Annotated in this window: 66 protein-coding genes, 1 tRNA gene and 4 pseudogenes (2 of these 71 cut by a window edge); 27 read left to right on the forward strand and 44 right to left on the reverse strand. The window is 48.2% G+C overall.

The window, feature by feature from the left end; translation table 11 throughout:
• The 4 genes and pseudogenes from GKO28_RS07885 to GKO28_RS07900 form a co-directional block, all read right to left on the reverse strand.
• A pseudogene (locus GKO28_RS07885) lies at nt 1-664 on the reverse strand (phospholipase A) (its annotated part extends 26 nt beyond the left edge of the window); the annotation flags it as partial.
• Between the two features lie 372 nt (nt 665-1,036).
• Entirely contained in the window at nt 1,037-1,549 is a 513-nt protein-coding gene (locus tag GKO28_RS07890) for a hypothetical protein (RefSeq protein ID WP_182075892.1), read from the reverse strand.
• Nucleotides 1,534-2,574 (reverse strand): annotated as a pseudogene (gene pyrC / locus GKO28_RS07895) (dihydroorotase). Before pyrC ends, GKO28_RS07890 begins: the two are co-directional and overlap by 16 nt.
• Nucleotides 2,575-3,069: 495 nt before the next feature.
• Complete coding sequence (locus GKO28_RS07900; protein ID WP_210768892.1) at nt 3,070-3,315, reverse strand: sulfurtransferase TusA family protein; 246 nt, start codon at nt 3,313-3,315, stop codon at nt 3,070-3,072.
• Nucleotides 3,316-3,480: 165 nt separating this feature from the next.
• On the opposite strand from GKO28_RS07900, the gene GKO28_RS07905 reads away from it, so the two are divergent.
• The 9 genes from GKO28_RS07905 to GKO28_RS07935 all read left to right on the forward strand — a co-directional run bounded on the left by GKO28_RS07905 (nt 3,481) and on the right by GKO28_RS07935 (nt 7,639).
• Complete coding sequence (locus GKO28_RS07905; RefSeq protein ID WP_203564024.1) at nt 3,481-3,762, forward strand: PepSY domain-containing protein; 282 nt, start codon at nt 3,481-3,483, stop codon at nt 3,760-3,762.
• A 173-nt stretch (nt 3,763-3,935) separates the two neighbouring features.
• Nucleotides 3,936-4,205 carry a PepSY domain-containing protein gene (locus tag GKO28_RS07910; RefSeq protein WP_182075893.1) on the forward strand — a complete coding sequence of 90 codons (270 nt, stop codon included), beginning with the start codon at nt 3,936-3,938 and terminating at the stop codon, nt 4,203-4,205.
• A gap of 207 nt (nt 4,206-4,412) precedes the next feature.
• The gene (locus tag GKO28_RS22215) at nt 4,413-4,631 is read left to right on the forward strand and encodes a hypothetical protein (protein WP_307838968.1); all 219 of its coding nucleotides are present in this window, start codon (nt 4,413-4,415) and stop codon (nt 4,629-4,631) included.
• A complete protein-coding gene (locus GKO28_RS07915) occupies nt 4,577-4,960 on the forward strand; it encodes a cytochrome b/b6 domain-containing protein (RefSeq protein WP_307839089.1) in 384 nt (127 codons plus the stop codon). Before GKO28_RS22215 ends, GKO28_RS07915 begins: the two co-directional genes overlap by 55 nt.
• A gap of 56 nt (nt 4,961-5,016) precedes the next feature.
• Nucleotides 5,017-5,679 carry a response regulator transcription factor gene (locus tag GKO28_RS07920; RefSeq protein WP_182075894.1) on the forward strand — a complete coding sequence of 221 codons (663 nt, stop codon included), beginning with the start codon at nt 5,017-5,019 and terminating at the stop codon, nt 5,677-5,679.
• Nucleotides 5,676-6,092, forward strand: coding sequence for a hypothetical protein (locus tag GKO28_RS07925; RefSeq protein WP_182075895.1), 417 nt, complete (start codon nt 5,676-5,678; stop codon nt 6,090-6,092). The genes GKO28_RS07920 and GKO28_RS07925 overlap by 4 nt, the downstream gene beginning before the upstream one ends.
• Nucleotides 6,055-6,993, forward strand: coding sequence for an ATP-binding protein (locus tag GKO28_RS19545; RefSeq protein WP_182075896.1), 939 nt, complete (start codon nt 6,055-6,057; stop codon nt 6,991-6,993). Before GKO28_RS07925 ends, GKO28_RS19545 begins: the two co-directional genes overlap by 38 nt.
• A gap of 66 nt (nt 6,994-7,059) precedes the next feature.
• Nucleotides 7,060-7,182 (forward strand): hypothetical protein, encoded by a 123-nt coding sequence (locus GKO28_RS21290; protein WP_282099254.1) that lies wholly within the window; start codon nt 7,060-7,062, stop codon nt 7,180-7,182.
• 13 nt (nt 7,183-7,195) lie between these two features.
• Nucleotides 7,196-7,639, forward strand: a complete 444-nt coding sequence (locus tag GKO28_RS07935) for a CNP1-like family protein (protein WP_182075897.1) — start codon at nt 7,196-7,198, stop codon at nt 7,637-7,639.
• A gap of 74 nt (nt 7,640-7,713) precedes the next feature.
• Here the strand turns inward: GKO28_RS07935 and GKO28_RS07940 are convergent, their stop codons facing one another.
• Nucleotides 7,714-8,670 carry a carbohydrate kinase family protein gene (locus GKO28_RS07940; protein ID WP_182075898.1) on the reverse strand — a complete coding sequence of 319 codons (957 nt, stop codon included), beginning with the start codon at nt 8,668-8,670 and terminating at the stop codon, nt 7,714-7,716.
• A 203-nt stretch (nt 8,671-8,873) separates the two neighbouring features.
• Between GKO28_RS07940 and GKO28_RS07945 the strand changes: the two genes are divergently transcribed.
• Nucleotides 8,874-9,974: a GGDEF domain-containing protein gene (locus tag GKO28_RS07945; protein ID WP_182075899.1), complete on the forward strand. Its 1,101-nt coding sequence runs from the start codon at nt 8,874-8,876 to the stop codon at nt 9,972-9,974.
• Between the two features lie 102 nt (nt 9,975-10,076).
• Here the strand turns inward: GKO28_RS07945 and GKO28_RS07950 are convergent, their stop codons facing one another.
• From GKO28_RS07950 to GKO28_RS07960, 3 genes are all read right to left on the reverse strand, one after another.
• Nucleotides 10,077-11,789 (reverse strand): GGDEF domain-containing protein, encoded by a 1,713-nt coding sequence (locus GKO28_RS07950; protein WP_182075900.1) that lies wholly within the window; start codon nt 11,787-11,789, stop codon nt 10,077-10,079.
• Nucleotides 11,790-11,920: 131 nt separating this feature from the next.
• On the reverse strand, nt 11,921-12,613 hold the full coding sequence (locus GKO28_RS07955) for a pseudouridine synthase (protein WP_182075901.1): 693 nt from the start codon (nt 12,611-12,613) through the stop codon (nt 11,921-11,923).
• Nucleotides 12,614-12,713: 100 nt separating this feature from the next.
• Nucleotides 12,714-12,799, reverse strand: a tRNA-Tyr gene (locus GKO28_RS07960).
• 215 nt (nt 12,800-13,014) lie between these two features.
• Between GKO28_RS07960 and GKO28_RS07965 the strand changes: the two genes are divergently transcribed.
• The gene (locus GKO28_RS07965) at nt 13,015-13,272 is read left to right on the forward strand and encodes a low molecular weight phosphatase family protein (protein WP_182075902.1); all 258 of its coding nucleotides are present in this window, start codon (nt 13,015-13,017) and stop codon (nt 13,270-13,272) included.
• A complete protein-coding gene (locus tag GKO28_RS07970) occupies nt 13,247-13,510 on the forward strand; it encodes a hypothetical protein (RefSeq protein ID WP_182075903.1) in 264 nt (87 codons plus the stop codon). Before GKO28_RS07965 ends, GKO28_RS07970 begins: the two co-directional genes overlap by 26 nt.
• A 118-nt stretch (nt 13,511-13,628) precedes the next feature.
• On the opposite strand, the gene GKO28_RS07975 is transcribed toward GKO28_RS07970, so the two are convergent.
• Entirely contained in the window at nt 13,629-13,976 is a 348-nt protein-coding gene (locus GKO28_RS07975) for a BON domain-containing protein (protein ID WP_210768893.1), read from the reverse strand.
• A gap of 414 nt (nt 13,977-14,390) precedes the next feature.
• On the opposite strand from GKO28_RS07975, the gene GKO28_RS19550 reads away from it, so the two are divergent.
• On the forward strand, nt 14,391-14,603 hold the full coding sequence (locus tag GKO28_RS19550) for a hypothetical protein (protein WP_182075904.1): 213 nt from the start codon (nt 14,391-14,393) through the stop codon (nt 14,601-14,603).
• Nucleotides 14,593-15,039, forward strand: a complete 447-nt coding sequence (nudC, locus tag GKO28_RS07980; RefSeq protein ID WP_247646427.1) for an NAD(+) diphosphatase — start codon at nt 14,593-14,595, stop codon at nt 15,037-15,039. Before GKO28_RS19550 ends, nudC begins: the two co-directional genes overlap by 11 nt.
• Here the strand turns inward: nudC and GKO28_RS07985 are convergent.
• Nucleotides 14,981-16,285 (reverse strand): benzoate/H(+) symporter BenE family transporter, encoded by a 1,305-nt coding sequence (locus GKO28_RS07985; protein ID WP_182075906.1) that lies wholly within the window; start codon nt 16,283-16,285, stop codon nt 14,981-14,983. The two genes, nudC and GKO28_RS07985, sit on opposite strands and share 59 nt — an antisense overlap.
• Nucleotides 16,286-16,590: 305 nt before the next feature.
• Here GKO28_RS07985 and GKO28_RS07990 point away from each other — a divergent pair, with 305 nt between their 5' ends.
• Nucleotides 16,591-17,175, forward strand: a complete 585-nt coding sequence (locus GKO28_RS07990; RefSeq protein WP_203564025.1) for a DMT family transporter — start codon at nt 16,591-16,593, stop codon at nt 17,173-17,175.
• Nucleotides 17,123-17,491, forward strand: coding sequence for a DMT family transporter (locus tag GKO28_RS07995; protein WP_247646428.1), 369 nt, complete (start codon nt 17,123-17,125; stop codon nt 17,489-17,491). Before GKO28_RS07990 ends, GKO28_RS07995 begins: the two co-directional genes overlap by 53 nt.
• Nucleotides 17,492-17,531: 40 nt before the next feature.
• Here the strand turns inward: GKO28_RS07995 and GKO28_RS08000 are convergent, their stop codons facing one another.
• Genes GKO28_RS08000 through GKO28_RS08015 form a run of 4 tightly spaced genes read right to left on the reverse strand, consistent with a single transcriptional unit; the run spans nt 17,532 to nt 20,989 of the window.
• Nucleotides 17,532-18,971, reverse strand: a complete 1,440-nt coding sequence (locus GKO28_RS08000) for an isomerizing glutamine--fructose-6-phosphate transaminase (RefSeq protein WP_182075907.1) — start codon at nt 18,969-18,971, stop codon at nt 17,532-17,534.
• A complete protein-coding gene (locus tag GKO28_RS08005; RefSeq protein ID WP_182075908.1) occupies nt 18,916-19,287 on the reverse strand; it encodes a hypothetical protein in 372 nt (123 codons plus the stop codon). Before GKO28_RS08005 ends, GKO28_RS08000 begins: the two co-directional genes overlap by 56 nt.
• A gap of 27 nt (nt 19,288-19,314) precedes the next feature.
• The gene (locus GKO28_RS08010) at nt 19,315-20,031 is read right to left on the reverse strand and encodes a methyl-accepting chemotaxis protein (RefSeq protein ID WP_182075909.1); all 717 of its coding nucleotides are present in this window, start codon (nt 20,029-20,031) and stop codon (nt 19,315-19,317) included.
• A complete protein-coding gene (locus GKO28_RS08015) occupies nt 19,997-20,989 on the reverse strand; it encodes a methyl-accepting chemotaxis protein (RefSeq protein ID WP_203564027.1) in 993 nt (330 codons plus the stop codon). The genes GKO28_RS08010 and GKO28_RS08015 overlap by 35 nt, the downstream gene beginning before the upstream one ends.
• A 113-nt stretch (nt 20,990-21,102) precedes the next feature.
• Here GKO28_RS08015 and GKO28_RS21295 point away from each other — a divergent pair, with 113 nt between their 5' ends.
• From GKO28_RS21295 to GKO28_RS08035, 5 genes are all read left to right on the forward strand, one after another.
• On the forward strand, nt 21,103-21,546 hold the full coding sequence (locus GKO28_RS21295; protein ID WP_203564028.1) for a hypothetical protein: 444 nt from the start codon (nt 21,103-21,105) through the stop codon (nt 21,544-21,546).
• A 7-nt stretch (nt 21,547-21,553) separates the two neighbouring features.
• The gene (locus tag GKO28_RS21300) at nt 21,554-21,682 is read left to right on the forward strand and encodes a hypothetical protein (RefSeq protein WP_282099255.1); all 129 of its coding nucleotides are present in this window, start codon (nt 21,554-21,556) and stop codon (nt 21,680-21,682) included.
• 62 nt (nt 21,683-21,744) lie between these two features.
• Nucleotides 21,745-22,719 (forward strand): hypothetical protein, encoded by a 975-nt coding sequence (locus GKO28_RS08025; protein ID WP_182075911.1) that lies wholly within the window; start codon nt 21,745-21,747, stop codon nt 22,717-22,719.
• Between the two features lie 99 nt (nt 22,720-22,818).
• Complete coding sequence (locus GKO28_RS08030; protein ID WP_182075912.1) at nt 22,819-23,157, forward strand: MliC family protein; 339 nt, start codon at nt 22,819-22,821, stop codon at nt 23,155-23,157.
• The gene (locus tag GKO28_RS08035; RefSeq protein WP_182075913.1) at nt 23,154-23,852 is read left to right on the forward strand and encodes a YbaY family lipoprotein; all 699 of its coding nucleotides are present in this window, start codon (nt 23,154-23,156) and stop codon (nt 23,850-23,852) included. Before GKO28_RS08030 ends, GKO28_RS08035 begins: the two co-directional genes overlap by 4 nt.
• Before the next feature lie 136 nt (nt 23,853-23,988).
• Here GKO28_RS08035 and proB read toward each other — a convergent pair whose 3' ends face one another.
• Nucleotides 23,989-25,110, reverse strand: a complete 1,122-nt coding sequence (proB, locus tag GKO28_RS08040; RefSeq protein ID WP_182075914.1) for a glutamate 5-kinase — start codon at nt 25,108-25,110, stop codon at nt 23,989-23,991.
• 35 nt (nt 25,111-25,145) lie between these two features.
• Nucleotides 25,146-25,373 (reverse strand): hypothetical protein, encoded by a 228-nt coding sequence (locus GKO28_RS08045; protein WP_182075915.1) that lies wholly within the window; start codon nt 25,371-25,373, stop codon nt 25,146-25,148.
• Between the two features lie 706 nt (nt 25,374-26,079).
• Between GKO28_RS08045 and GKO28_RS08050 the strand changes: the two genes are divergently transcribed.
• Entirely contained in the window at nt 26,080-26,463 is a 384-nt protein-coding gene (locus tag GKO28_RS08050) for a chemotaxis protein CheD (protein WP_182075916.1), read from the forward strand.
• On the forward strand, nt 26,456-26,698 hold the full coding sequence (locus GKO28_RS08055) for a hypothetical protein (protein ID WP_307839090.1): 243 nt from the start codon (nt 26,456-26,458) through the stop codon (nt 26,696-26,698). The genes GKO28_RS08050 and GKO28_RS08055 overlap by 8 nt, the downstream gene beginning before the upstream one ends.
• Before the next feature lie 41 nt (nt 26,699-26,739).
• Here the strand turns inward: GKO28_RS08055 and GKO28_RS08060 are convergent, their stop codons facing one another.
• The 3 genes from GKO28_RS08060 to GKO28_RS08070 form a co-directional block, all read right to left on the reverse strand.
• The gene (locus GKO28_RS08060) at nt 26,740-27,429 is read right to left on the reverse strand and encodes a MarC family protein (RefSeq protein ID WP_182075917.1); all 690 of its coding nucleotides are present in this window, start codon (nt 27,427-27,429) and stop codon (nt 26,740-26,742) included.
• Between the two features lie 99 nt (nt 27,430-27,528).
• Nucleotides 27,529-28,890, reverse strand: a complete 1,362-nt coding sequence (locus GKO28_RS08065; protein WP_182075918.1) for an EAL and HDOD domain-containing protein — start codon at nt 28,888-28,890, stop codon at nt 27,529-27,531.
• 150 nt (nt 28,891-29,040) lie between these two features.
• The gene (locus GKO28_RS08070) at nt 29,041-29,589 is read right to left on the reverse strand and encodes a YaeQ family protein (RefSeq protein WP_173532684.1); all 549 of its coding nucleotides are present in this window, start codon (nt 29,587-29,589) and stop codon (nt 29,041-29,043) included.
• 192 nt (nt 29,590-29,781) lie between these two features.
• Between GKO28_RS08070 and GKO28_RS08075 the strand changes: the two genes are divergently transcribed.
• On the forward strand, nt 29,782-30,480 hold the full coding sequence (locus tag GKO28_RS08075) for an HAD family hydrolase (RefSeq protein WP_182075919.1): 699 nt from the start codon (nt 29,782-29,784) through the stop codon (nt 30,478-30,480).
• Between the two features lie 67 nt (nt 30,481-30,547).
• Here GKO28_RS08075 and GKO28_RS08080 read toward each other — a convergent pair whose 3' ends face one another.
• The 9 genes from GKO28_RS08080 to GKO28_RS08110 all read right to left on the reverse strand — a co-directional run bounded on the left by GKO28_RS08080 (nt 30,548) and on the right by GKO28_RS08110 (nt 39,486).
• Nucleotides 30,548-31,432: a hypothetical protein gene (locus GKO28_RS08080; RefSeq protein WP_307839091.1), complete on the reverse strand. Its 885-nt coding sequence runs from the start codon at nt 31,430-31,432 to the stop codon at nt 30,548-30,550.
• A gap of 2 nt (nt 31,433-31,434) precedes the next feature.
• The gene (locus GKO28_RS08085; protein WP_182075921.1) at nt 31,435-31,758 is read right to left on the reverse strand and encodes a hypothetical protein; all 324 of its coding nucleotides are present in this window, start codon (nt 31,756-31,758) and stop codon (nt 31,435-31,437) included.
• 442 nt (nt 31,759-32,200) lie between these two features.
• The gene (locus tag GKO28_RS08090) at nt 32,201-33,229 is read right to left on the reverse strand and encodes a class I SAM-dependent rRNA methyltransferase (protein WP_247646429.1); all 1,029 of its coding nucleotides are present in this window, start codon (nt 33,227-33,229) and stop codon (nt 32,201-32,203) included.
• A gap of 28 nt (nt 33,230-33,257) precedes the next feature.
• The gene (locus tag GKO28_RS08095) at nt 33,258-34,823 is read right to left on the reverse strand and encodes a TIGR03862 family flavoprotein (protein ID WP_182075922.1); all 1,566 of its coding nucleotides are present in this window, start codon (nt 34,821-34,823) and stop codon (nt 33,258-33,260) included.
• A gap of 147 nt (nt 34,824-34,970) precedes the next feature.
• A complete protein-coding gene (locus GKO28_RS08100; RefSeq protein WP_182075923.1) occupies nt 34,971-36,923 on the reverse strand; it encodes a bifunctional diguanylate cyclase/phosphodiesterase in 1,953 nt (650 codons plus the stop codon).
• A gap of 90 nt (nt 36,924-37,013) precedes the next feature.
• Nucleotides 37,014-37,445, reverse strand: a complete 432-nt coding sequence (locus tag GKO28_RS19560; RefSeq protein ID WP_247646430.1) for a hypothetical protein — start codon at nt 37,443-37,445, stop codon at nt 37,014-37,016.
• Nucleotides 37,445-38,539 carry a BCCT family transporter gene (locus GKO28_RS19565; RefSeq protein ID WP_247646431.1) on the reverse strand — a complete coding sequence of 365 codons (1,095 nt, stop codon included), beginning with the start codon at nt 38,537-38,539 and terminating at the stop codon, nt 37,445-37,447. The genes GKO28_RS19560 and GKO28_RS19565 overlap by 1 nt, the downstream gene beginning before the upstream one ends.
• Nucleotides 38,469-39,026, reverse strand: coding sequence for a BCCT family transporter (locus GKO28_RS19570; protein WP_247646432.1), 558 nt, complete (start codon nt 39,024-39,026; stop codon nt 38,469-38,471). Before GKO28_RS19570 ends, GKO28_RS19565 begins: the two co-directional genes overlap by 71 nt.
• 262 nt (nt 39,027-39,288) lie before the next feature.
• Nucleotides 39,289-39,486, reverse strand: a complete 198-nt coding sequence (locus GKO28_RS08110; protein WP_173532690.1) for a SlyX family protein — start codon at nt 39,484-39,486, stop codon at nt 39,289-39,291.
• A 147-nt stretch (nt 39,487-39,633) separates the two neighbouring features.
• On the opposite strand from GKO28_RS08110, the gene GKO28_RS08115 reads away from it, so the two are divergent.
• Complete coding sequence (locus GKO28_RS08115) at nt 39,634-39,897, forward strand: hypothetical protein (RefSeq protein WP_182075924.1); 264 nt, start codon at nt 39,634-39,636, stop codon at nt 39,895-39,897.
• Between the two features lie 115 nt (nt 39,898-40,012).
• Here GKO28_RS08115 and GKO28_RS19575 read toward each other — a convergent pair whose 3' ends face one another.
• The 4 genes from GKO28_RS19575 to GKO28_RS19590 are packed head-to-tail and all read right to left on the reverse strand — an operon-like array spanning nt 40,013 to nt 42,256.
• Nucleotides 40,013-40,255, reverse strand: coding sequence for a hypothetical protein (locus GKO28_RS19575; protein WP_182075925.1), 243 nt, complete (start codon nt 40,253-40,255; stop codon nt 40,013-40,015).
• Nucleotides 40,242-40,997, reverse strand: coding sequence for a DUF3362 domain-containing protein (locus tag GKO28_RS19580; RefSeq protein ID WP_247646433.1), 756 nt, complete (start codon nt 40,995-40,997; stop codon nt 40,242-40,244). The genes GKO28_RS19575 and GKO28_RS19580 overlap by 14 nt, the downstream gene beginning before the upstream one ends.
• Nucleotides 40,948-42,045, reverse strand: a complete 1,098-nt coding sequence (locus tag GKO28_RS19585) for a hypothetical protein (RefSeq protein ID WP_247646434.1) — start codon at nt 42,043-42,045, stop codon at nt 40,948-40,950. The genes GKO28_RS19580 and GKO28_RS19585 overlap by 50 nt, the downstream gene beginning before the upstream one ends.
• Complete coding sequence (locus tag GKO28_RS19590; RefSeq protein WP_247646435.1) at nt 41,999-42,256, reverse strand: hypothetical protein; 258 nt, start codon at nt 42,254-42,256, stop codon at nt 41,999-42,001. The genes GKO28_RS19585 and GKO28_RS19590 overlap by 47 nt, the downstream gene beginning before the upstream one ends.
• Nucleotides 42,257-42,616: 360 nt before the next feature.
• Between GKO28_RS19590 and GKO28_RS08125 the strand changes: the two genes are divergently transcribed.
• On the forward strand, nt 42,617-43,348 hold the full coding sequence (locus tag GKO28_RS08125) for a carbonic anhydrase family protein (RefSeq protein WP_182075927.1): 732 nt from the start codon (nt 42,617-42,619) through the stop codon (nt 43,346-43,348).
• A gap of 68 nt (nt 43,349-43,416) precedes the next feature.
• Here the strand turns inward: GKO28_RS08125 and GKO28_RS08130 are convergent, their stop codons facing one another.
• The 10 genes and pseudogenes from GKO28_RS08130 to gshA form a co-directional block, all read right to left on the reverse strand.
• Nucleotides 43,417-44,091 carry a class I SAM-dependent methyltransferase gene (locus tag GKO28_RS08130; protein ID WP_247646436.1) on the reverse strand — a complete coding sequence of 225 codons (675 nt, stop codon included), beginning with the start codon at nt 44,089-44,091 and terminating at the stop codon, nt 43,417-43,419.
• A 118-nt stretch (nt 44,092-44,209) separates the two neighbouring features.
• The gene (locus GKO28_RS08135) at nt 44,210-45,280 is read right to left on the reverse strand and encodes a lipopolysaccharide assembly protein LapB (protein WP_182075928.1); all 1,071 of its coding nucleotides are present in this window, start codon (nt 45,278-45,280) and stop codon (nt 44,210-44,212) included.
• A complete protein-coding gene (locus GKO28_RS08140; protein WP_182075929.1) occupies nt 45,273-46,919 on the reverse strand; it encodes a diguanylate cyclase in 1,647 nt (548 codons plus the stop codon). The genes GKO28_RS08135 and GKO28_RS08140 overlap by 8 nt, the downstream gene beginning before the upstream one ends.
• A 65-nt stretch (nt 46,920-46,984) precedes the next feature.
• A pseudogene (ptsP, locus tag GKO28_RS08145) lies at nt 46,985-48,713 on the reverse strand (phosphoenolpyruvate--protein phosphotransferase).
• A gap of 146 nt (nt 48,714-48,859) precedes the next feature.
• Nucleotides 48,860-49,132 carry an HPr family phosphocarrier protein gene (locus tag GKO28_RS08150; protein WP_182075930.1) on the reverse strand — a complete coding sequence of 91 codons (273 nt, stop codon included), beginning with the start codon at nt 49,130-49,132 and terminating at the stop codon, nt 48,860-48,862.
• Nucleotides 49,132-49,548 (reverse strand): PTS sugar transporter subunit IIA, encoded by a 417-nt coding sequence (locus tag GKO28_RS08155; protein WP_182075931.1) that lies wholly within the window; start codon nt 49,546-49,548, stop codon nt 49,132-49,134. Before GKO28_RS08155 ends, GKO28_RS08150 begins: the two co-directional genes overlap by 1 nt.
• Nucleotides 49,549-49,710: 162 nt before the next feature.
• A complete protein-coding gene (locus GKO28_RS08160; RefSeq protein ID WP_307838969.1) occupies nt 49,711-50,820 on the reverse strand; it encodes an FAD:protein FMN transferase in 1,110 nt (369 codons plus the stop codon).
• The gene (gene gshB / locus GKO28_RS08165) at nt 50,814-51,764 is read right to left on the reverse strand and encodes a glutathione synthase (RefSeq protein WP_182075932.1); all 951 of its coding nucleotides are present in this window, start codon (nt 51,762-51,764) and stop codon (nt 50,814-50,816) included. The genes GKO28_RS08160 and gshB overlap by 7 nt, the downstream gene beginning before the upstream one ends.
• 133 nt (nt 51,765-51,897) lie before the next feature.
• Entirely contained in the window at nt 51,898-52,230 is a 333-nt protein-coding gene (locus GKO28_RS08170; RefSeq protein ID WP_182075933.1) for a multidrug efflux SMR transporter, read from the reverse strand.
• A pseudogene (gene gshA / locus GKO28_RS08175) lies at nt 52,230-53,499 on the reverse strand (glutamate--cysteine ligase). Before gshA ends, GKO28_RS08170 begins: the two are co-directional and overlap by 1 nt.
• 500 nt (nt 53,500-53,999) lie before the next feature.
• Here gshA and GKO28_RS08180 point away from each other — a divergent pair.
• Nucleotides 54,000-54,917 (forward strand): LysR family transcriptional regulator, encoded by a 918-nt coding sequence (locus GKO28_RS08180; RefSeq protein ID WP_182075934.1) that lies wholly within the window; start codon nt 54,000-54,002, stop codon nt 54,915-54,917.
• Nucleotides 54,918-54,953: 36 nt separating this feature from the next.
• On the opposite strand, the gene GKO28_RS21305 is transcribed toward GKO28_RS08180, so the two are convergent.
• Nucleotides 54,954-55,310: a type IV pilin protein gene (locus tag GKO28_RS21305; RefSeq protein ID WP_182075935.1), complete on the reverse strand. Its 357-nt coding sequence runs from the start codon at nt 55,308-55,310 to the stop codon at nt 54,954-54,956.
• Nucleotides 55,311-55,319: 9 nt separating this feature from the next.
• Nucleotides 55,320-55,593, reverse strand: partial view of a PilX N-terminal domain-containing pilus assembly protein gene (locus GKO28_RS08190; protein WP_182075936.1) — the 3' portion only. 212 nt of this gene lie beyond the right edge of the window; only the last 274 of its 486 coding nucleotides appear in the window; its start codon lies beyond the right edge, outside the window; the stop codon is at nt 55,320-55,322.

The following is a 55,593-nucleotide window of genomic DNA, read 5'->3' on the forward strand; positions in this document are numbered from 1 at the left end:
CAGCTGAATATTTGATCGATTTGGCGTAGCGCCGCCAAAATTTCAAATTGTTACGCCAAGTCAGTGAAAATACATGGTTCTGCCACGGATAAACCACCACCGTTTCTACCCGCCCAACGTAATCGCTGATATCTGGATTATTGTCGCTACTGGCTGACTCAGGTACGCGCCACCATGGCTTGATGAGCACGGATAAATCACCCGAAGTCAGGCCAAAACTGGCATATAAGCGATTCCACGAGCGCGACAGTGGATTGGTTTGGCCATTGGATTGATGCATCGCGCCCAAATTAATCATGCGTAATTTGAGCCATTCTGGCCCAGCTTGTACCGGGAAAGTCGCCCACAATTCGGGCTGATAATCGGTTTCTCTAAATGGCGAAGAATTCTGGCTATCGTAAGCCTGCCAGTAACTTTGCTGAGTGTATGCGCCCCATAGATCAACGTTAGAGCCGAAAGCGTCTTGCACCAATTTGGTTTTGAAAGAGAGCTGAAACTTGGTTTCTACCTTGCCATAATCTTGATCGCCACGGTGCGAGCAATTCAGTGGATTCGGTGAGCAAGGATCGTTATTGACTTTTTTACGCCAAGACACCGGCAAGATATACACCGGCTGGTATGGCTTAATATTAAAAACGCCACCTTTGTCTTGCGCCGATAGCTCCCAGCGCTGAGAAAAAACGTTTCTGCCGTGCTCACAGGCTGATCGGGCGCTAGCATTGTCGCTGCCGGAGCGACTGGAATTGCCACAATCGGCTCCACTGCGCTGGGCTGCTGCGACGGTTGTTTTGCCAGTTGGTCATAACAAGCCAGACGGTTTTGATTGTCTGCAATCTGTTGGCAAGTCGCCAAATCAGTCGCTTGTGCCGAGGCAGCTGCCAGTAAGGCCGCCAAACTCAAGATTGCTTTCATCTTTTCACCCTAAAGCCCTCAGCAAACAAGGGCGTGTTGATTGTGCAAAAATCATAACATCGCGCGCTTTGCAACGTGCAGCTACGCTGCAAAGCGTTCAGATTTCGCCACAAACTCAAACCAATTATTCGGCCACCCCTGCCGACTCATGCGTTTTAATGGGTAAACCCGTGACTTGAGACAAAGCCTCAGCGAGTGCCTGCGCTTTGGCGATATTGCTTGCCGTGGCGGAAAAATTAGCGAAGGCAAACCGCTCACCTTCGTCACCGGTGCCCGAGAGAATCACCCACACGGTATCTTTACGAAACAGATTAGGGTCTTGCTCAAAATGAATTTCGCTAAAAGCACTCAAGGGCGTGGTTTTTTTCCACAGCACCAGCAGACCCAATAAGCAAAAACGACGTTCAAGCTGCCCGTTTTCAACACGCTGCTCGCTAGGTAGCGCCCAAAACAGCACAATCCCAGCCAAAATCGAGTAATAAAACAGGCCAAAAAAGTGATTTTCAAACTGCGTTGATTCAATCAATGGCAGCCCCCAAATGCCCGCTGCAAATAAGGCCGCGCCGGTGATCCACCACGCAGGCGCGCTCACGCCACGTTGAACAACAGTTGCGTCGCCCATTACACCAGCTTCCATTGCACCAACTCACCGGCGCGCAATGGCACCACCACGCTATCGGCAAAGGCGTATTCCGTCGGCACGACCCAGCTTTCTTTACGCAAGGTCACGGTTTCAGTGCTGACTGGCAGGCCATAAAACGCTGGTCCATTCTGACTAGCAAACGCCTCCAAACGATCGAGCTTACCGGCTAAATCGAACACTTCGGCATACAGTGGCAACGCGGCGTGCGCGGTATACATACCGGCACAACCACAGGCGGTTTCTTTTGCGCCTTTAGCGTGCGGAGCGCTGTCGGTACCCAAAAAGAATTTATGGTTGTCATCGGCCGTTACTGCTTTCACCAAGGCTTGGCGATGAATTTCACGTTTTAAAATCGGCAGACAATACAGATGTGGGCGAATGCCACCAACGAGCATGGCGTTTCGATTCATCAATAAATGATGCGCCGTCACGGTTGCGGCGACGTTGTCTGGCGCGCTAGTAACAAAGTCAGCGGCATCTTTAGTGGTGATGTGCTCAAAAACGACTTTGAGGTTGGGGAATTTGGCCAATAGCGGCTGCATAATGCGATCGATAAACACCGCTTCACGATCAAAAATATCGATTTCACTGTCGACCACTTCACCATGCACCAAAAACGGTAGGCCCAATTCGGCCATTTTTTCAATCGCTGGTAACACCTTATTCACGTCGGTACACCCGGCATCCGAATTGGTCGTCGCACCTGCTGGATAGAGCTTAACGCCATGCACAAAGCCGCTGGCTTTGGCGGCGACAATATCGGCCGCGGTGGTGTTATCGGTTAAATATAAAGTCATCAAAGGCTGAAACGATTGCCCTGCTGGCACCGCAGCCAAAATTCGCTGGCGATACTCGCCAGCCAACGCCACATTAGTCACCGGCGGTTTTAAGTTGGGCATCACAATAGCGCGCGGCCAAATTCACGCACGGTATGCGGCAAAACGCTCGCCAAACCGGCGCCATCGCGCAGGTGTAAATGCCCAATCATCAGGACGAGCGATGGTGATGGTTTGCGTCATGTTTTTTCCTTTTTAACAGTCAATTTCCGCCGCCTTAGGATTTATCCATTTGCGGCAGCGTAGCTATACAGCAATGTATTGGCAGGCAACCCCTGATTGATAAGGGCTGCCTGCCAATACCTGAGTTATTCAGGTCATATTCAGATTTAGTGTTGATGCTGTGCCGCGCTCGTCGAGCTGGGGTTTAAAAACCCGTCTAAGCGCACCGAGTGCGTCAAAGACAAACGGTTTTATCGTTTGGCTCACGACAATCGAGGGCACAGCGGAGCTGGGCGCGATCAAAATCGCCTTTCTTTTCCCCCAACTCTTTGGCGGACAAAGAGTTGGGGTCCCCGTCGCGGACTGCGACTGTAAAACAATGTGCCGTAGGCACTTAAAATCATCAACACATAATCTGAACATCGCCGTTATTCATCTAAATTGGGATCATTCAACATCGCTCGAGCTCAGTTTGCGCTGATGCCTAGCCAGATCCAGTCAGCAATGGCGGCTTTTTTATTCCGCACGTTTTTTAATCAAAAACATAAATCGGGTTTCTTCTTGCCATTGCTCGAGCAATTCATTGCCGGTTTGCCGACAAAATGCCGCGAAATCGGTTGGCGTAGCTGGATCGGTGCAGGTCACTTGAACGACCTCTCCGCCCGCCAAGGTGGCCAGCGCTTTTTTGGTGCGCAAAATCGGCAAGGGGCAATTTAAGCCCGACAGATCAATCATTAATTGCGGGTGAATGCGAGCAGTCATGAGCGCAGATCCAAGCGAACAAAACGCCATTGTACCGAAGTCAATCCTACCTGTTGCAATCAATCCCACCTCAAGCTTGCGGCAAATTTGCTGCGCTTAAGTTTCACTTCATACAAAGCGGTTTAAATAGCGTCATCAAATCAAAACCACTTTGGAAAACACATTATGAAACTCATGACTTTCTTCGCCGCTGCCACTCTTGCCGCTTCAACACTGAGCTTTGCCAGCAGCAATGATTGCGCCCCACATCCTCGTGAGCAATGGGTGAGCGCTGCCGAAGCCAAAACCAAAATTGAAGCGCAGGGTTACAGCATTTCTAGTCTTAAAGTCTCTGACGGCTGCTATGAAATCAAAGGCCGTAATAAAGACAATCAACGCGTTGAAGTTTCGTTCGATCCAAAAACTTTAGAAATGGTTGAGTTTGAGCACGAAAGTTTTTTTGATTAAGACTGCCGACTGCGCAAGTAGTGGCTGGCGCAATCCCATCGCTCGGTCAGCACTAATGACAGCGGCCAAAATTAAAACGCAATTAAATATGCAAAATAAATAACGCTTAATTTTCGCTTAACTGAAGCATGTTGAAATTCATTTGTTGTTCCTACCACCACCGGAGAATCACCATGAAAGCACTTACTGCATTAGCCTTCACCGCACTGGCCGCCTCTTCTCTTAGTTTTGCCGGTGCCAACTGCACCCCACACCCCAAAGCTGAATGGTTAAAGCCGAGCGAAGCCACGGCCAAAATCGAAGCGATGGGTTACAAAATCAAAAAATTCAAAACCTCGGGCGAATGCTACGAAATCTACGGCCACAATAAAGAAGGCCAAAAAGCTGAGGTGTATTTCGACACCAAAACCTTAGCCATTGTGAAATCTGAAATCGGCGATTAATCCCTAGGGTCTGCTGAACATTGGTTTGCCAACCGCGTTGCAGCGGCGGGAAACCAACCGTCAACACACCCAAAGGTATTGGCTTGCAGCCTTTGGTATTTAATCACTGCAAGCCAATACCCATTCAATATCACCAGCGCGGCAAGTTAAGCCTTATTGGCAACGTAGCAAAGCCACTCAAGTGCTGATTCGATAAGGAACTGCAAAATGCAAAAAATCAAAGTGTGGGATCCCGTGGTTCGGGTATTGCATTGGAGCTTAGCGATTGCAGTACTGGGTAATTTTTTGAATGAAGAAGGCGATCTTATCCATCGCTGGGAAGGCTATGCCGCGCGGTCGGCATCGTCATCAGCCGCATTATTTGGGGCTTTATTGGCAGCGAACATGCGCGCTTTAGCAGCTGGTTCCCCACGCCGACTACGCTGAAAAGCTATCTGGCAGCGCAATTGCGCGGTGAGCATCCGCGATTTCTAGGGCATAACCCCGCAGGCGCGGTCATGATGCTGTTTTTATTGCTGATGGTCTTATCCTTAGGCGCCACAGGCTATATGATGGGTAGCGATGCTTTTTTTGGCGAAGAATGGCTAGAAACCCTGCATGAAACGCTCGCCTATACCTTACTGACTGGGGTTGGTCTGCATGTTGCTGCCGCGATTTTTGAAAGCTGGCGCCATCGAGAAAACCTACCCGCAGCGATGCTACATGGTTACAAACGAGCGAATACATCGCCAAAACCTCATGACATAAGGCATTAAGCAATCGCGGCAGCTTGGTCTGCCGCGATGTACTGATGGCGACTAGGGACTCAAACATGCGTATTTTATTAGTCGAAGACGATTTATTACTCGGTGAAGGCATACAAGACGGCCTGATTGATGCGGGTTTTGTCGTCGATTGGTTTAAAGATGGCGAAGCGGGTCGTACTGCACTGCAAACCGAGCATAGCTTTGACTTAGTGGTGCTCGATATTGCGATGCCGCGACTCGATGGTCTGAGCTTATTGGCATGGATACGCCGCAATTTGGGCGATTTGCCAGTATTGCTACTGACCGCGCGCGATTCGATAGAAGATCGCATCACTGGGCTTGATGCCGGTGCCGATGATTATTTAGTCAAACCGTTTGCGCTTGGCGAATTAATCGCGCGTTTGCACGCCTTATTACGCCGCGCCCATGGTCGCAGCGAAAACAGCCTGACTTGGCACAGCATTGTGCTTGATCCCGCACACAAAACCGCCAGCAAAGATGGTATACCGCTCGATTTAACGGCGATGGAATTTAAACTATTGCATTTACTGATGGCCAACTACCCGCATTATTTATCCCGCAGTCAATTCGACGAAAAGCTCTACGGCTGGCAAGGCGATATTGAGAGCAATACGCTGGATGTGCATCTGTCTCACCTGAGAAAAAAACTCGGCAGCGAAGTCATCCGTAATGTCCGTAATCTTGGCTGGCGCTTGGAGTCCAATTGATACATCGCATTCAACACTGGTTAAAGCATTCACTCGCAACGCGCTTAACGCTACTCATTCTGCTGGCGACCATCATCGCTTGGAGTGGTTTTAGCGCCGTCTTGCTTTATGAAGCACGCAAAGAAACCGCCGAAGTACTCGACGAGCAACTCACCGCCTACGCCGATTTGTTATGGCAAAACTTAGGCGGCGAAGATGATTTGCGCTCAAATAATAATCAAGACAATGATTACCATGATGAGCTGGCTTTCGCGGTTTACCATTTAGACGGTCGGCTGGTCACGGCCAGCCCAACAGCGCCCTTTCCCGCTGCAGCCCAGTGCGTCGAAAAAACCGTATTCCATCAACTTAAACGGCAAAGAATGGCAAATTACCGTGCGCTCGGGCGAAAACCACCAGCTGATTGTCGGTGAGCCACTGAAAAATCAACTCAAAATTGCCAAAGAACTCAGCGAGCATCTGCTCGAAATTGCGCTGTGGGCGCTGCTGTTGTTATTGCCGCTATTGTATTTTGCGATTCGGCAAGGCCTCAAACCACTCAAAATCGTTGATGCCGAATTAGCTCGCCGCGCGCCAAATAATTTAGACGCACTCAATATTGTCGTTCCAAGTGAAATCGCCCCACTGCGTGACCGACTCAATACCTTGTTTGCCCAAGTCAACCAAACACTGGCCCGCGAGCGACGCTTTACCGCTGACGCGGCCCATGAGTTACGCACGCCATTGGCCGGTTTACGGGTGCAAATTGAATTAGCACAAAGTAGCCCACGGCCAGAAACACGTGAAAAAGCACTCGGCAAAGCCCTACACGGTGTTGATCGGACCACGCGTTTGGTCACGCAGCTGTTGGCGCTCTCGCGCTTAGATCATGGTGAAACACCACAATTTGAAGCGATATCACTCAGCGATCTCGCACGCAGCGCCTTACTGGAAGCCAATTTGCCCGCCGATGAAGCCCATTTAAGCATTGAGCAGCCCTGCGCTTTAATTGGCCAACCGTTGTTGCTGGGTTTATTACTCAGAAATCTACTTGAAAATGCCAAGCATTATGCCGGCCCAGACGCCGAGATTGTGATCCAGATTCGCGGCGAAAAACTCAGCGTTTGCGATAATGGCCCGGGCGTGAGCAGTGATGATTTAGCCCGCATTGGCGAACGTTTTTATCGCCCTGCTGGGCAAAGCCAGCCCGGGGCAGGTTTAGGTTTATCGATTGTGCGCCGGATTGCCGATTTACATCAGGCCGAGTTCAAAATCAGCAACCGCGCCTCGGGTGGATTTTGCGCCGAAATCCGCTTTCAGCGTGAAGCGCAATAAACAACATTGAGGCAGCTCGCTGAACTTGTTACGATGCTGCCTTTACTCTCGATTGGACTCACGACGATGCATAAAATCCTGCTGTTGACTTGTTTGCTTGCTGGATTGGTGCAGGCGGCAGAATACGAGACCCACACTCCGAACAATATAGAAGCCGGTGAAGGCGATGGCTTAATGGGCTTTTTTTAAAAATAAAGCCCCAGTGATTCCGGCGGAGCAAGAGATTCAATACCCAGATTTAGCCACGCTCAAACAATGGGCTCCGCTTAAATTTGCGCAAGAAATTAAAAACAATAATTACTATCTTTCTCTTGATAGCTTAAGCCTCGGGCCTGATCGGATTGTGCGCTATGTCATCGCCGTGACGCCCAAAGCCGGTGGTCCAAAAAATATCTTATTTGAAGGCATTGATTGCAAAACTAACCAATACCGCACTTATGCTTGGGGCAACCCCAATAAGAATGAATGGCAAAAAAGCACGCAAGTCAAATGGAAGCCATTAAGTAAAAATCAATACAATGCTTGGCAAGGTAGCTTGTCGGATAACTTCTGCCAGATGGGCGATCCTTGGCCGGTAGAAACCATTCGAAAAGACTTCACCGTCGACAAGCGAGCCGGTGATTGCTTAGGTTGCCGCGCTAAATAATTTAATCCCTCGGGTCTGTTGTTCGCAAAAATCTAAACGGCAACAGCCCCACGCTCAATTCGCGACGCTAGCATTTATTGCGCTTCACATACCAGTTCAGGTAGCGGCTCGGCAAAAGCCGCCTGATATTTTTCGGCCAATTCACGCTCAGTAAAATGATGATTTTGCCCACCGCGCTGCTCGACTTTCAAGCTACCTAACAAACTAGCCAAACGCCCAATTTGCGGCCAATCCCAACCACGACTCAATCCATGCAGCAACCCCGCGCGAAACGCATCGCCACAACCGGTTGGATCTAGAATCTCAGACGCGGCTACTGCGGGGATTTGATGACAAACACCGGCGGTATAGATTTTTGCGCCCTGAGCCCCCAAGGTGACGATCAATGCTTGAACTTGTGCGGCAATCTCCAGCAGGCTAAGCCCGGTACTCGTGCACAGCATTTCAGCTTCATAGTCGTTGACGGTGACATAACTGGCTAAAGCCAGCATGGCCTTGAGCTCTTCACCGTTAAACATCGGTAAGCCTTGGCCGGGATCAAAAATAAACGGGATTTTCGCTGCGGCCAATTGCTGACAATGTTGCTGCATCCCCGCCTTACCATCGGGCGATACAATGGCGATGTCGATCGGCTCTGCCACCGTGCTCACAGTATTGAGATGTGAGCCATTCATCGCGCCCGGATGAAATGCAGTAATTTGGTTGTCGTCTAAATCGGTCGTAATAAAGCACTGCGCAGTAAAACCATCTTGCACCTGAATATAATCGCGGCGAATCTGCTGACGATCTAAAAAATCAGCATAAGGACCAAAGTCTTGCCCCACGGTCGCCATAATTAACGGCTCAGAACCGAGCATTTTAAGGGTGTACGCAATATTGCCAGCGCAGCCGCCCAATTCGCGCCGCATTTCTGGCACTAAAAATGACACCGATAAGATATGAATCTGCTCGGGCAAAATATGCTGCTTAAAATATCCGGGGAAAATCATAATCGTGTCATACGCCATTGAGCCACAAACTAACGCTGCCATCTTGCTCTCCTGATATCAATTAAGCGGACTTCATCATTACTGTGCGGCTGGCCGAAACACATTATCGTTCGTCATTCGCCGGTTAATTCTGTCTGTATTCATACACCAAGTTTCTATTACTCGTGCATATTCCTAGGGTTTTCAGGTATTTTTATGTCATGGGAATCATTCTTTCATCTACTGTCATTTTAATCTTAGCGACCTTGAGCTGCATCTTCGCCATTGCGCAATACGCGCTACTGGTGCGTGCGCATCACTCCGAGCGAGGATTGGCCACATTGGCCTATGGCGGCACGCTGCATGCATTGGCCACACTGGTTTATGCGTTTACCTTGGGTAGCCGCTATAACACGCTCGTTGCGCCGATTTTAATCGCAGGTTTGCTGGTTTTGCTCGCAGGCACTCGACGATTTTTTGCCCGCCCCGCCTTGCTTGGTCACTGGGCATGGAGCTTAGCCATTAGTGCGATCATACTCAGCGCCCAATGGCTAACGAGCCTTAATCAATACCATGCTTGGATATTGCAATGCCTCACCCTATTGCCGCTGTTGCTGCGAATCGCTTACGAAGCACGCCATGCCGATAACGACGAACATTGGCCCTTACCTCGACTGGTATTAATTCTTATTTGGTTAGGCTATGCCGGCATGATGGTATTTTTAATCTGCCTGCCCGCCTACTCTTTGCAAAATGCCCTATTGATCATCTTATTAATGAGCAATTTGGCCTTGCCCTATGGTTATCACAACACGCTGTCACATCGACTACATACCCGCTTAATTAAGCTCAATCGTTATGATGCGCTCACCGGATTATTTAATCGGCGCGGGATTGAGGAATACACCGTGCGCGAACTGCGGCGCACCCAAAAATACCGTCAGCCATTGGCGATTATTGGCGTGAATATCAAGCAATTTCATGAAATTAATCAGCGCTATGGTTTTGCCGCTGGCGACATGGCGCTCAGAAAAGTCGCCCGTAGCTTAAAATCTATCGCCGCCACGACCTACCCTTGCGGTATTGGGCGCTTTACCGGTAATGATTTTATTTTGATCTTGAGTAATATGCCGATTCAGCAGGTGCGTAACACCATGCTAGAAATCGAACTTGCAATTAACAGCTTACAAATTGAGCATAGCGATAGCAGCTTTCATCTAGGCTGTGTCATTGACGTCGTGCGTGCCGGTGTTCACGGCAACCATGCCAATCAATTGCTAATGGCGCTGCAAGCCGCTATCGAACAACGCAAAAACACTAAGCAGCTCAGCAACAAAACGCCACTCTCCCCAGTCGAAATTGATTAATACAAGAGTATTTAACTGCAGCATTTATATTGCATTAACTACAAAGCAATACCCATAGTTTTATTTCGATTTGTTATAGAAACTATGCTGCAGCGTCGCTACTTATTTTTTATTGTCTGCTGCCGACTCAACACGATTACGGCCATTACTTTTAGCCTGATAGAGCGCAGCATCCACCCGCTGCATCCATTCATCCAAAGAATCAGAGCCCCGAAAAGCGGACAAACCAATACTAATGGTTAAGGTATGTCGATGCGGAAAATGCGCGCTGGCAATGTATTGACGCAGTTTTTCCGCCAATAAACCCGCTTGTTCTAATGTCACACCAGGAACTAACAACACAAACTCTTCACCCCCCCAACGAAATAAACTATCACTGGGGCGAATTTGACTTTTCACCAGCTCAGCCAAACGCACTAAAACCAAGTCCCCCATCGGATGACCAAATTGATCATTCACCCGCTTAAAAAAATCAATATCGAGCATCAATAGGCAAACCTTTTGCCCATAGCGAATCGCGCGCGACATTTCGGCAGAAACCATTTGTTCAAACTGCCGCCGATTACCACATCCAGTTAGTGCATCGGTTTCTGCATCGTGCACTAAGCTACGATTCACTTCTAACAAACGTGAATTAACCATCTCAAACGCAATACGCAACTCAGACAAAGTATCTTCGCTTTGTTGACGCAAGCTGGTTTGCACCGCTAATAGTTGCGCCGTTTGCTGTCCCTCGTCTTTTGCCGTGTTTAATTCTGACTGCTGTTGCAAACTTTGATGTTGCTTAGTCTGCCGCCGGGCCAAACAATAATCTTCTATCGGTTGCAATGCCGGATCATGGCACGTCTCTACATGCGCCGCGCTTTCATAACGCCGTAGTAATTGTAAGGTTTTATCTTGCCAGTTTTGAATATTGTGCCTGACCAAAAAATAAATCCCCAGCAGCGCCAAGATAGAAATTAGCGCCAAACCAAAGCCCAATATTTGTCTCGCAGTTTGGTATGCAGCAACATCAAAACTAACCGCTAAAATCAAATTGCTATACGACAACTGTGGACCAATTGGCAAAGCTAGATAATATCTGCCATGTCGATCTTGCACTGCTTGATGACTCAATAGCGGAGGCTGAGTTGCGGGTCGCTGCTCAGTAAAAATGGAATAATATCCCTGCGGCCCTTGTAGCAAAATATCCAGTTCACTCGGCAATAAAATCGAATTTGGCTGTTGAAATAAGGCATCAAATACGGCCATATGATCATGCTGACGCTGGAGTAATGATTTCAACTCCACCGTCGTGATTAACCAAAATGCCTGCTTCGCTGGGGCATAAAAATGATAAACCGTCAGCTTTCCGGTCTTGGCCGAGATCGCCAAATGATTTTTAATCACGCTAGCACTACCGATTTGTTTGCGTAATTGCTCATTGAGCAGCGCTGATTTTTTCCAGCTCTCATCGGCGTTTTCGCCAGCTGTAGCACCAATCATCATGGCGCTTTGCGGATAATAAATTGAGGCGCTGCCGACCTGTAAGGCTTTAGCGATTTGCTGCAATGCAATCGGATTGGTGGCCAATACACCGTTGATACGCGGCCACACCGCATCAATCGACGCGGGTGAAAAACTCAACGGAGGCTGATCATGTTCAAGGATTTGATTCAGTCGAGCCAATTGCATTCGCGACTGCGCTTGTAGTCTCTGCAGAGCAAGCTCGACTTGCTGCGTTTCTAAATAACGCAAGATACCATAGCTCAAGCCAGTCACTGCCAGTAGCAAAATGACCAGAGCCAATAGCCAAGAAACCAACATTCGCTGCATCACACCCAAACCATAGCTGACTCAAATATGTCTAGTATAGTTAGCAATACGCGTAATGCGGATAAATCCGTTTTTACTAAAATGCCGAGTTAAAACTCGGCATCAACGATTAGCTTTGCAATAAAGCCAATTCATCGGCATTTAAAAAAGCGCCATTCGCCCTCGGCCAAATCTAAATCAGCCAACTGCAAACCACCAATTTTCACTCGGCGCAAAGCACTGCAATGATTGCCAGCCGCCGCCAACATGCGTTTCACTTGATGGTATTTACCTTGCTCGAGCACGATTTCAATTTCATTATCGCTGACTTTATTCGCCACTAAGGCGGCAATCGGTGCTGGCTCATCAATCAATTGCACGCCAGACAACAACTGCGCCACCAATTCATCGGTCACTGGCTCAGCGGTAGTGGCAATATAGGTTTTCGGCTGATGACGTTTAGGCGAGCTTTGCGCATGAATAAATGCCCCATCATCCGATAGCAGCAATAAACCCGTGGTATCGTGATCTAAACGCCCAACTGGCTGCACATCACGCCATTCCATGTTTTGCGGAAACAGCGTTAATACCGCTGGATGATGCGTGGGTTTGCGTGAACATTCGTAACCACTGGGTTTATTCAGCACTAAATAGACTTTTTCGCGATATTCCCACGTTTCGTCAAACACCTGAAACACCAAGCCTTCAGGCTGGTATTCGGTTTTCCACTTTTGGATGACGACGCCATCAATCGAAACTTCACCTTCTTCGATTAAATCACGGCAGCCTTTACGCGAACCAAAACCTTGGCTTTGCAAAATTTTATCGAGCGATAGTTTTTTCATGATTAGAACTCATACGAATGGATATACCATTGTAAGGGCAAGTGGCAACTTTGAAACAGAGGGTGAGGTAAAGCGAGAGATAAAACAGAAAGGGGGAAACTGGTGGAGGGAGAAGGATTCGAACCTTCGAAGGCTGAGCCGCCGGATTTACAGTCCGGACCCGTTGACCGCTGGGGTAACCCCTCCACGAGGACGGCAATTATGCCTTTGGCCCTCGATAGCGTCAAGCCCCTCGTCGATTTATTTTCAACTCAATGTTGCAAAAATAAAACAAAGCAACTCCGCTACATTGTTTGTCATCTTGCAGCGTAATAATCAATGATCGGCCATCGTCGCCTTTTTCAGCTGTAAAAACAGCGCAACGACCAGGCTCACGACCCTCGTGCATAGGAGCTTAGCGTTTGAAACCATATTCCGTTTTATTTATCTGCACCGACAATGCGATTCGCAGTCCTATCGCCGAAGCGATCATGAACCACTATGCTGCCGATCGATTTGTCGCTTATAGCGCAGGCAGCAATGCGCAGGCCGAGCTGCATCCTTTGACCATCGCGACCTTGCAGCACTTTGGCCTCACGCCGCCAAGCCAGCCCAAAAGCTGGAATACTTTTTTTGCTCGCAGACGCGCCAGAAATGGATTTTATTTTTACGCTAGATGACTGCGCCACCAACGAAGTCTGTCCAAGTTGGCCCGGTGGACCGCTGATCGCGCACTGGAATGTAGAAGACCCTAGTTTGCGCTACCAAGAAATAGATCGCCGCAAAGCGTTTCATGATGTGTTTTTATTCATCAAACATCGAATTGATTTATTGGCCGCACTGCCAATGGACAAGCTAGCGCATCTGGCGTTGCAACATCATATGCAGCAAATTGGCCAAAGCACACCAGCGCGCTAAATCGCCAAAGCCTCGTTTTCCATGCTGGAAATCCGAGGCTTTGATAATGGTTTTACCCGTTGGCGTTGTCACACTGACTAAACAACAGCCAACTGGCCAGCAATCATTGAGTCAGAACTTAGTTTTTTGGCTCAATATTATTAAATACAAATTGAACGCCTTTCACTTTCTCAGCAATCATACCGGCTTGCGCCATTTGCTCACCGATTTCAACCACACCCACAATCGTTACATCGACTTTAGTTGGGTCTTTTTTATCGTTGGCGCCTTTCACTTGCAAATCAAATGGCTTCAAGGCTGGATCAGCATCGAGGGCTTTTTTGACATGATTGGCAATCGCAACGGCATCTGCTGCTGGCTTCACGACTGGTGCCGCAGGCGCAGCTACTTTTTCAGCGGTTGAGCTACACGCGGTCGACAACAATGCAGCACCTAGCAGCGTAACAAGCAGGCATACTTTTTTCATGATTTTCACTCATCCGTTTAAATTAATTAAAAACAGCGCTGCTTAGAGGCGATGGGCTTCGTGCTGAGCGCTTTATATCGCTGATTCTAAAAGCATTACATTACAGAAATGTTTAAGTCTTATGACAAATGCAAATCAGCAACAACGACCGCATGGATCTGCCTTGCTGTGCCGCTGCGCCAATGGTTTAATTCAGCGCATAGTGGTTTTTTATTTCTCAGCGGTTTTTGCACAACAAGGTTGTACCCTCTATGTTGCCCACGGCATTCACAGCAGTCCATCAACAAGATAGGTATCTTGATCCAAGCGCTATTGTTATTGCGTTGCATGGCAATACCTTAATTTTTTGTTCGCAAACTTTAGCTTCAGCCAGCGAGCTCGCTGCGCTGACTCCGCCACATACCTTGCTGTGTATTGGCCAGCTGGAACAAACAAAAAATACAACTGGCCTTATGGGATGCCGCCACGCCATTACCCGCAGCGCTAAGCACGATGGATTTACGCGCCAGCTTTGATTTACTCGGCGAAACACTGTGGGCGCTAGCGTGTCGCGCCAGCCAGATTGCGACTTTTTTATCGCACGCATCGCTTTTGCGGTCTGTGTGGTGCGCCAACCTTGGTACTTGAACATGAAATCGCCTGCGAATGCAGCGCTTGTCAGCATCGGGTTTGGCCGCGCTTATCGCCAGCCGTGATGGTGCTGATTCAACGTGGCCGCGAGGTCTTGTTGGCGCGCTCACCGCACTTTCGCAGCGGCATGTATAGCGCAGTCGCTGGATTTGTTGAGCCCGGCGAAAGCCTAGAGCAATGCGCGCATCGTGAAGTGCGCGAAGAAGTCGGCGTTGAAATCACCAATTTGCGCTGGTTTGCCAGCCAAAGCTGGGCGTTTCCGCATTCTTTGATGCTGGCTTTTTTTGCCGATTACGTTTCTGGTGAGATTGTTTGCCAAGCCGATGAAATCGAAGACGCGCGCTGGTTTAGCCCTGATGATTTACCACTGCTGCCTAGCGCCAGCAGCATTGCTTATCGACTATTGCAAGCGGGGCTCGCTGCCAATCCATAAATCCAACGCCCGCCAAGCCGCCATGGTTGAGCGGGAAGTTAACGCCAAAGATGTAGACCTCAACAACCCAGAAGGGATTACTGCTTATTTTTTTATGCAGCACCAGCGCCGCGATCACGCCGGCGACCAAGCCCCAAAAGGCCGAGCCAATACCCAATAAGCTCAGGCCCGAAGCAGTGACTAAAAAAGTAATGATCGCTGCTTCGCGCTGTTTTTCATCGCGCATCGCCAGTGCCAAACCGCTGCCGATGATATTCATCAATGCCAAGCCAGCCACCACCAGCACCAGCTCTTTGGGAAAAGCAGCAAATACCGCGACCACTGTTGCGCCAAATATGCCAATCAGCAGATAAAACACCCCAGCGGCCATCGCCGCAATATAGCGTTTGCTCGCATCTTCATGCGCGTCTTTCCCCATGCAAATGGCCGCAGTAATCGCCGCTAAATTAATCGCAAAAGCACCAAATGGCGCGAGTAACACGGTCAGCAAACCCGTACTGCTAATCAGCGGAGAAATCGGTGGTGTATAGCCATTGGCGCGCAATACTGTCACGCCGGGCACATTTTGCGAGGCCATCGTCACCATAAATAAGGGCAATGCCACACTGGCCATGCTGCTCCAACTCAACTCTGGCGTGGTCCAAATCGGCGTCGCCAAAGTTAGCTCAATACCCTCTAGATGTAATAGCCCGCGCCACGCAGCCACTAATATCCCACAGAGCAATACCCCAACAATGGCATAACGAGGCCAAAATCGACGCAATAGCAAATACGTTAGCAACATGCTGCTGGCCAAAACCAACTCGGTTTGCAAAGCACTAAATGCCCCCAAGCCAAAACGCAATAACACCCCCGCCAACATCGCCGAAGCAATGCCCAATGGAATCCGCTGCATCGTGCGCTCAAACCAACCGGTGATGCCCATCAGCAAGATGAGCACGCCGGACACCATAAACGCCCCAATCGCTTCAGGCATGCTAACGCCCGCCGCGCTGGTCACCAGTAACGCCGCCCCCGGCGTTGACCATGCCGTCACCACCGGTACACGATAACGCAGCGATAAACCGATACAGCTCAGCCCCATTGCCAAGCCCAAAGCCCACATCCATGAGGCGATTTCTGCGGGGCTAGCGCCCAAAGCCTGCGCCGCTTGAAACACAATGACTGCCGAGCTAGTAAAGCCGACCAAGACTGTCACCAAGCCCGCCACGACTGCAGAAACTGAACTATCTCGCCACACTGACATGAGCCACCCCTTGATTGAAGCGCTTATTGTGCTGGCTGAGTCTTCATGCGGCAAGGCGCAAGGCAGACTCAGCAAACATTTGGTTACACCCACTAGGGTTGACGCGGCAATCATGAAGATTGCATCATAAGGCTTGATGCAACGCAACAAAAACCATCTCGTATCGCGCCAACGCAAGCATTTGCTAGTCACTGCGCGCTCACTCGCACCACGACCATCAACGTCGGCACGATGTAACAAACGCAAGCGATTTCATCGGCGGTAGCGATCCTAAGCCGAGATTTCCGCTCTTCAAGGAAGAAGCCATGCCCAATTCAGCCCAATCAATCCGCATCGGGGTTTTCTTAGCCGTTTTTGCCGCCACCGGCTTTGCCATGAAAGGCGTGTTTATTAAGCTGGTTTATCCTTATGGCGTCGATGCCGTCACGCTGGTGATGCTGCGCCTGATGTTTGCGATTGCTTTGCTGTGGATGGTGAGATTGTGGCGACTGCATGCCAGTAGCGATGCGCCAGAAGCGCCCATCGCGCCTTTAGATAAGGCCAAACTGTTTGGCCTAGGTTTGCTGGGGTATTATTTATCCAGCGTGCTCGATTTCATTGGCCTTGAAACCGTCAGCGCCAGTCTGGAACGCCTAATTTTATGCCTGTATCCCACATTTACCGTGTTGCTGGTGTCTTGGTTTAGTGGCAAGCCGATTCCCCCGAAAATCAAACGCGCACTACCGTTAACTTATCTAGGCAATGGTGTTGGTATTAGCGCCGGAACTCATGAATGCCCACGCCGATTGGGTTGGCATTGGTTTTGTGGTGGCCAGTACTTTGGCTTTTTCGCTGTATATGGCGTGGAGCCCAGCGGTGATCGAGCGGGTGGGTTCAATGCGCTTTACTGAATTGGCGCTCACGGTGTCGGGCTTAGGGATTTTAGTGCACTGGCTAATCAGTCATCCACTGAGCAGCGTGGTTCAGCCGTGGCCGGTTTGGGCTTATGCGCTGACCATTGCAATTTTCTCTACCGTCTTGCCGGTGTATGCCATGACCAATGCCATGAAACGCATCGGCGCAGGGCGCACTGCCGTAATTGGTAGCTTTGGTCCGGTGCTGTCAATTGTAATGAGTATGGGGATTTTGAATGAGCGCCTCAGCGCCGTGCAATGGCTCGGTGCGGCCATTGTGCTCAGCGGTGTTTGGATGGTCAGCAAAAAATAAATCCATCCCCAGACGGTCAAGCCGTTTGGGGATCGTGTCATTAAAAGTCCATTGTCACTTTAGCCAAATTGCGTGGCGTGTCGATGGCATTACCACTCAGCACAGCGCAGTAATACGCCAGCATTTGTAGCGCAACGATATAAATAATCGGGCTCAAGTGCGTTAAACCACTCGGCATCCGGATCACCGTGGTGCCTTCAACTGACGCAATATTGCCGTTAGACAAAATAAAAATCTCGCCATGATTGGCGCGTATGGCTTTTAAATCATCAAGCATTTTTTGCGCTTGCTGATTCCACGGCAAGCAAACAATCACCGGCAGGTCATCATTCACCAAAGTAATCGGGCCGTGCTTTAACTCGCCAGCGGGGAATGCCTCAGCATGCTGGTATGCAACTTCTCGAAGCTTAAACGCGCCTTCCATCGCCACGGGGTAATGCGTGTAGCGACCGATCACAAATAAATTATTTTTCCGATGCAAAGCATTCGCCCAGCGGCGAATTTCTTTATTAAGCAGCAAAGTTTGCGCCACTACATTGGGCAAGAGCAACATTTCTTGCTCATGGCTTGCGACTTGGGCCGCAGTTAAATGCCCACGCGCCTGACCCAGCGCATTGGCCAGCATAAACAGCAGCAAGATTTGGGCGGTCAGTGATTTGGTTGCGCTCACCGATTGCTCGGCACCGCTGTGTGTGAGCAAATGATGATCCACCAAAGTGGTGAGGGTGCTGCCAGGAGAATTGGTCAAGGCCACCGTGCGGGGCCGACCCAATGCTTGCGCATGTTTTAACGCCGCAATGGTATCGGTGGTTTCGCCCGATTGTGAAATCGCAATCATCAAATCATGGTCGTCCACATGCACATCGCGATCACAATATTCACTACTTAAACCGACTTGCACCGCAACCCCGGCCAGCGATTCAAACCAATATCGCGCCACCAAGGCGGCGTGATAGCTCGAACCACAGGCTAATAAGGTCACGCTGCGAATACCGGATAATTTGCCGCGTAATGCCAAGGGCAAGGTATAGCCGGCATTGTATTTTTGTACCAATACCGCCAGCGTTTCTGGCTGCGCTTCGATCTCTTCCAACATAAAGTGCGGCACACTTTGGTTCTTCGTCACGGCCGGCATCTCTAACACTTGCTCAAGACCATCCCCTAAAATCAACAACGGGGTATCTAGCCCAAAACGAACAATATCGCCGTCTTTCATCGCATACACCTGATTGGCGCGTTGGCGTATCAGCCGTAAACTACTGCAACAAATTTGCCGCAACCCCGATTCAAGCCCGACAAACAAAGGCAAACCTAAACAACTGGCCAAAATAAACTGCGCTTGGCTTTGTTGATGGCACAGATAACTAATCTGGCCTTTTAGTTGGGCATTGGCGATCAGCATCGCCTCGGTCAAATTCGCGCCATCATCGATTTGCCGTTGCAAAATCGCCGCAATCAACTCGTTTAAAACTACACGCATCGCCCAGATTAAGGCTGTGCGCTAAATCTTGATGATTCAGGCAATGGCCTATCGCCCGAATCTGTAAACCGGCCCGATTGGTCGGCGTTAATGGCTGCGGCTCATGGTGCAAACTCGCAAGCAACCAATGGCACGTTTCACTACCGAGCGATAAGCGCTGCACTGGCTGTGGCAAGACCCAACGTTTTTGTGTGCTGCTCGCTTGCGCTTCTAGCACCAAATTCAAATGCGTATTGCTGCTATTTAAAATCAAAATGCAATCGGACAATGCAGGCAACACATTTTGTGGCGCAATATAGGCAATCAATTCAGACATATTTCACCTTATTTAGAAGAGCAAACATCAGCACTGCATTGGGTTAGGCTTTAAATCAAAATTACATTTACTTAAGCCATTTTTAAAGCGTTGCACCGTTGCAGTAAGTTGATCAGCCATGGATTCAAGTTGCCCAATCGACTCGCCCATATTGCGTACTGCCACCGAGTTCTCTTCAGCCATCGCCGCAATCCGTTCCACATTCACGGCAATATCACGCGCGGCTGAGCGTTGTTCTTGCATTTGTTCACTGATTTCGTGCACCGAATGCACCACCTCACCACTGCGCTGATTAATACGGCCAATACTCTCGCTGGCTTGGGTGGTTAATTGCAAACCATCACCAACACGCTGGCTGCCGCTACTCATGCGAGTGACCGCATCTTGCGCACTGCTTTGAATATTACTCACCATTTTGGTGATTTGGCTGGCCGATTGCGCTGTACGCTCAGCCAGCTTACGTACTTCATCGGCCACCACGGCAAAGCCACGCCCCATATCCCCAGCACGGGCGGCTTCAATCGCGGCATTCAGGGCCAATAAATTGGTTTGATCGGCAACATCTTTAATCACCACCACAATGCTACCGATTTCATTGATATTCCGACCCAATTCAGTAATTTGCTCGGATGCGCCCAGTACTTCGCCAGAAATAGCCTGCATTTCAAGCGCCGCCGCCGACACATCTTTGCTGCCTTCGTTGGCTAATTCACCGGCCCCGCGCGCTTTTTTGCTCAACATCATGGGTATTGTCGGCCACTTGATCCATGCTGGTGCTCATCTCTTCAACCGCCGCTGCCATTGAGCTGGCTGACGACGATTGCAAATCAGAGCCTGAAGTAATTTGCTGTGACGCCGCCGATAAGGTCCGCGCGGCGTGTGTGACGTCTATTGCATTGCTTTGAATCTGGCGAATAATTTGCACCAGTTTTTCTTGCATCGTTTGCAAAGCGCGTTGTAATTGGCCCAACTCATCACTCGCAAAGTGCGTTCCGCGCCAATCATGACTTAAATCGCCGCTGGCAATTTTGCTGGCAACACGGCTGGCAGATTCCAAAGCGGCAATCACTTTCGAACCAATCAACCAAGCCAATACTAAGCCCAACAAAATCGCCAATACGCTCACCAATAAAATGCTATTGACCGCAGTGCTGACGCTATTTTGTACCGTGGTTTTATCTTCATCCATTACGCGGCTTTGATAGGCGGCCAATTTAAGCAAAGCATCCCGATAAGCATTACTGACTTTGGCATATTCAGTGGTAATAAAATGCCCGCCCGTGGTGCGATCGAGTCTTAATAAGGTCGCCAATTTGGTTTTTTGCAAATCCATTGCGGCATTGCTTGCTACCACGTCAGCGAGTAAGGCTTGGGCCTGAGTATCGCCACCGATCATGGCTTTGAGCGCGCTGATTTGATTTTCTTCAGCACTGCCTTCTGACTCTAATTGCGTCAAAATTGCATCGGTATCACTTGTTGTTTCGGCTAACGCGGCATTACGCAGCGTTAAATCGGTTTGATAAGCAATGGATATCAATTGATTGGACTTCACCACCGTAGGATAACGCTCATCCACCAGCTCGCTAACCTTACCTCGGAGCTGTGTCAGACTCAATAAAGCCACAATCGCTACAATCGCCAGCAACAATAAAACTACCCCAAAACCAGCCAGAAGCCGTGTTTTTACGCCCCAATTATGCATAGCCACCCTTTACTTTCTAATTATTGGCATTATTCACACCGTCATTTTCCTTATAATATACCGTAAGCTTTGTTCACGCATATTATCAACGACTGATTGTCACTAGGTGATGTATGAATCATGATCTTGTTTGTTTCCCTTTTAGCGACTTAGGCACTGAAACCCACTGGCAAAGAGAAGGTGAATTACTCCAGCGCTTTAATCATTTACCACCAGAAGCCCAGCATGAGCGACCTGAACTTCTCAAAGCGCTGTTTGCTCAAGCGGATGAAGTGATTATTTCACCGCCCTTAGCGATTGCCCGCGGCCACTTAATTAAACTCTCACGAAAAGTGTTTATTAATTACAACGCACAAATCGCCGCGGCTCCGGGCGCACCGATTACGATTGGCCACCACACCATCATCGCGCCCAATGTGCAAATTCAAACCGGAACGCATCCAGTTGACCCGACTGAACGCCAAAAATGGGCTTATTGTGCCAAAGGCATTACCATCGGAAATAACGTCTGGATTGGAGCTGGCGCTATTATTTTGTGGCGGCGTAACCATTGGTGACCATAGCGTGATTGGTGCTGGCAGTATCGTCACTCGCGATGTACCGCCTTGCGTCTTGGTTGGCGGCAATCCCGCGCGCGTGATTCGTGAATTAACACCACCGGATGAAAGCACTTTATATGCGCTAAATCCATAACTTCGGGGCGTCTTCGGCGTATATTTGTACTCATTCATTCTTAACAGAACAGAGTCAGTACCATGTGGAGCACGATACGATCTTGGTTTACCGCCAAACCCAAACTCAGTGCTGATGATGAAGCAACCATCGAACGTTTAGTCGATATTGCCCATCCGCACATTCGTTTGGCACGCAATTATCTAACCCGATTAGCCCCTTATATGCGCTGGGCACAAACTCACGCCAATGCCTTAGCGGCTCAATTGCCTGCGCCGATTGAGCTCAATAACGAATCATGGCGCAAAGATCGCACTTTGCAGCTGCTATTTGCAACGCCAGACCGAATGAGCGAGGTCATCGGACGCGACCCCGGCTTACAAGCATGGTTTGCCGCATGGCCACTGGTCGATGTTGCCTATGTAGGCTTAATTGCCGATGCTCAAGAAAAAGTACGCTTTGGCATGAGTGAACACGCGGGGCAAATTCGCCAAGACGTACCGCAAAAATTACTGATCTTTTCTAATTACCAGCTTGGCCAACCCGCTCAATCACCCGATGCCTTGATGCAACTGGGCGCAGAGCGCATTTTAGATACAGTGGCAATTCAAGCCCAGCTGGCGATCGCCAATGTTGAGAATAAAAAAAAGCAGCTCGAAAGCACCCTGGTCAATGCCCGCACCATGCTGCGAATGCAAAATTCAAACAGCATGACGCCGAGCCCAGAACAAATCGAGCAACAAACACGCATCAAAAATCTCACTGCTGAATTACAAGTCATTCATCAACAGCTCAATCCCGATGCTTTATGCGAGCTGCTGATTACTGAATTGGCGGCAACACCCGATATTTTGCGACTCGAGGTTCGCCACTGTAACGTTGATCGAATGGGCATTATCGATAGTGAAAGTAGCGATAATCAGCGTATCACCTTGCCCGAGCTCATTTTGCAACGCGAGCATCCGATTGAAAAATTAATTATTTTAATGGCGGTTCCGCGCCAGTTAATGCAAGCGCCGAGTGAGAAACATGGATTTCCTGAGCAAGTCATCTTTTGAGATCTTGAATACAAACTGACGAACAAAGGGAATTTTCACCTTTATTGTTCGTCAGTTTTATGACCACAATATCAGCTCAAGATATGACATGAGCAAGCCATGAAAGCCTTTATTTTTCCTCTACTTTTTGCCAGCTCACTCACCATGGCCGCCAGCGATGCGCCATTACAGCGCTATCAATGTGATGAAGGCCAATCGTTTACACTCAGATTGACCTCGCCTGACTCGCTTGAATTACTCAGTGGCTGGACCTTCCAAAAACTACCGCAAGTGATCTCGGCGTCTGGTGCCAAATACAGTGACGGTAGCACTACGGTGTGGTTAAAAGGCCAAGGCGGCTTTTTAGAAGTCGATGATGTAATTGTGGCCAATAATTGCACATTGCTATCTGCTGATGAACCACTCAACCCGATTCGCGCGACGCGGCGTCTGGCTTGATTTTTATTCCGCCAGAACGTTGGACGGCAAACAATGTACAAGTGGATGTGAAATCAGGCAGTGAAATTCCATTTTATGGTGAAACGGCATTACAGCAGTTTGAATATCGTTTTCGCGGCGGCAATGATGCAGCGCATTATCCTTTGCTAGACATTCTGGTTTTTCCAAAATCAGCATGGACTCAACTCGAAAAAAACCCACCACCTGGTTTTGTACTTGGCGATGACGGTCAGCGGGTTTATTTAGCGCAATTGCCAAGTAATAATCCATTTAATCCAGCCAGCAAAAATGGCAAAGAATTTATCGCTTTGCAAATGACGCCAGCTGAAGTGAAACAGGCATTTTCCATGTATGGGATTGTGAAAAATAAAGCGATTGAAAGCGTTACCGCGAAAGTAATGTGGCTGGATCGTCGGCTGTATCCCGGCGCCGTGCTCACTGTTGAATTGCGCGATGTGTCCAAAATGGATGTGGCATCTGAATTGATTGCGAAAAAAGTCATCACTTTAACGCAAGGTACGCCGCCAACGGTAACGCTGAAATTTGCTCCAGAAGCGATTAATCCTAAGCATCGTTACAACGTCAGTGCGCGTTTAGAGCAAGAGGGTAAGTTGATCAAAATTAGCGATACCCAAACGCCAGTGCTCACGCAGGGCGCGCCACGTGAAACCAGTATTATGCTCAAAGCCATCTAGGTATAGCTACCTAGACCACATACAACAAAGCCTAACTTCGCATACCCATGCCGCTCTATCACCATAGAGCGGCATTTTTTATTATCGAAGACTGAAGGCTGGTTTGATGCTCAATCTGCCAGTGAGCAATAAGGATCTAGCACAACACTAAATTATCGCGATGAATCAGCTCAGCTTCGTCGATATAGCCCAAAACAGCTTCAATCTGCCCTGTTGGCTGACGTAAAATCCGCTGCGTTTCTTGCGAGCTGTAATTGATTAAGCCACGGGCGACTTCAAGGCCATCAGGATTTAAACAGCGCACCACTTCACCACGCAAAAATTCGCCTTCAACCGCCAGCACCCCAATCGGCAACAAGCTAGAGCCCGACTGCGTTAAAGCCCGCACAGCACCCGCATCGAGTGTCACACTGCCTTTTAGTTGTAAATGGTCGGCAATCCATTGTTTTTTAGCCGCCAAGGCACAAGTCACTGAGCTCAATTGCGTGCCGATCATTTCGCCACTGGCTAAACGCGTGAGTACCTGTTCTTCACGACCACAAGCAATAATGGTTGCTGCCCCGCTACGGGCCGCACGCTTGGCGGCGATGATTTTGGTATACATACCCCCCGTCCCAACGCTAGAACCTGCGCCACCGGCCATAACTTCCAAGCTAGCATCACCTGCCACACCCGTCTGCACCAAGGTGGCAGTGGGGTTGCTACGTGGGTCGGCAGTATAGAGCCCAGTTTGGTCGGTCAAAATCACCAAGGCATCGCCTTCGATGAGGTTGGTCACCAAAGCGCCCAGCGTATCGTTATCGCCAAATTTAATTTCAGCAGTCACTACGCTGTCGTTTTCATTAATGATGGGAATCACCCCCAATTGCAATAAGGTCAGCAACGTTGAGCGAGCATTCAGATAACGCGTGCGATCCGATAAGTCTTCATGCGTAAGTAGTACTTGCGCGCACATTAAGCCGTGTTGGCGAAATGCACTTTCGTAGGCATGGCATAAACCCAGTTGGCCAACTGCGGCAGCCGCTTGTTTTTCATGCACTGCGCTGGGTTTTTGCGTCCAACCCAGTCGAGCAATGCCTTCGGCAATCGCGCCTGAAGAAACCAAAACGACTTGTTTGCCTAGTCGAGTCAGTTGAGCAATTTCTTCAGCCCAGCGTGCGAGTGCTGCGTGATCTAAACCTTTGCCTTCATTGGTCACTAGGCTAGAGCCCACTTTAATCACAATTCGCTGAGCTTTAGCCAAAATTGACGTTTGCATAAATAACTATCCTTGCGCAGCGTATTTACGCTGAATTACAGCTGAAATAAATAAAACCCTTGGTGCTGCAATGCCGCTAATGCGGTTGCCGGATCAAAACTGACATTGTCGTTGCCAATACTCAATGTGCGGGTACGTAGGAAATAGACCTTTTCATAGTCTTTGTCATCAATCGGTAATTGGCTTTGATCGACATCGATATCTACAGGCAAAACGAGGCACTTACTCGGGTTGCTCAGGCTTTTAAAAATATTCACTTCCACGTTCAGCTCCTTATCGCCATTACGCTTTTGATCGCATTTCAGCTGGGGTTCAATTTTGGCGCAATTTACCGGTAAAGCCTAGCTTTTTTAGACACTGTCTTGGGTGTAGTCAGCAGGATTTTAGCGACTTATCCACAGATTTTTTCTTGAAAAAAGCTTGGTCTTATTGGTTTTTATTTTAAATTAGTAGTAATAAATAAAGGCTTAATTGAGCTGTGGATAAGTGCTTATTGTGTATAACTTACAAATGCTTAGCCAAATGATGAATTCGGTATATACACGAAAAATGAGGGTGCTGTTTTTGGTGATGAATTTAAGCCTCTGCTGCAAATAATCGCTTACACCCAAATCATGCCCAGCAATCTCACGGATGATTCACCTAGTTATCCCCAGTAAATCCACGATAATTTCACTAAAAAATATTTATCCACAGGGTATTTTCTTGTAGCACTTGATGCAGCAATGCCTTGGTGGAGATACATAGCCAGCGTATTTTTATGCCAATTACATTGGGATTAATCGTGATGAAATTTGATCTATGCTGATTAGATAGCGAGGCGGAGATGAATTGAGCCCGCCAATATTGGATATAAATTTGTTTGAATGGATGACGTTCAGAGAGATTGATATTGAGCTCAACTCACGAATGCAATAGGAAATAGCCAATGACAGCGCAACAAGCAACAGACTTCAGTAGTGCTCTATTTTGAAAACGCTACTAACGCAGCAACAAGCGATGTCGCCGCCAGTAACCAATGAAATGAAACAACTGGAGCGGCATGCGCTGCATATCCATTCTGGCGATATTGCAGTAGAACGTCATAAGCCCATCATGACTTTATTAGGCTCATGTATTTCAGTGTGTTTATTTGATCCGCAACTGAAAATCGGCGGCATGAATCATTTTATGCTGCCCAATTTTGGCGCACGCGCAGGGCAAGAAGTGGATTCATTACATTCAGGTATGGCGTCCATGGAGCTATTAGTGAATGCCTTGCTAAAACACGGCGCAAAAAAAAACCGTTTGCAAGCAAAGGCCCTTTGGGGGAGGGAATTTAGTCCCCAGTGCGGGGAAAAAAACCATTGGTGAGACCAATATTGAGTTTACTCACCAATGGCTGGGAGCCGAAGGAATTCCATTATTGGCTAGCGATTTGGGCGGCAATTGCGCGCGTAAAATCGTTTTAAACCCGACTTCTGGCGAAGTACTGTGCCGGCAAATTCAACCACAACAAATACAAAAACAGCAATTAATCCAAGAAGAAGAAAATTATAAAACCAAGCTGATTCAATCACTCAATCAACGCAAAATTGATTACTGGTAATCATTGGCTGGCAGTGCTGTTGGCATCGATTTTTACGTCAATTATCGTGGCCAGTGTAATTGCACAAAAGCGCCCATTAAATCGGTCGCGCCGGTCCAAAAAATCTGAATCCCAAGACAAAACAAAATAAACGCCGAGAGTCGTAGAAAGATCACCGACCCAGTTGCCCCCACCCATTTCAATAATTTATCGGCATAGCGATAACACCAATACACCGAAAACGACGTAATCGCCACGGCAATCACGCTGGCAATCGGCATGGTAAAGGTTTCAATCCCCGACGATTTAAAGCTCGCCCCCAGCGTGATGGCGACGGTAATTGAGCCCGGTCCAACGGTAATTGGAAAGGTCAGCGGGAAAAATGCTCTTTGGCGTAATTCTTCAGAGCTCGGTCGATTGCCATCCAGTGTGGAAACGGCATTGGGCGCATGCGTATCGGCAGACATTAATTGCCAGCCGGCAGTAGCGACCAATAAGCCGCCGCCAACCCGCACAATGGGTAAAGAAACCCCAAAAAATTCCAGCACATAAATGCCGATAAACATACTAAACACCAGCAAAATAAAGCTATAAACGCCTACTCGCTTAGCCAGAATAATACGTTCGTCTTTGGTGTAGCCCTCAGTCAATACCAAGAAAATCGGCGCGTGACCGGGCGGATTTAAAATGGGCATTAATGCGGCAAAAACCAGCAATAAACTACCAAAAAATGAAGATAAATATGGCAACATAATGAATTAGGCTACTTGCTTAAAAGATGCTTTATCTTAGTGCTTCGCACTCTGAAAGGATAGTGAGCATCTTGGGCATCCGCCGATCACTGATCTGTATCAGTTTCTGGCCTGAATTTGTTCCGCCCAAACGCTGGCTTCATGCTGGCAATTTTTTACCGTATGCGGGGATAAATCGAGTGCCTTACACAGCAAGCTCACCGTATGAAATTGCTGAGACTCGGCGGCAGAAGCCAACTGTAAATACGCAAAATACGGCCCAGAGCGATTTAATAGCGCGGCATTGATTGAGTTTGGCGTATTCAGCGCTTTTAATAATTCAATCAACGGTTGCTGCAAGACTTCTTCCATTTGCGATAGCACGCCAGTTAAAAAGATTTGCTGGCATTGCGTGTTGTCTAGCTGATGCTCAGCCAGATTTTGCATAAAGCGGCCACGGCGTAACGCGGCTTGTCGAGACAGCAAATCACAGCCCACCGCATCGCTTTGACTATGCAGCATAAACAATAACCAGCGATGCAATGCACCACGCCCAATGAGCAATAATGCCTGCTCAGCGCTGCCAATTTCATCTGATATTTGCGATTTGGCCATTCGCAGTAGCTTATACAACAAGACTGGATCCGCTTTTAGTGCCTCAAGCAACACCAAGGTATTGGCTTCTTGCTCAATCAGATCCAGCAAACATTGAACTTGCCCTCGCATAGCGGCGATGGGATTCACCCCCCAAGCATCGCGAGCGCTGATAAAAGGACCTTTGAAAAAAAACATCACACGCTCGGCATACAACGTCGATTCCCAAACGCAATCAAAAGCTTCATACGAGTCAATATGGCAAGCCAATAAAGGCCAGTGCGTGTGCGCCATCACTTTGGCGACAATGTCTGGCGAAAACACCCAAGCTTCATTCAAATCCAGCACTAACAGGTCAATATCCGCCGTCAATGCATCCATATTTAGATTCATGCATTCATGCGCCAAAATCCCAAACATAAACCCCATTTTTCGCCAAGCGATTACATGTTGGCAGATGGCATCAGTCACCGGCTCATCGCCAAATCGCAGCACAAACACGCAATGCTGGCCGTGTAAATTGGCAAATTGAGTCTCTAGAATATGCGACGCTTCAAAATGCACCACAGCAAAACGATGGCCTAATAATTGCAGTAATGGCAGATTCAGTAGTTGGCTGAGCAAGGCTTGATCGTATAAACGCCGCATGGCGTGCCCCGTATGCACGCGCTCGGTGATGTTTTTTTTCAGCATAAATTCATGCCCCACCACCCGCTCTTGTCGATTAACGATACTTTCACGACAAATAATGGTTTTTTCTTCCAGATGCGGCACGGACTCCTCTATCGTGCTGATACGAGGAGATAAAGCATTGAGACGTTCAAACGCCGCCAAATCCGATTCCGTTTTGGGGCTTTGAAACAGATGATGAAAAAAGAGTGGCAGCATGGCAACCTCAAGGTGGCCATTGATTATAGAAATTGAAACCGCAATGCACCATAGAATAAAGCCAGCGCACTGCACTTTGAGTCAATCCCACTAATCATGGATGAATAGTGGGTATATCTCGCTACAAAATAAAATAAAACGCCTACAAACCTATACTGCCGCAGATTGTAGTGTAGTGACTTCAACCAGCACATTGTGGTTGGCGTCCGACATCCACAATTGGCCATCTTGAATGGTGCACTGCAACTGCATGGTTCGCGCCGTCATTTGGGTTAACTCGGCCAAGGTATCACTCGGAATGCTCACCACATTTAAATGATCAAAGCGCGTTAATGCATTTTTAATGCCATCCCACCAAATATCCACCACTCGCCCACCGTAGGCATAAATCCATACTTCATTGGCGCGGCCGCAGCCTTTTTTGATGCGTTTTTCATCGGGCAAACCCAACTCAATCCAAGTTTCAATTGCGCCAGTTAAGTCTTTTTGCCAAACATCAGGCTCATCATCGGCCGATAAGCCGCGAGTTAATTCCAACGATTCACTCGCATGCCGCGCAAAAGCCACCAAACGCAACATCATGCGCTCGTCCGTTTCCGAAGGATGGCGCGCAATAGTGAGGGCATGACTTTGATAATAACCACGGTCCATATCCGTGATATTTAGCTCGGCCTTGAATACCGTTGATTTAATTGCCATTGATTGTCGTCCTTATGAAGGCCAACAGTGTAACGGAATCTGCCCAAATCGGCGTGAGCAACAAAACGTCAATGCCAAATCAAAAGCACAGCTGCGGCGTGATTTGTCTCTTTATGGGCATAAAATCGGCAATTCATCTTATTTCAATAATTGGCAGCTACCTTAGCGATTATTTCCAGCATTGGAACGCCTATGTATGCCAGCCACGATCGACTTATCTTATTAGACGCCGATGGCACCATTATCGATGCATTTAGCGCCATAGAAACCGCTTTTAGCTTGCATGGCATGCAAATTGGCGATTTGGAACGCTTTCAAAAAAGGCGCAATTTATTCAAATATCTGGGCGGTCTGAAAGAATTTCCGCGCAATCTAGCCAAAAGCCTCGGCAATTCCAATCGCAAAGAACTCATTGCCACACTGACCGATATTTACCGCGAACAAGCGATGCTCTACCCCAGCATTGCGCCTTTGCTGCGGCAATTGCTCGCCACGCCCGGTATTAAAGTAGGTCTGGTGACGCGCAACGTCACACACGAACCCGCCATTACGCTGGCTCGCCTATTTGCTCGGCATGATTTAGATATTCAACAATTGGATTTTTTTAGCTGCATAGCGTTAAAAACGCCGAAAAACGTGTATTTCAGCACCGCGCTGAACCAACTGGGCATCAACCCCGCTCGCGCTTTTGCTTGTGGTGACGAGCATAAAGACTATCTGGCCATGCAAGCGGCCGGCGTGAATCCCTTTATGGTGTCGTATGGCTTTGAAGACCTACAGCGGTTGACGCTCAAATACGCGGTGCCCGAAGTGATTATTTCACGCACGCCAGAAGAGCTTGGCACACGAATCCGGCATGCATTTGATTTGCCGGATTCGCATTTAAATTAAGGATATATTACGAGGTATATCCATATAATCAATACAAAACAATCAATACAAAGATATACCCAATAGATTATAGAAATAACATATTTTGATGTGTCGCATACAGCACCAAAACCGACAACAGCGCGCAATACATGCTAGTGAGCTTTTCTACCGCCAGACGGCCATCGGGACGAAACAGCATGATCAAGGCAAAACTAATCATGTAATAACGCGGCTCAATAAGCCATGAAGGCATCAAAAATAGCAGGCTGGCGAAAAGAATCGGCAATAAGATTGGCCGTTGCTGCAGACTATGCGCCAAATCCAATATTGCGAGTACCACCGGAATAAAAAACAAGATTTTTAGCTCAAAGCTGGCAAAAATCTTCATTAATATCCAATTTCTAATAAATAAATCTTCATTTACATTGTTATACGGATGCGTATTATTAAACGCGAATAAATACAGCGCAAACAACACGGCCAGCATCAAGCCGGTATGCTGCTGCACCAAAGCAAAACGAATATTGTCACGTGTTCGAGACAACACTAGCGGCAAGAAAATAAGGCAATAGCAAAATAAGAAAAAAAACACATTGCCGCTATTCAAAGCAAACGGTGGATGCATACTGCGATCCCCCACGGCCACGCCTTTATTGAGCACTAGAAAAATAGTAAAGCCGACTAAACCTAAGCCAATCGGCCAGCAATTACGAGCAAAAGCCAATAAATTAGCGCGATTAACACTAAATTGAGTTTGCTGCAGCCAGCAAAGTGCGGGAATGGCGACTAGCCAAATCACATTATTTTGCCGTATTCCCATACTTAAAATTAAGATAAAACAGCCAAATAAATAACGCTGCCGCAAACATAAAAACAAGCCAGCTAGAATAAAAAACAACGATGCAACGTCGTTATAAATCAAAAAGAAAAACGGAAAAAATCGTTGGAAAAACAGCGAATTGAACCACACGTTCAATACTGATTGTTTGTTGTAAACACGCGATTTGATTGATAAAAAAAAGCAATACACCCCAAACCCAGCACGGCACTGAAACCACGTAATAAAGCGGTTGAATCTGAATCAAATAAGCGAACAATCCAAGACATTAAATAATGATAACCAGAAACGCTGGTTAAAAACGGATCATGAATCAGTCGACCCGAAGCATAAGTCACAATTTGCGATAAATTGGTATTTTCGTCTACGCGTAGCGGGTCGGTTTTAAAATATATCCAACCAATCAATACTAAACCCAGCAATAAAATTGCATTAAGGTAGTGATTAATTTTATTCATGATTGACTCCTAATACCGATATTGCGGGCAGGAGTGATGATGTTCTGGCATGAAGTGCCGAAGATTAGAGTTTGCATTGTTTCCTTCCATCCATTGGGATGACCTCGTCGCGGGTCATTTATGCTGACTATGCCACAATGGAAAATGAAAAAAATCAAAAAACCAATAACTCAACTTAAATCAAAAAAGAGCGTTACTTTTCAGCAACCAATTCAAAAAAAAATGGCCTGCAAAGCAGAAATACAGTTCACCTAACGACAAACCCTGGAAAACCTGACGCAGAGGCGCAAAGACGCGGAGGAAATTCAGGGTTTTTCGATTGATTTTCTCTGTACCTTTGCGTCAAAAGCGACACCAGCAATGAAATAGAGGAAAAAAATGCCGCTCACTTGGCTTAAGTGAACGGCATTACCTGCAAAGCAGGCTATTGTGATACGACGATTTAAACGCGCAATAGCGCGATTTTAAGTGGGTGCTGACCATCCGATGTTGGGAAGTCGCTATCGGGCTTAATCCATTCCATGCTGCTGATAGGGCGGCCGGCTTTAGCCGCAGAGCGCTCAAGTTGATCCAGCCAAGCATCGCGTGACACTTGCGCGACGTTATTGCAACAAATCAGCGTACCGCCTTCAGCGGTCGACAGCAGTGCCGGCTTAAATACTGAGGCGTAGTCATTCACCAAATCAACGACGCCAAATGGGCTTTTCGAGAAGCGTGGTGGATCGAGCATCACCAAATCAAATTGTTGTTTTTCCAGTTTTGGGAACGTTGGCATACGTTTACCGCGCACCATTGTCGCTTGACCTTTACCCGACAATTGATTCAATGCGGCAAATGCATCCGATTGCACAAAGCGCACGCGGATTGGCAAATCGTTGAGTTTGGCGTTGTCTTTACCCACCAATAAACTCGATTCAGCAAAATCAATATTCACCACATGGCGTGCACCGGCTTTAGCAGCAGCAATACCCACGCCGCAAGTGTAGGCAAATAAATTGAGTACTGATTTACCTGCGGCTTCTTGCATCACGCGGCGGCGGCCGGCGCGTAAATCCAAAAATAACCATGGATCTTGGCCGTTATGACGACCTTGAATGCGGTAATTCACGCCCAGTTCTTGAGCAATGCGTGGCTCGTAAGCGATGATCTCTTCTGCTTCGGTCAGGCGATTCATCACCCGTGAATTGCCGTGGCTGCGGTCGTTATAAACTAGCGCGCATGCCGGGTAAGTGCGGGCATAAAACGCTTCAATTTCAGCGTATTGCTCAATCGACAAAGCGCGGTGGAAAGTTTGAATCAAGATTAAATCGTTATAACGATCAATCGTTAACCCTGGCACACCTTCAATACTGCCGTGAAATAAACGGTAAGTATTGGTTTGCTCAGCAGCAAGTTGAGTAATTAAATCCGCGCGGTTGGCTAACGCCGTATCAAGTAAGGAAAACAACGGTTCTTGCATGGTATCAGTCATGGTCTATCTCAATTAAATTGTAATGGGTTTATTCTTGGGTCGGTTTGCGGGTGCGCTTGGCTTTCGCCGGCACAACATCCGTTGCTTCGACCGCAGGTGCTTCGGCGACTTTTCGGCTGCGTTTGGGCTTCACCGGTGCAGCTTCAAGTTCCGTGCTCGCTGCAGGTACTGTTTTTGCAGCACGGGTTTTGGGTTTTTCAGTGGTAGCGGCAATTGATTCAGCAGCATCCACCTTGGCTTTACTCACCCGCTTGGCTTTCGCCGGCACGGCTTCGCTATCCATTGCGACGCTGGCTTTAGGCTTGGCAACTTTACCTTCAGCGCTGCTGGTGGCGGCTTTTTTAGGCTTAGTCTCAGAGGCGGTTTGCAAGCAATTGATCACGCCCAAGCCTGCTGCACGGCCACTACTCAAACACGCGGTGAGTAAATAACCACCTGTTGGCGCTTCCCAATCGAGCATTTCACCAGCACAAAATACCTTAGGCGCGGATTTCAGCATTAAATTAGCATCTAACGCGGCAAAGCGCACGCCACCGGCAGTGCTAATGGCTTCATCCAGCGGGCGCGGTGCCAATAGTGTAATGGCTAATGATTTAATCGCCGCCGCCAACTTCGCCGGTTGCATAAAGTCTTCTTTGCTCACCAATTCACGCAATAAGCCGGCTTTAACGCCTTCAATCCCCAGCTTGCGGCGTAAATGATTCGCCATCGAATCAGCACCGCGCGGTAAAGATAATTCTTCGGTAATACGCGCCAATGATTTTTGTGGCACTAAATCCAACCACAAGGTCGCACTGCCGTGCTCGGCAATATCGTCTCGCAATTGACTCGATAAGGCATAGACCAAACTCCCCTCAATCCCGCCAGCAGTGAGTACAAATTCACCGACTTTTTTCGCATCGTGAGGACGAGTTGCTGCCGCAACCGATTTGAGTGGGCTACCGGCAAATTTTTCACTTAAATGCGTGCTCCAAGCGACATCAAAACCGCAATTGGCCGGTTTTAATGGTGCAATATCCACGCCTTGCTCGGCCAATAATGGCACCCAAGCGCCATCTGAACCGAGCTTAGCCCAGCTACCACCACCTAAAGCCAACACCACGGCATCAAATGTGCGCTGAACTTCACCTTCTGGATTGGCAAAGCGCAACGCTTGGTTTTGATCCCAGCCTAACCAGCGATGACGAACATGAAATTTAACGCCGCTGGCTTTAAGCCGCGCTAACCACGCACGTAATAATGGCGCGGCTTTCATTTCTTTGGGAAATACCCGCCCTGATGAGCCAATAAAGGTTTCAATGCCTAAATCATGCACCCAAGCCGTGAGTGCATTGGCACCGAACTGTTCAATCATTGGCGCTAGGTCTTGGCTCGCAGAGCCATAACGGCCTAAAAATTGAGCCGCATCTTCGGCATGGGTAATATTCATTCCGCCAACACCGGCTAATAAAAATTTACGTCCAACCGAAGGCATAGCATCAAATAATTCTACTGAAAACCCAGCCGCAGCAATCACTTCGGCCGCCATCAAGCCAGCAGGGCCACCACCAATAATGGCAACAGAGGGAGAGGCAGTCGATTTTTTCTTAGGCATAGGAAATCCAAACTCAAAGGCAATAAAACGCGAAGGCTCTCTTATACCGAAATTCACCGGCTAAGACTGCACAATTTGCTGTTTTTACGCATTTTTTACTGGAAAAACCGCCCATCCAGATCTGGATCAATCGCCACCAGATATCGATCAAGCGATTTGTGAGGATAAAAAGCGGGTCAGCTCAGCCAACGGTAATGGCCGTGAGAAATAATACCCTTGAATTTCATCGCAATGAAGCTGTGCCAAAACAGCCAAATGCGCCTCTGTTTCAACCCCTTCGGCAATCACTGTTAAGCCCAGATTATGCCCCAAGCGAACGATGGCATCGACAATGGCAGCGTCTTGGTTTCCAGACACCAAATTACCGACAAAACTTTGGTCAATTTTTAATTTATTAATCGGAAAACGTCTTAAGTAGGACAAACTTGAATAACCGGTACCAAAATCATCAATCGACAGCATCACCCCTAAATCGCGTAATTGCTGCAATAGTTCAATCGTATGATCGGCATCTTGCATCACCACACTTTCGGTAATTTCTAATTCTATCCATGCCGGATCAACAGCCGTGGTTTGCAAAACCTGACGCACCAAGGACAAAAAATGCGGGTGCTGAAACTGCCGAACCGAGATATTAATCGCCACAATCAGCGGCGTACCCGCATCTTGCCAAGCTTTAGCCTGCTGGCAAGCAGTACGTAAAATCCATTCGCCCATCGGGATAATGAGACCAGATTCTTCTGCCAAAGGGATAAATTCAATCGGTGAAACTAATTTTCCATGATGGTGCCAACGAATAAGGCATTCAACACCCATAATTTGCAATGAATGAATATGCGCTTGGGGCTGAAAATAAAGCTGTAATTCATTGCGCTCAATTGCATAACGCAAATCGGCTTCAAGTGCCAAACGCTCTAAGGCACGTGCATTCATTTCCTGATCGTAATAGCGCAAGGCATTGCCACCTTGTTGCTGCGCTTGCTCAAGTGCCGCATCCATATTGCGAATTAACGTCACCGCATCGCTGCCATCTTGCGGATAAATCGCGCCGCCCATACTCAAGGTTAAAAATAACTCATGCCCCGCAATCAAAATGCCAGATTGCAAAGCGTCATGCAGTACTTTGGCAAGCAATTCCGGCGGCCGCTCTTCGCCGCGTAAATCCAATAAAGCAGCAAAATACGAACTCTCAAACCGATACAACACGCCACCAAATTGTTGAATAATCGGCTGCAGTCTGGTACTGACTGCGACCAATAATTCATCTCCGGCTTCATAACCCAAGCCGCCTTGTACCCGCTGAAAACGATCAATTGCAATCAAAATAACTGCACATGGCGTATCAAGCAAAGCAGCAATATCCGCTTCAAAAACGCGTCGATTGAGTAAGTCGGTCAAGCGATCATGGCGTGCGGCATGGGCTAATTTTTTTTCGGCGCGCTGACGCGCATGAATGTAATACGCAACCAATATCGCAATCACCACAATCGCCAAGCTATACGCCAGCACTAGCTTCACCATCACGCTAACGTCATGCAAAGACCGACGACTGGCCGTTTCGATTTCTTGACTCACATCGACAAAAGAGCGATCCAATTGCAATAATAATTCATTGGTATCAATGGCACTTTCGACCAAAATAGCTCGCGCCTCATCCGCATCAACCGGATTGCTACTCATCACATGCTCTAGTCGTTCGGCCAATAACTGAGCATTGTCATTCATCGCCACAATCGCAATGTGCCGAGGATGTTGATGCCGCTTCGGATTGGATTGCTCTACCAGCTGAGTTAAGCGTAATTGATTGTCGCGGTATTTCTTTTTGAACTGTGCTTGATTGAGCCCATAAGCAAAGTATTGATTCATGATGACTTGGCGTTCAGTCACCTTGGTTTTAAGCTCACTGATGGTGCGCAAGATAGGAACAGATTCATTCACCAAAGGCTGAATGACCGCGTTCACTTGCTTGCCACTATAAAGCACGATAATGCTCAGCAATAAACCAAGACCAATCACGATCGCAAAAAAGAAATACACGCCAAATTGAGAAATCAGCGGCTTCAGCCACTGACAACAGCGCCGAGTCAATGAATGACGCATTTAACCTACTTATTAAGAAAGAATGGTGTATTTTTTTATAGCGTATAAGTTGAAACAGCGCACAAATGTGCGCTGTTTCTTTACGATAAATCAACGATGAGATGGCGCATGCTGTAACAAAGAGGCGTCAGCATTGAGCGAAAGACTCAAATGCCGCTCGTATTGCTTCAAAATATCAGCCAGCACTTCAGATTCAACCAAAGACTGCACGTCATAACCTTTGCGCCCATCAGTAAAATAAGTCGTCGGTTCAAACGTTTCGGCCTGCTCTGAAGTCGGTAAAGCGGTATTGGCTAAAGCAAAATCAGGTACCAATTTTTGCGTACATGCCACGCCATAGACAAAATCACGCAACTGATTTTGGATGACTTCCAATTGCACTTTATCTTCGCTCATGCGCTCAACCTTTGCTTGAACACCGTTTTTAAGCAATTCCTCAGCAATTTTTTCCATCGCCGGTTGCACCGTATCGCTTAAGAAAGCGCGAACATCTTGCTGCGTCGGTTGGCGTAAAATCTGCACTAAGCGTGAGCGCCAGCGTTGGCCATTCCAAAAGTTACTTGCATGCGATAATTTTTGCTGTGCATGCAATTCATCTGCTCGCAAACCTTTGAGCAGGCTAAAAAACACAGCAATAACATCACTACCGCAAACGGCAAAGCCGCCACAATCGTCATCGATTGCAAGGCTTTTAAGCCACCTGCGGTCAATAAACAGCCCGCAACCAAGCCCAAAATCACCGCCCAAAATAAGCGTTGCCACACCGGCGATTGGGTATTGCCACGGCTGGCAATATTGTCGATCACAAAAGCGCCCGAATCCGCGGAAGTCACAAAGAAAATCGCAATGAGCGTCAAAGCAACAACCGAGCTTAAGCTAGCGAATGGTAAGTAATCAAGAAAAGTAAACAATAGCGCGTCGACATTACCGGCGCTGGCCCCTAACGCACCCATCGCGGTATGGGTATCAACCCAAATGGCGGCATTACCAAACACCGTCATCCACAAGAAATTAAACGTTGCTGGAATCACCAAGACGCCAACGATGAATTCTCGAATGGTGCGACCACGTGAAATCCGCGCGATAAACATACCAACAAAAGGCGCCCAAGAAATCCACCACGCCCAATACAGAATGGTCCAACCTTGATACCAGTTTTCCGAATTCGCTGGCTCATAGGTAAAATTGCGGAAAGTGAGCTGCACAATATTGGCTAAATAATTGCCAATATTTTCACTAAAGCTGCCCAATAAATAGAGTGTTGGGCCAGCAACTAAAACAAACAGCATCAGGAAAATAGCCAGCGATAAATTAATTTCGCTTAAAATCCTCACCCCCTTGCCTAAGCCTGATGCGGCCGACAATCCTGCCAAGCCGACAACAGCAGCGATCAAGCCCAACTGCATTGGTAAGCTAGAAAAATCCCAACCACTGACGTGAGTTAACCCAGCTGACAGTTGTAACACACCATAACCTAGCGTCGTTGCAATCCCGAATATAGTGCCACACAGCGCAAACACATCAACCGCATGCCCCCACGGACCATTAATCCGATCTTTTAAAATGGGGTAAAGCCCCGAGCGCACTGTCAGTGGTAGAATTGTAGCGAAAGCCAAAATAGGCCAGCACCAGCCCGACCACGCCATAAATCGCCCAAGCATGAATTCCCCAATGAAAGAAGGTCATCAGCATGGCTTCGCGCGCAGCAGATGGCGTGCCGACGACCGCTGTCGGTGGCGCAATCAAGTGCTGTATTGGCTCGCCGACCCCAAAATACATTAGTCCTACGCCCATACCTGCGGCAAACAGCATTGCGATCCACGATGAAAAACGAAATTCGGGCTCGGCATCATCCGGCCCTAAGCGAATATTGCCGTAACGACTTATCGCGATACCAATTAATAAAATAACGAAAGCGGCGACAGCCAGAGTGTAAAACCAAGAGAAATACGCGGTAATCCAGCTTTTACTGGAGTTAAAAATGTACTCAGCCTGACTCGGAGCAAGCATTGAAAATAGCAATAACACCAGCACCAAAGCCAAACTAGGTAGTACCACTGGCCAGCAAAAGGTCGTTCGTGTTGATAAGGTAGACGTCTTCATCCACTACTCCTTTTCATTTTCAGAAAAAAACACCATAACATGCTGAACTCGATCAACCCACCCAAATATGTACATTTTTGTAAGGAAATACGTGCTGAAAATGAAAAAATCATCGATGCTTTTCAGTATGACTAATTCATATTGCAAACACAAAAAAGCCGCACTGACAGCGGCCTTGGCGAGATAAAAATCCAATCATTGGATCAAGCATGAAACGCCAAAATCTCGCAATGGCATCACCGTGATCAATATAAAATGAAGCCTAGTAATGCGGCGGGATTTCATCCAAAAGACTGCGTCCAGACTGCTCGGGGCCAACACTGCGTTCTTGTAAGTAACTCACTTGCTGTTGCAAATGATCAATTTGCTGCTGTTGCCGTGCGATGATTTGATTTAAATCATCGAGTAATTCGTCTTGCAATACAAGGCGGATTTCTAATTCGGTGATGCGCGCTTCCATAATTACTCCAATAAACTTCAATATCAATTTGATGATACTCGCTCAGCAGCAGATTTCGTTTTTAAAACACGGATCACCACCGCCCTAGTCAAAATCAGTAGTCCAAGGCAAGATAATGCGGAGATCAACCACACAGCTATATGTTCGATGACCATTCAATTTCAAGGTATCCATCTTTACACCCTGCCAGAAGCACGCGATCAGGCGCCACAACTGCATGCCCGCATCGTTGAAGTGCACGGTGATTGGCTGATTTTATTTGGCAAAAATATGGCCTTCACTGACGATGCCGATCTGGTCGCGATGCTACGTGAAGCCGATCAAACCACACTGTCCATCTATAGCAGCAAAACCGCTGCTGCTGACTTTCTCGACCTCCATGCCAGCGCCTTCGCCAGTATCTCGTGTTAAAACTGTGCATCGTCTAACTAAGCCTAAGCCACTGCTGTGGCTTAGTTCATCCTGGGGCTAACGAGCGCGTGGCTTCTTTGCTAGCGTTGTGCCCGGTTTACCTGACTGCGGGTGGTTAGCAGTCGCCCGCAGCTTTGGGTTTACCCGGCGCCGTACCACGGGGTATTGCTCGCTGAGTGTTGTTTGTACTATTACGTGCGCCATTACTTCTATTCGGTATCTTGCCGACCGAACCCGGGCCACCGCCACCACGTGCGTTACCCTTCGGCACCGGTCGGGCTTGCAGCGCGCGCTCTTCGGGCGACTCCATTGGAATGAGATGCTTCGGGCTATTGCCAATCAAATCAGTCCGCCCCATCTCGCGCAGTGTTTCGCGCAGTAGTGGCCAGTTTTTTTGGGTCGTGATAACGCAAGAAAGCTTTATGCGCTTTACGGCGTTTTTCATCACGAATCACGTCGACTTTTTCCGAGCTGCGATGAATTTTCTTCAAAGGATTGCGCTTGGTATGCCACATCGTCGTGGCCATCGCCATCGGCGTTGGCGTAAACGCTTGCACTTGATCGGGGCGGAAATCGTTTTTCTTCAGCCACAGCGCCAAGTTCAGCATATCTTCATCCGACGTTCCCGGATGCGCGGCGATAAAGTAAGGAATTAAATACTGCCGCTTCCCAGCTTCAGCACTAAATTTATCAAACATCGCTTTGAATTTTTCAAACGTGCCGATGCCCGGCTTCATCATTTTTGACAACGGGCCTTCTTCGGTATGCTCCGGCGCGATTTTCAAATAGCCCGACACATGATGCGTGACCAATTCTTTGACATATTCTGGCGATGTGACCGCTAAGTCGTAGCGCAAACCCGAGCCAATGGTGATTTTTTTCACGCCTGGAATCTTACGTGCTTTGCGATACAGTTGGATCAAACTACTGTGATCGGTGTTTAAATTCTCGCAAATGCCGGGATAAACACAGCTTAAACGACGGCAGGATTTTTCGATTTTTGGATCTTTACACGCCAAGCGATACATATTGGCGGTTGGTCCACCCAAATCAGAAAATATGCCCAGTAAAGCCTGCGGTTTTATCGCGAATTTCTTCAATTTCACGCAATACCGAACCTTCCGAGCGGCTTTGAATAATCCGCCCTTCGTGCTCGGTGATTGAGCAGAATGTACAGCCGCCAAAACAACCACGCATAATATTGATCGAAAACCGGATCATATCCCACGCGGGAATCACTTGCTGGCCGTAGCTCGGATGCGGATTGCGCGCAAAGTATTGATCAAAAGCGTAATCCATTTCGGCGGTTTCTAGCGGAATCGGCGGTGGATTCATCCACACATCCCGTTCGCCATGTTGCTGCACCAAAGCGCGGGCATTACCGGGGTTGGATTCCAAATGCAGCGTGCGGCTGGCATGGGCGTAGCTGACCGGATCATAAGTCACCGTTTCAAACGATGGAATCCGAATCACCGTGCGACCGCGCACTTCGCGGCGCGCAGCCAGGCGCGCTTCGCGAGAAACCATCTGGATAACTTGGGGAGTTGGAATTAGGGAGTCGGGAGTATTGCCTTCAACGCCTTGCTGTTTATCTTCTTCGGTCGCATACGGGTTGATATGTTGATCAACCTTGCCCGGAATATCCACAATCGATGAATCCAGCTCTACCCAACCAGCAGGTCGCCAGCCATGCGGGGCTAAAAATGCGGTACCGCGCACATCGCGAATTTCGCTCATTTTTTCACCGGCTGCAACGCGCTGCGTGACTTCAACCAAAGCCCGTTCGGCATTACCGAACAGTAAAATATCAGCTTTAGAATAAATCAGCGCCGACTGGCGGATTTTATCGCTCCAATAATCGTATTGCGCGATGCGGCGCAAGCTGGCTTCGATGCCGCCCGCCATAATTTGCACACCCGGATACGCTTCGCGGCAACGTTGGCAATATACATTCAGCGCGCGATCGGGTCGTTTACCGGCCATGCCGCCAGCGGTGTAGGCATCGTCCGAGCGTGGTTTTTTATCCGCGGTATAACGGTTAATCATCGAATCCATATTGCCTGACGTGACGCCGAAATACAGGCGCGGCTTGCCAAGCTGTTTAAATTCGTCGGCGGAAGTCCAAATCGGGCTGACTGATAATCCCAACGCGAAAACCCTGCGCCTCGAGCAAACGCCCCAACAGCGCCATGCCAAAACTTGGATGATCGATGTAGGCATCGCCAGTGACCAAAATAATGTCGCACTCATCCCAACCCAGCGCATTCATTTCCTTGCGGCTCATCGGCAAAAAAGGCGCAGGTTGACGCGGCGTTACGCCTGCGGGCAAATCATAAATCGGGGAATGAGAGGTATTCATGCTGATCACAAACAAGGCTAATCGCGCATTGTCGCAGATTTTTACTGGAATGCAGAGCTAAACCGCGAGTTATTTATCTATCCCGATGTTGAAAAACCTTAATGTTTTTAAGGATTTAAGTCTGATTTAAGCTCGCATTTCATTCTCAAGCACCACTGCAAATCGCTTTATCTTTTCCAAACTGAACACCACCGTCAGTCGGGTGGCAATTCGCGCATGGATTTTGTTGTTACCCAAGATCCATGTCAGCAAAAATAAGAACTATATTCAGAAACACAACGTCATATATCCGTATTTACTGACATATGAGTATATGAATATTTGCGTTTTTTTCATCACGTTTGATCTGGAGTCAACACAATGAAAGCGAAATCCTTACTACTTCCTCTTATTCTATCGTCCGTATTGGCTGTTTCATCGGCTTGGGCCGCCGATGATCATGGTGGTGAAGTTAAACCAGAGCCTTATGCCGTTGGCAAAACCCTGACTAAGGCGGTACAAGCCAGCATTACGCCAGAGCAAGCAATTAGCATCCTTAAAAATGGCAATGCGCGCTTTAGTAGCGGCAAAGCCCTTGCCCCCGATTATAAAAAACAAGTAACACAAACCGCGCTGGGGCAATATCCACTGGCCAGCGTGGTGGCCTGTATTGATTCGCGCTCGGCGCCGGAGTTGGTTTTTAATCAAGGAATTGGTGATCTATTTACCACTCGTGTTGCGGGCAATACGGTCAACGAAGATATGCTGGGCAGTCTTGAATATGCCGCCAAAGTGGCGGGATCACGCGCGATTGTCGTGCTGGGCCACACCAGCTGCGGCGCAATTAAAGGCGCGTGTGACAACGTAAAAATGGGCAATCTAACGGGTTTACTCGAAAAACTCATGCCGGCAGTGAATGCCGCGCAAACCAGTGGCGAGCGTAACTCTCACAACCATGAATTCGTGCAAAACGTGGCCGAAATGAATGTGCAGCAAACGGTTGAAAAAATCCGCCAAATGAGCCCGATTCTGAAAGAAATGGAAGAACAAGGCAAAATTAAAATTGTCGGCGCAATGTACAACACCAGCAATGGCCAAGTAAGTTGGTATTGAGCTACAGCCATTAATAAAAAAGCCCTAGCGGTATATACCCTAGGGTTTTTTTCTATTGAACAACAAACTCAACGTTTAAATAGCAATGTCATCCCATCGCCTGCCGGCAACATGGCATGCTCAACGCGTGGATCATCCCGCAACTGCCGATTAAAATCATGCAAGATTTGCACGCTGGCCGGATGATGTGGCTTGGGGTTGGCGACACGGCCACCGAGAAACATATTATCCAAAATAATCAAGCCGCCCGGGCGCACCAATTCCAAAGCAAAATCATAATACGTTGGATAAAACGGTTTATCCGCGTCAATCAACATGCAATCAAAACTGCCTGAATGGCCTTCAGCGACCAAGGTTTCTAAAGAAAACACCGCCGCTTGCAATTTAAGGGTGATTTGCTGCTCAACGCCGGCTTTTTTCCACCACTCTTGGGCAATATTGGTAAATTCTTCAACCAAATCACAGGCGATCACACGCCCTTCTGGCCCCATCGCCAACGCCGCAGCGATTGAGCTATAGCCAGTAAAAGTGCCAACTTCGAGGTATTTTTTAGCGCGAATTAGGCGCAATAAAAAAATCAGTAACGCACCTTGTTCCGGTGCAAACTGCATTTTTGCCACCCGATGTTGGGCGGTAAAATCACGCAGCTCACCTAAAATAGCCGGTTCGCGCAAGGCGGTATCGAGGAAATAATTGCGCATTTCATCGTTTAAAGACAGCGTTTCGCGAGACATAACACTCATTCACTACAGCAAAAAAACGATTATACCGCGTGAATGATCCACTTTACCTGTGGCATTAATATGGATTTGGCGTAAAAAGCGCCGCTTGGCAGGCTCAATCAGTGCCAGCGAAAAACCGCTAGCACTTTAAACGCGCTTGAATTCGAATCAGCTCAAGCGTTGACTCAATTGATTGTAAGCGTTGACTCGCATGCCGACTTAATCGTAAACCCGGCCTTTGCTCGGGTGGATTATTGCGAATTAATTCATGCAGCCGTTTATGAAACTGCAAGGCTTTTACGTAATCACCTTGCTCAACATACAGCATGGATAAAACTTCGTAAGCTTCAATACTCAACAAAATTTGCTGATGTTGCTCGCTTAATGCGCAAACAGTTTCTAGGCATTCAACGGCATGTTCATACTCGGCCAATTTAATAAATGTTCGTGCTAGCGCCAATAAAACATGGCTTTCACCCCATGAATTATGCTGCTTATGGTGAATTTTATAAGCTCGGCTTAAAAACTCCTGCGCCTTGGCAAACTCGCCATGCTCAAAAAAAATCATGCCTTGATAAAAATCGGCCTCGCCCAACCAAGAAGGTCGATTTAAACCGGCATCAAACGCGGCTCTGGCCTTAGTGAGTGCCGTTAACGCCGTTGCAAAATCTTGTAATCGAAAAGCATCAGCAGCAATATTCAAACCAATTTCAGTATCCAGCTGCACTAGATTCAGCGAGCTAGCAATTATTTGTGCCATATTATGGCAATGTAGAGCACGGGTATATTCACCAAGACCAAAGAAAAACTTGCCTACGCCAATATACGCCCGCGCTGCGGCATGGATGTCTTGCCGTTCTCCGGCGATTTCTAGTGATTTAAGCCAAGCATCCAAAGCGCGATAATACGCCAGGCTGTCGTAATAAATTTGCCCCAGTCGCCAATAAGCCGCAGCCAGATTTTGCGGCAGTTGTTCGCGCTTTAAATAGCGAATTAATTCAGTTTGCAGCGCAATCGCTTGGGTTTTATTCGGTAGCCGTTGTAACACGCGCACCTTGGTTTGCAGCGCGATGACAATCGCTTCAGGCAATTGCTGCGCTTGCATCGCATCGAGCATCGCCTCAGCTTGGGCCAAAGCGGTCTCACAATCTTGATTAGCCAAGATCGCAATGGCATTGCCGCGCGCCTGTAATTGGCTTAAATCAAGCATGATCGACCTCGGCAAAACGCACACAATTTCGCCCGCCATGTTTGGCGGCATACAAGGCCTTGTCGGCACGCGCCAATAATTGGACGGCACTTTCACCGTATTGCCATACGGCACAACCCAAACTAATCGAAACGCACAAACCAGTTTGCAAGTCCGCCCAATTAAATTGTTCAATTTTTTGGCGCATTCTTTCGGCGATATGGCTGGCGATGGCGGTATCAACATGATGCACAATCAGCACAAACTCTTCGCCACCATACCGCGCCAGCATATCGTTTTCACGGCTTAATTTAGACAACACATCACACGCTGTACGTAATACAACGTCACCAATATGATGGGAAAAGCGATCATTAATCTGCTTAAAGTGATCAAAATCGATCATGATCGCCAGTAAATCCCCTTGGCTTTCTTGCGTTAACCGCAGTAATTCTGGCAAGCGCTCATCCAAAGCGCGGCGGTTATACACGCCAGTGAGCCCATCGTGATAGACCGCACTTTCTAGCTCACGTAAGCGATCCACTTCTTGATGACGTTGCTGTTTTAGCTGGTTCACTTCCAGCTCTGAGCTGAGTAGCTTCAACTTCATTTCGATATTTTGCAGCCGACGCTTATCATTGGCACGAAATTGGCTGTATTCTTTTTGCCGTTGCAATTTCATGTAATGATCGTGATAAGCAATGTGATGCATCATCGCTCGCACAGCATCGCCTTGCGCTTCATAAATCAGATAGAGTTGATAATGAATTTGCTGCAATAGATATAAATCTTGGAATTCATCCACCAATGCCAAAGCTTGCTGCAAGTAGCTTAACGCCGCTTGCGGCTGATCAAGCCGAAAGCTTAACTTGCCCAAACCCAATAAATTGACCGTTTGCCCCCAAACAAAACCCGCTTCGGCATTGATTTGGCACGCCATCTGTAGGCAATCGAGCGCCAAGCTCGATTCACCCTGCTCGACATGAATTAAGCCGAGGTAGTTAAAAATCTCAGCTTGCCAATCGCGCCGTAAGGGCAAAATTAAAAACGTTTTGGCTTGTTGTAGTACGTCGTAAGCGAGCGAAAACTCTCGCAACGATAACAAGGTGGCGCTCAAGTGCAGCCGGGTTTTGCAGCGTAAATCTTGATCCGCCGATAAATCCGCCCATTCACTGGCCAAGGCTAAATAATGCAGCGCTTTACTGTGCTCGTTGTGCTGCACATAGAGATTACCCATGCCTAAATAAGCTTCGGCATACAGTGTAAGTGCATTGTCTAAAATGGCCGCTTGCAAAGCGTCAAGATTGGCTAAAAACGCCGCGTGCAATTGCCCAAGGCTTTGCAAAGCACATGCAATACCGATCAAACTTTCGGCAGCCAAACGATGCGCCGCGATGGCTTTGGCTTGTGTGAGTGCCTTACGTAAAATGGGAAGTGCGGTTTCCGCGCCAGATAAAATGTACTTCGCTTGCCCAAGCAGTAACGTGGCTTGGGCAAGCGCGGCCGCATCATGTTGCTGCTGCGCAATAAGTAGCGCTTGCTCGGCTAAAAGCAGCGTTTGCTGGCAATCACTGCGATATTGCTGCCGTGCAGCCATCAATAAAGCATCGAGTTCAGAAACCTGATTGCTCAAAAAATTGCTGAATTGGATTTTAGCCAATTAATACACCACCTAGGTATCAACTGCTAAAGGTTTATAGGCATCACTCACGAGAAAGTACCCTACTATTTGTTAAGCTCTTGCAAGAGTTCGCGTAAACGATCGCTATCTTCAGCCGCCAGCATTTGCGCCACAATCGGCGTGATAAACGCCATTTCTGCCGATAAAATCAGCTGCTTCACTTTAAGCAATTGAATCGGCAACATCGAGAACCGTCGTAAGCCTAAGCCGAGCAATAAACGACTCAAACTCGGGTCTCCAGCCATTTCACCACACATCGACACTGGCTTACCCAAGCGATTAGCGGTGCTGATCACGTGATACAACAGCTGCAAAACCCCGGGATTGAGTGGATCGTACAAATGGCTGACCGCATCATCGTTGCGATCCACGGCCAAGGCGTATTGAATCAAGTCATTGGTACCAATTGACACAAAGTCCAGATGATTTAAAAAAGTAGCCACAGCCATCGCCGCAGCAGGCACTTCAATCATGCCGCCAAGCTCGATACCCTCATCAAATAAAATCTGATGGCGGCGCAAATCGGCTTTTACTTCATCTAAATGCGCTCGCGTTTGCTTCACTTCGCTAATCGTCGACAGCATTGGCAAGAGCAGCTTCACCTTGCCAAAAGCCGAGGCGCGTAATAGCGCGCGCAATTGCGTGCGAAACATTTGCGGTTCAGCCATGCATAAGCGAATCCCGGTCAAACCCAGCGCGGGGTTCGGGGCTTCGCTTTCGGATTGCCACGAAGGGATTTTATCTTTACCCAAATCGACAGTACGAATAATGACTGGCTTGCCTTGCATTGATTCAGCAACGGCCTTGTACGCAATAAATTGCTCTTCTTCGCTGGGTAAATCGTCTTCTTTTAAAAACAAAAACTCAGAGCGAAATAAACCAATACCAAAAGCGTTATTTTCTAGCGCCAGCTCACAATCTTCAGGCAGTTCAATATTGGCGTACAACTCAACCGGCGTGCCATCGCGCGTGATGGCTTGACTGGTTCGGATGTCTTGCAAGGCATTTTGTTTCAGCAGCCAATCGTTTTGCCGCAAACGATATTCGGCCAAAATCAGCTCGTCTGGATCAATAATAACGACGCCATTAATCCCGTCGACAATGATGAGCTCTTGCTCGCGAATCATTTCTCGCGCGTGGCGCAAAGCCAATACCGAAGGTAAATCAAGACTACGCGCTAAGATTGCGGTATGTGAAGTCACCCCACCAACGTCAGTAATAAAGGCACGATAATTACTATCTTTAAACAGCACCATATCGGTGGGCGATAAATCATGCGCGACTAAAATGCAGTCGTCGCCACCACAATGCGGGGCATGAAAAATCGGCTCATGTCCGGCTAGGGTTTTAAAGATACGCTCAGTCACTTGAATGACGTCGGTGCGCCGTTCGCGCAGATATTCTTCTTCGATTTCATCAAACTGCGCCAACAACACATCCAGTTGTTGCTGCAATGCCCACTCGGCATTGCAATGCTGGGTTTGAATTAAATGAATCGGGTCTTTGGATAAGGTGTGATCGTTGAGCAACATGATATGCAGGCTTAAAAATGCACCCAATTCCGTGGGCGCATTTTCGGGGATGCTTCCCCATAGCATTTCAAGCTCTTTTGCGTGTATTACGAATTGCGTCTTCAAAGCGCAGTACTTCACCGGCAATCGCTTCGGGCGGCAATTGGTAATGCACGATTTCAATATCGGCTTGCGATATTAAATGCGCGTGACCGATGGCAATACCGCCACCAATGCCTAAACCATGCAAAGTAATACTCATCCATTTCCCTCCAAGGTCCGCATTTCGCGGCCTTACATTCACAAAGCTAGATCATGCCAAGTGAACCAATAGTTTGCTTGCTGCGTGGCCTCGCATCAACACATCACACATGTGGCCTGCTTTAAATGCTATTTTTGCCCGAGGGCTTACTCACCTTCACCAAATTTATCCGCAATTAAGGCTAGCAATGCATTCATCGCTTCGGCCTCATCAGCAGCATTACTGGTTTCAATGGTAATTTTGCTGCCCTTGCCTGCAGCCAACATCATCACACCCATAATTGACTTGGCATTGACGCGACGTTGATTACGAGTAATCCATACCTCACATTGAAACTGGCTAGCCAATTGCGTTAATTTACTCGATGCTCGCGCATGTAATCCTAATTTATTGATGATTTCTACTTCTTGTTGCAGCATTATGAATCGCCTTTTTCATCTTGTGGCACCGCAGGCAGCATATACAATACCCCTTCTAAACCACCGGTAATGGCTTTACTCACGGCAATATCTAGCGATTGATGGCCATAAGTTAATGCTCGAACTAACATCGGCAAATTAACCCCTGCGACCGCTTCAACGTGGCCCGGAACAATTAAACGACTGGCGATATTTGAAGGCGTGCCACCATAAATATCGGTCAATAATAAGACGCCCGAACCATCGTCCAGCTGATTGATCAATTCTTGCGCTCGTTTCATTAATTCATCGGGATCATCGGCCTTACTTACGGCCAATTGAGCCAATTGCGGCAAAGCACGTCCCATAATGTGCTGAGCACAGGCAATAAGCGCTTCACCCATGGTGTAATGAGTGACAATGATGATTCCTACCATGTGTGACGGGATCCTTTTCCAGCTCGTTTTTAAGAGCTTTTAATATCTATTTAAGCTAGGGTCTACTGATCAAAAGCTAATCGTCAGCAGACCACAGATATAATATAGCTGTTTTAAAACTTACGACATGTTCATAGTACCTAACAACATCACTACAACAATTTAGCGTAATCGATACAAATGCGGCGGTGGTTTTAGCCACGTTAAACGCTGTTGTAATTGCTCAGTAATATACACATCGCCGTTGGCACTCACCATTAACACGTCTTTGATTCCAAAGCGCTGCGCATAACGCAGTGCTGATGGTACACCTTGAATAAACATCGGTTTGGTTGCCACATCAGACACCGTCCCGGCATCGGCATGGCTTGGGCTAAGGACCGTCACCGCCTGCACGCCTTGTGCTGGCTGCCCACTGCGGGGATCAATCACATGAGAATAACGCCGACCGTTCATTTCAAAAAAGCGTTGATAATCTCCCGTCGTGCCAATCGCTTCGCCGTCATACAAGGGCAATGTCGCCATGGCCTCAGGCAAACGTGGATGTTGCAAACCCACCACCCAAGGCTCGCCGCCTTTTTTGCCCAGCGCAATCACATTGCCACCGATATTCACCAGCGCATTCATCACCCGCGCTTTTCGCAAATAATTGGCCGAATGATCTAAAGCCCAGCCCTTAGCAAAGCCACCAAAATCAATCGCCAACTGTGGATTACTGCTACTCACGCTAGCACCATTCCACGTTAAATCATCTAGGCTAGGTTGTGCGGCCAACGCCGCTTGTAACGCCGCAGGGTCTGGCGTCACCGGCGCAAACTGGTCTTGATGAAACCCCCATAACTGCACCAAATTGCCAACGGCAGGATTAAATAATTGATCGGAGCGCTGTGCGTAATTGGCCGCTTGCTGAATCATTTGCGCCAATTCAATATCCACCAGCGCCGGTTCATCTCGGGCAAAAGCTTGATTTAAACGGGTCACTTCAGAAGGCTGCCAAGCGTGCAGCTTAACGTGCAAACGATCGAGTTCTTTTAAGACGGCATTGGCATGCTTTGCAGCCACTTCGGGCTCTAAGCCATAAATACTAATTTGTACTCGAGTGCCAAAGACATAGCTCTCTTGGGTATACAGCTGCGGCTGGCTACAGGCGCTCAATAGCAAACCCGCAGCGAGCCAAGCATAACGGCCGCCAAAGCGCCTCGCCGCACGCAACAAACGCGGCACGATGCCAACGGTCGTTAAATGCACGATTCGCTCAGCGGTGTTTAGCACTGCTCCAGCACCTTACGCTCTAAAGCGTCAATAAATAGGGCTGCGACATCAATCCCCGATTGAGCGGTGATTTCTTGAAAACACGTTGGGCTAGTGACATTGACCTCGGTGAGATGATCGCCAATCACATCCAGCCCCACCAAGAGTAAGCCTTGTGCCGCCAAACGCGGACCAAGCTGGCTGGCAATTTCACGGTCTCGCGCCGTCAAAGGTCGCGCAACCCCCGTGCCGCCAGCGGCTAAATTGCCGCGCGTTTCGCCCTGTGCTGGAATTCGTGCCAAACACCATTCAACGGGTACGCCATCAATCAACAAAATGCGTTTATCGCCGTCTTTAATCGCTGGCAGATAATTTTGCGCCATAATGGTTTGGCTGCCATTGGCGGTGAGCATCTCGAGTATCGAGCCCAAGTTGGCGTCGTCTGGGCGCAAGCGGAAGATACCTGCCCCACCCATACCATCGAGCGGCTTCACAATCACATCACCTAACTCTGCGACAAAGGCGCGAATATCGGCAGGATTTTGGCTGACAATGGTTTCGGTGGTGAATTCCGGAAACTTAAAAATCGCCAATTTTTCATTAAAATCACGCAAAGCTTGGCCGCTATTAAATACATTGGCGCCCTGCTCTTCAGCCAAACTAAATAGCTGCGTTGCATAATAATATTGCTGATTAAACGGTGGGTCTTTACGCATTAATACGCCAGAAAAATCACGCAACGCAATCGCTTCAGCATCGCCTTCTTGATACCATTCATCGGCATTGGGCGTTAACGTCAAACGCCGCGCAGTCGCTTGAACCAGCGTTTGCTTCAAACTCAACTCGTCAATCAAACACGTCCAAACTTCATGGCCACGCGCAATCGCTTCGCGCATCATGACAAAAGTGGTGTCTTTATAAATTTTGAAGCTAGCGAGTGGATCAACAACAAATAAAAATCGCATTTTTGAATCCTTTTTAAATAGCCCAACTCGATTTCACGTATTTAATGCCATCGCTTGAAAAGAATCGCCATCATTGTTAGCCAATGATGGCGCCTTGACTCATAGAAATTCTAGATGACATTAATGACGTAAATTAGTGCGCCAATTTCATCACAATCACGCCGCCAATAATCATCATCGCCCCCACGCTACGCATTACGGTGAGCGGGTCGTTAAACCACACTACGCCCACTAAAAATGTCCCAGCAGCGCCAATGCCGGTCCACACCGCATACGCGGTACCAATTGGGATCTGCTTTTGCGCCATCCATAGCAACAAACCACTCACGGCAATCGAGAGAATCGACGCAGCAATCGCCAATTTTGGGTACTGGCTGGTTTGTGACAGCTTAAATCCCAGCGGCCAGCCAATTTCACAAATACCAGCCCCGAGCAACAGCAGCCAAGCCTGGCTTAAAGCCGACATTATTCTTGTTCCAATTCAAGCGAAGCGGCCAACAGCGCCAAACGCGCCACCACGCCGTAGGCATAAAAACGATTGGCTTCACAATCAGGCGAGCCGTCACAATCGGGCGTAGTCAACGGAGTCGCAAAAGCCAATGGCTTAAAGTGCATCCCCGGCGCATTGAGGTTCTCGTCGATACCACGGCCGGTATGTACGCGATAAAAACCGCCAATTACAAATCGATCCAACATATACACCACGGGTTCGGCAACGCCATCATCGACGATTTCCATCGTTGGCACACCTTCTTTGCACGATCACATCGTGCACTTGCACCCCTTCTTTAATCACCGACATTTTATTGCGCTGTTTGCGATTTAAGCCGAGCAGATCTTCGCCCGATTTCACGCTCATAATCCCCATGCCATACGTGCCGGCATTGGCTTTGACAATCACAAATGGCGTTTGCTCAATCCCGTGTTCGGCATATTTAAGCGCAATCTTTTGAATCATTTGATCGACTGTAGCCGCCAGTTTTTCTTCGCCTTCGCGCGACTGAAAATCCAAGCCATCAACATGATCAAAATACGGATTTACGATCCATGGATCGATGCCAATCAATTGCGCAAAATCATTCACCACCCGATCATAGGCAGTAAAGTGCTGCGTTTTAGTGCGTGTTGACCAGCCAGCATGCAGCGGAGGCAACAGCGTTTGCTCGATGTTTTCTAATATGCTCGGAATACCGGCTGACAAATCGTTATTGAGCAGCACCACGCACGGATCAAAATCAGCCAAACCAACACGATTGCCGGTACGAATGACGGGCTCTTGCACCATGGTGCTGCCGTCAGGCATTTCCAGCGTTGTGGCAGCAGTGATTTCTGGATTCAGGCTACCGATGCGCACCACCATCCCTGCTTGGCGCAAAATCTTGCTCAGCGCCGCCACATTTTGTAGATAGAACTGATTGCGAGTGTGATTTTCTGGAATCAACAAGACGCGGCGCGCATCAGGGCAATAGCCTTCCAACGCGGTCATCGCCGCTTGCACTGCCAGCGGGTGAAAATCAGGATTTAAATTATTAAAGCCGCCCGGAAATAGATTCATATCGACCGGTGCGAGTTTATAAGCCGCGTTGCGTAAATCGACCGAACCATAAAACGGCGGGGTATGCTCTTGCCATTGATTGCGAAACCAGTGCTCAATCTCGGGTTGCGCAGCGAGGATTTTTCGCTCAAGGTCTAAGAGAGGCCCAGTTAAGGCTGTGGTCAGATGCGGCACGCTCATGGCGACTCCGGCGAAAGTTAGAAAGGGATCTGCAAGATATGGCGGCTAAATGGCCAAATTCAAGCTCTCCGTCACTACACCAGCAAGGTATCTATAGGTATATGCATCAATGCTTTTATATATAAAGCATCTAGAGCAATACCGGCATAGCACTAAAAACACCCTTTAGCCAAAAACAGCAATGCGATCCCAGCGATAATCATCCAGAACGTAATGGCTTAAATTCATCCTATTTAGTCTGATTTAAAGAACAATGCGTTTCGCCTCGCCAACTCTTTTTATGGCGATTAGCTTGGCAAACAGGCGGCTGAAACTGCGCCCACCAGATTGAATGATGACGGGCAAAAGCATCATATTTCACATCATTCATCGCCAAACATCGCCAAAATCACCTTAAATAACAGCGCATACCCCATCCCACATCGATTGACCCAGCGGCATATCCTATGTGCATAATGCAGTATTGATTAGTCATCAAACCCAAAACGAGTTGTTCTTCAATGAAAACAAAATTGCTGCCCGAAGCTTTGCTGGCCTTTGAATCACTTGCTCGCCTTGGTAGCTTTACCGCCGCAGCGCAAGAAATGAGCTGCGCTAAAAGCCATGTTAGCCAGTTAATTGGTCAATTAGAGCTGGAATTGAGCTCGGTGTTATTGCTACGCAGCACGCGGCGCATCTCTTTAACTGAATCGGGACAAACGCTATTGATCCACGCGCAGGCTTTGCGCGAATTATTAGGCCAAGTTCGCTTAGATATTGAAGATACGCAGCAACATATTGAAGGCGAATTATTCATCAGCACCACGCCATCGATGGCGCAATATGTGATCGGCCCTTTAATGGCGCAATTTGCCAAATTACAGCCCAAGCTCAATATTCGCGTTGACGCCAATAACCGCATCCAAGACCCGATTTTGGAAGGCATTGATTTTTGTATTCGCTCAGGTACGGTGGGGGATGAACGTTTAGTCGGACGACTTGCTGGACATTCACTGGAAAAGCTCTACGCCTCACCGCATTATTTGCAGCAAGCGCCGCAATTACACAGCCCAGCAGATCTAACTCACCACGATATTTTAATTAACGACGAGTATCAAACAACGCGGCAATGGCAAATGCAATCGGCTGGCGCCAAATTCACTGTCGACTTGCAACCGGTGCTGTGTAGCAATAACAATCCCACCCTGGCCATGAGTGCCGTGGCCGGGCACGGTATCGCGCTATTGCCCGATATCGTTGGTGAAAGCTATTGTCGCTTGGGATTATTACAGGCGGTGTTGCCACAGTGGTACGAAAAACCAACGCCGATTTATTTGGTGTATCCACAACGCAGCGCGATGCCCAAAAAATACCGCGCCTTTATTGATTTTATTTTGCCCGAGCTGAAAGCCAGATTATCCAGCTCGGCTGCGGATTAAGTCGGCCAAGTTCCAGTACCAGTACGTGCGCCGGTATTATCCAGAATGAGCGTGCCGTCGCTCGCCTGTGACTTGCCAGCAATGGGAGTCGCCGTCAGCGTAAAATGTGGTGTCAGTACATGCCGCAGTAAAGGTGTAATAGGTATTGCTTGGGGTATCGCTAGGATTGGCAACGCCGCAAGTCGTTCCGCCGCTGGCGGTGGTGTAGCGGCCATTGGTGGTGTAATAACGCTCAAACGCCTGTGCTTGCGACACGATGCTTTGCTGGGCGTCAACACGGCGGGTTTTCTTTATATACTCCTGATAATTTGGCAGTGCAATCGCCGATAAAATACCAATAATCGCCACTGTAATCATCAATTCAATTAAGCTAAAACCTCGGTGATTAATCATGCTGATTCCTTAAAGTGGGCAGATAAAAGCCGTTGTTTGTAATACCACCACCGAGCTACTATCAGCACCCTGTCCGCGCGCGAGGATGCTGTAGGCTGCACATGCCGATGCCAATTTATCGGCGGGTAGCAGCGTATTGGGCAATCTATTGATTAAATATCTGGCAGAAGATTTCTGTCCGCTGGCAAGCGTCGCCTCCGCCGAATTAGTGTCAGACCACGCCGTTGGCATGGCGGTCACGGCATCCGCTACCCCAACCACCGACATGCTGTTGCAACCATCA

Origin of the sequence: Deefgea sp. CFH1-16 (assembly GCF_016881365.1) — a bacterium.
Lineage (GTDB): Bacteria > Pseudomonadota > Gammaproteobacteria > Burkholderiales > Chitinibacteraceae > Deefgea.

What these genes read in the sequence shown, in the direction of transcription:
- GKO28_RS07890 (WP_182075892.1), bottom strand. Translation starts at nt 1,549, where the DNA reads ATGGAAGCTGGTGTAATGGGCGACGCAACTGTTGTTCAACGTGGCGTG.
- GKO28_RS07900 (WP_210768892.1), bottom strand. Translation starts at nt 3,315, where the DNA reads ATGACTGCTCGCATTCACCCGCAATTAATGATTGATCTGTCGGGCTTA.
- GKO28_RS07905 (WP_203564024.1), top strand. Translation starts at nt 3,481, where the DNA reads ATGAAACTCATGACTTTCTTCGCCGCTGCCACTCTTGCCGCTTCAACA.
- GKO28_RS07910 (WP_182075893.1), top strand. Translation starts at nt 3,936, where the DNA reads ATGAAAGCACTTACTGCATTAGCCTTCACCGCACTGGCCGCCTCTTCT.
- GKO28_RS22215 (WP_307838968.1), top strand. Translation starts at nt 4,413, where the DNA reads ATGCAAAAAATCAAAGTGTGGGATCCCGTGGTTCGGGTATTGCATTGG.
- GKO28_RS07920 (WP_182075894.1), top strand. Translation starts at nt 5,017, where the DNA reads ATGCGTATTTTATTAGTCGAAGACGATTTATTACTCGGTGAAGGCATA.
- GKO28_RS21290 (WP_282099254.1), top strand. Translation starts at nt 7,060, where the DNA reads ATGCATAAAATCCTGCTGTTGACTTGTTTGCTTGCTGGATTGGTGCAG.
- GKO28_RS07940 (WP_182075898.1), bottom strand. Translation starts at nt 8,670, where the DNA reads ATGGCAGCGTTAGTTTGTGGCTCAATGGCGTATGACACGATTATGATT.
- GKO28_RS07950 (WP_182075900.1), bottom strand. Translation starts at nt 11,789, where the DNA reads ATGCAGCGAATGTTGGTTTCTTGGCTATTGGCTCTGGTCATTTTGCTA.
- GKO28_RS07955 (WP_182075901.1), bottom strand. Translation starts at nt 12,613, where the DNA reads ATGAAAAAACTATCGCTCGATAAAATTTTGCAAAGCCAAGGTTTTGGT.
- GKO28_RS07970 (WP_182075903.1), top strand. Translation starts at nt 13,247, where the DNA reads ATGGATTTTATTTTTACGCTAGATGACTGCGCCACCAACGAAGTCTGT.
- GKO28_RS07975 (WP_210768893.1), bottom strand. Translation starts at nt 13,976, where the DNA reads ATGAAAAAAGTATGCCTGCTTGTTACGCTGCTAGGTGCTGCATTGTTG.
- GKO28_RS07985 (WP_182075906.1), bottom strand. Translation starts at nt 16,285, where the DNA reads ATGTCAGTGTGGCGAGATAGTTCAGTTTCTGCAGTCGTGGCGGGCTTG.
- GKO28_RS07990 (WP_203564025.1), top strand. Translation starts at nt 16,591, where the DNA reads ATGCCCAATTCAGCCCAATCAATCCGCATCGGGGTTTTCTTAGCCGTT.
- GKO28_RS07995 (WP_247646428.1), top strand. Translation starts at nt 17,123, where the DNA reads ATGGCGTGGAGCCCAGCGGTGATCGAGCGGGTGGGTTCAATGCGCTTT.
- GKO28_RS08000 (WP_182075907.1), bottom strand. Translation starts at nt 18,971, where the DNA reads ATGCGTGTAGTTTTAAACGAGTTGATTGCGGCGATTTTGCAACGGCAA.
- GKO28_RS08005 (WP_182075908.1), bottom strand. Translation starts at nt 19,287, where the DNA reads ATGTCTGAATTGATTGCCTATATTGCGCCACAAAATGTGTTGCCTGCA.
- GKO28_RS08010 (WP_182075909.1), bottom strand. Translation starts at nt 20,031, where the DNA reads ATGATGTTGAGCAAAAAAGCGCGCGGGGCCGGTGAATTAGCCAACGAA.
- GKO28_RS08015 (WP_203564027.1), bottom strand. Translation starts at nt 20,989, where the DNA reads ATGCATAATTGGGGCGTAAAAACACGGCTTCTGGCTGGTTTTGGGGTA.
- GKO28_RS21295 (WP_203564028.1), top strand. Translation starts at nt 21,103, where the DNA reads ATGAATCATGATCTTGTTTGTTTCCCTTTTAGCGACTTAGGCACTGAA.
- GKO28_RS08025 (WP_182075911.1), top strand. Translation starts at nt 21,745, where the DNA reads ATGTGGAGCACGATACGATCTTGGTTTACCGCCAAACCCAAACTCAGT.
- GKO28_RS08030 (WP_182075912.1), top strand. Translation starts at nt 22,819, where the DNA reads ATGAAAGCCTTTATTTTTCCTCTACTTTTTGCCAGCTCACTCACCATG.
- proB (WP_182075914.1), bottom strand. Translation starts at nt 25,110, where the DNA reads ATGCAAACGTCAATTTTGGCTAAAGCTCAGCGAATTGTGATTAAAGTG.
- GKO28_RS08060 (WP_182075917.1), bottom strand. Translation starts at nt 27,429, where the DNA reads ATGTTGCCATATTTATCTTCATTTTTTGGTAGTTTATTGCTGGTTTTT.
- GKO28_RS08065 (WP_182075918.1), bottom strand. Translation starts at nt 28,890, where the DNA reads ATGCTGCCACTCTTTTTTCATCATCTGTTTCAAAGCCCCAAAACGGAA.
- GKO28_RS08070 (WP_173532684.1), bottom strand. Translation starts at nt 29,589, where the DNA reads ATGGCAATTAAATCAACGGTATTCAAGGCCGAGCTAAATATCACGGAT.
- GKO28_RS08075 (WP_182075919.1), top strand. Translation starts at nt 29,782, where the DNA reads ATGTATGCCAGCCACGATCGACTTATCTTATTAGACGCCGATGGCACC.
- GKO28_RS08085 (WP_182075921.1), bottom strand. Translation starts at nt 31,758, where the DNA reads ATGAATAAAATTAATCACTACCTTAATGCAATTTTATTGCTGGGTTTA.
- GKO28_RS08090 (WP_247646429.1), bottom strand. Translation starts at nt 33,229, where the DNA reads ATGACTGATACCATGCAAGAACCGTTGTTTTCCTTACTTGATACGGCG.
- GKO28_RS08095 (WP_182075922.1), bottom strand. Translation starts at nt 34,823, where the DNA reads ATGCCTAAGAAAAAATCGACTGCCTCTCCCTCTGTTGCCATTATTGGT.
- GKO28_RS08100 (WP_182075923.1), bottom strand. Translation starts at nt 36,923, where the DNA reads ATGCGTCATTCATTGACTCGGCGCTGTTGTCAGTGGCTGAAGCCGCTG.
- GKO28_RS19570 (WP_247646432.1), bottom strand. Translation starts at nt 39,026, where the DNA reads ATGAAGACGTCTACCTTATCAACACGAACGACCTTTTGCTGGCCAGTG.
- GKO28_RS08110 (WP_173532690.1), bottom strand. Translation starts at nt 39,486, where the DNA reads ATGGAAGCGCGCATCACCGAATTAGAAATCCGCCTTGTATTGCAAGAC.
- GKO28_RS08115 (WP_182075924.1), top strand. Translation starts at nt 39,634, where the DNA reads ATGACCATTCAATTTCAAGGTATCCATCTTTACACCCTGCCAGAAGCA.
- GKO28_RS19575 (WP_182075925.1), bottom strand. Translation starts at nt 40,255, where the DNA reads ATGGGGCGGACTGATTTGATTGGCAATAGCCCGAAGCATCTCATTCCA.
- GKO28_RS19590 (WP_247646435.1), bottom strand. Translation starts at nt 42,256, where the DNA reads ATGAATACCTCTCATTCCCCGATTTATGATTTGCCCGCAGGCGTAACG.
- GKO28_RS08125 (WP_182075927.1), top strand. Translation starts at nt 42,617, where the DNA reads ATGAAAGCGAAATCCTTACTACTTCCTCTTATTCTATCGTCCGTATTG.
- GKO28_RS08130 (WP_247646436.1), bottom strand. Translation starts at nt 44,091, where the DNA reads ATGAGTGTTATGTCTCGCGAAACGCTGTCTTTAAACGATGAAATGCGC.
- GKO28_RS08135 (WP_182075928.1), bottom strand. Translation starts at nt 45,280, where the DNA reads ATGCTTGATTTAAGCCAATTACAGGCGCGCGGCAATGCCATTGCGATC.
- GKO28_RS08150 (WP_182075930.1), bottom strand. Translation starts at nt 49,132, where the DNA reads ATGCTGCAACAAGAAGTAGAAATCATCAATAAATTAGGATTACATGCG.
- GKO28_RS08155 (WP_182075931.1), bottom strand. Translation starts at nt 49,548, where the DNA reads ATGGTAGGAATCATCATTGTCACTCATTACACCATGGGTGAAGCGCTT.
- gshB (WP_182075932.1), bottom strand. Translation starts at nt 51,764, where the DNA reads ATGCGATTTTTATTTGTTGTTGATCCACTCGCTAGCTTCAAAATTTAT.
- GKO28_RS08170 (WP_182075933.1), bottom strand. Translation starts at nt 52,230, where the DNA reads ATGTCGGCTTTAAGCCAGGCTTGGCTGCTGTTGCTCGGGGCTGGTATT.
- GKO28_RS08180 (WP_182075934.1), top strand. Translation starts at nt 54,000, where the DNA reads ATGAAAACAAAATTGCTGCCCGAAGCTTTGCTGGCCTTTGAATCACTT.
- GKO28_RS21305 (WP_182075935.1), bottom strand. Translation starts at nt 55,310, where the DNA reads ATGATTAATCACCGAGGTTTTAGCTTAATTGAATTGATGATTACAGTG.